The organism is Saccharopolyspora sp. NPDC050642 (genome assembly GCF_040654735.1).
Lineage (GTDB): Bacteria > Actinomycetota > Actinomycetes > Mycobacteriales > Pseudonocardiaceae > Saccharopolyspora > Saccharopolyspora elongata.
This window is the reverse complement of the sequence record NZ_JBFAIN010000008.1, coordinates 169,206-226,511: the sequence shown is the minus strand read 5'-3', so window position 1 is coordinate 226,511 and position 57,306 is coordinate 169,206. Positions and strand designations below refer to the sequence as shown.

General features: G+C 71.2%; 50 protein-coding genes and 1 pseudogene (2 of these 51 running past the window's edge). 18 read left to right on the top strand and 33 right to left on the bottom strand.

The genetic code is table 11. The annotated features are described in order from the left end of the window. Together AB0H93_RS16030 and AB0H93_RS16025 are read right to left on the bottom strand one after the other, a co-directional pair. Positions 1-1,568 carry the 5' portion of an alkyl sulfatase dimerization domain-containing protein gene (locus tag AB0H93_RS16030; protein ID WP_358572877.1) on the bottom strand. It extends 229 nt beyond the left edge of the window, so the window shows 1,568 of its 1,797 coding nt (coding positions 1-1,568); its start codon is at positions 1,566-1,568; its stop codon lies off the left edge, out of view. Between the two features lie 186 nt (positions 1,569-1,754). Further along, the gene (locus AB0H93_RS16025; protein ID WP_358572875.1) at positions 1,755-3,230 is read right to left on the bottom strand and encodes an SDR family oxidoreductase; all 1,476 of its coding nucleotides are present in this window, start codon (positions 3,228-3,230) and stop codon (positions 1,755-1,757) included. A gap of 135 nt (positions 3,231-3,365) precedes the next feature. Here AB0H93_RS16025 and ligD point away from each other — a divergent pair, with 135 nt between their 5' ends. Then, complete coding sequence (gene ligD, locus AB0H93_RS16020; protein ID WP_358572873.1) at positions 3,366-4,364, top strand: non-homologous end-joining DNA ligase; 999 nt, start codon at positions 3,366-3,368, stop codon at positions 4,362-4,364. A gap of 6 nt (positions 4,365-4,370) precedes the next feature. Here the strand turns inward: ligD and AB0H93_RS16015 are convergent, their stop codons facing one another. The 3 genes from AB0H93_RS16015 to AB0H93_RS16005 form a co-directional block, all read right to left on the bottom strand. Beyond that, complete coding sequence (locus AB0H93_RS16015) at positions 4,371-5,984, bottom strand: MFS transporter (protein ID WP_358572871.1); 1,614 nt, start codon at positions 5,982-5,984, stop codon at positions 4,371-4,373. Continuing rightward, a complete protein-coding gene (locus tag AB0H93_RS16010; RefSeq protein WP_358572869.1) occupies positions 5,981-6,418 on the bottom strand; it encodes a DUF2871 domain-containing protein in 438 nt (145 codons plus the stop codon). Before AB0H93_RS16010 ends, AB0H93_RS16015 begins: the two co-directional genes overlap by 4 nt. A 117-nt stretch (positions 6,419-6,535) precedes the next feature. Continuing rightward, positions 6,536-7,453: an AraC family transcriptional regulator gene (locus AB0H93_RS16005; RefSeq protein WP_358572867.1), complete on the bottom strand. Its 918-nt coding sequence runs from the start codon at positions 7,451-7,453 to the stop codon at positions 6,536-6,538. A gap of 149 nt (positions 7,454-7,602) precedes the next feature. Between AB0H93_RS16005 and AB0H93_RS16000 the strand changes: the two genes are divergently transcribed. Then, a complete protein-coding gene (locus AB0H93_RS16000) occupies positions 7,603-9,045 on the top strand; it encodes an MFS transporter (protein WP_358572865.1) in 1,443 nt (480 codons plus the stop codon). 53 nt (positions 9,046-9,098) lie between these two features. Here the strand turns inward: AB0H93_RS16000 and AB0H93_RS15995 are convergent, their stop codons facing one another. Then, the gene (locus AB0H93_RS15995) at positions 9,099-10,355 is read right to left on the bottom strand and encodes a DUF418 domain-containing protein (protein ID WP_358572863.1); all 1,257 of its coding nucleotides are present in this window, start codon (positions 10,353-10,355) and stop codon (positions 9,099-9,101) included. Positions 10,356-10,526: 171 nt separating this feature from the next. On the opposite strand from AB0H93_RS15995, the gene AB0H93_RS15990 reads away from it, so the two are divergent. Next, a complete protein-coding gene (locus AB0H93_RS15990) occupies positions 10,527-11,738 on the top strand; it encodes a sensor histidine kinase (RefSeq protein WP_358573010.1) in 1,212 nt (403 codons plus the stop codon). Between the two features lie 22 nt (positions 11,739-11,760). Here the strand turns inward: AB0H93_RS15990 and bla are convergent, their stop codons facing one another. The 10 genes from bla to AB0H93_RS15940 form a co-directional block, all read right to left on the bottom strand. Beyond that, complete coding sequence (gene bla, locus AB0H93_RS15985; protein ID WP_358572861.1) at positions 11,761-12,678, bottom strand: class A beta-lactamase; 918 nt, start codon at positions 12,676-12,678, stop codon at positions 11,761-11,763. 152 nt (positions 12,679-12,830) lie between these two features. Continuing rightward, positions 12,831-13,727 carry a serine hydrolase gene (locus AB0H93_RS15980; RefSeq protein ID WP_358572859.1) on the bottom strand — a complete coding sequence of 299 codons (897 nt, stop codon included), beginning with the start codon at positions 13,725-13,727 and terminating at the stop codon, positions 12,831-12,833. Further along, positions 13,724-14,608 (bottom strand): LysR family transcriptional regulator, encoded by an 885-nt coding sequence (locus AB0H93_RS15975; RefSeq protein WP_358572857.1) that lies wholly within the window; start codon positions 14,606-14,608, stop codon positions 13,724-13,726. The genes AB0H93_RS15980 and AB0H93_RS15975 overlap by 4 nt, the downstream gene beginning before the upstream one ends. Before the next feature lie 20 nt (positions 14,609-14,628). Further along, entirely contained in the window at positions 14,629-15,777 is a 1,149-nt protein-coding gene (locus tag AB0H93_RS15970; RefSeq protein WP_358572855.1) for a VanZ family protein, read from the bottom strand. 22 nt (positions 15,778-15,799) lie between these two features. After that, on the bottom strand, positions 15,800-16,822 hold the full coding sequence (locus AB0H93_RS15965; RefSeq protein WP_358572853.1) for an ElyC/SanA/YdcF family protein: 1,023 nt from the start codon (positions 16,820-16,822) through the stop codon (positions 15,800-15,802). A gap of 108 nt (positions 16,823-16,930) precedes the next feature. Beyond that, positions 16,931-17,290: a hypothetical protein gene (locus AB0H93_RS15960; RefSeq protein WP_358572851.1), complete on the bottom strand. Its 360-nt coding sequence runs from the start codon at positions 17,288-17,290 to the stop codon at positions 16,931-16,933. 191 nt (positions 17,291-17,481) lie between these two features. Continuing rightward, positions 17,482-18,249: an IclR family transcriptional regulator gene (locus AB0H93_RS15955; RefSeq protein WP_358572850.1), complete on the bottom strand. Its 768-nt coding sequence runs from the start codon at positions 18,247-18,249 to the stop codon at positions 17,482-17,484. A 135-nt stretch (positions 18,250-18,384) separates the two neighbouring features. Beyond that, positions 18,385-20,217, bottom strand: a complete 1,833-nt coding sequence (dnaK, locus tag AB0H93_RS15950) for a molecular chaperone DnaK (RefSeq protein ID WP_358572848.1) — start codon at positions 20,215-20,217, stop codon at positions 18,385-18,387. A 279-nt stretch (positions 20,218-20,496) separates the two neighbouring features. Further along, positions 20,497-21,057 (bottom strand): DUF6578 domain-containing protein, encoded by a 561-nt coding sequence (locus tag AB0H93_RS15945; protein WP_358572846.1) that lies wholly within the window; start codon positions 21,055-21,057, stop codon positions 20,497-20,499. A 22-nt stretch (positions 21,058-21,079) separates the two neighbouring features. Continuing rightward, entirely contained in the window at positions 21,080-22,009 is a 930-nt protein-coding gene (locus AB0H93_RS15940) for a type II CAAX endopeptidase family protein (protein WP_358572844.1), read from the bottom strand. Between the two features lie 191 nt (positions 22,010-22,200). Here AB0H93_RS15940 and AB0H93_RS15935 point away from each other — a divergent pair, with 191 nt between their 5' ends. The 3 genes and pseudogenes from AB0H93_RS15935 (at position 22,201) to AB0H93_RS15925 (ending at position 25,176) form a co-directional block, all read left to right on the top strand. Further along, on the top strand, positions 22,201-23,577 hold the full coding sequence (locus AB0H93_RS15935) for a histidine kinase (RefSeq protein ID WP_358572842.1): 1,377 nt from the start codon (positions 22,201-22,203) through the stop codon (positions 23,575-23,577). Positions 23,578-23,581: 4 nt separating this feature from the next. Then, positions 23,582-24,235: a response regulator transcription factor gene (locus AB0H93_RS15930; RefSeq protein ID WP_358572840.1), complete on the top strand. Its 654-nt coding sequence runs from the start codon at positions 23,582-23,584 to the stop codon at positions 24,233-24,235. Between the two features lie 50 nt (positions 24,236-24,285). Next, positions 24,286-25,176, top strand: a pseudogene (locus AB0H93_RS15925) (DUF2268 domain-containing putative Zn-dependent protease). Positions 25,177-25,333: 157 nt separating this feature from the next. Here AB0H93_RS15925 and AB0H93_RS15920 read toward each other — a convergent pair. The 11 genes from AB0H93_RS15920 to AB0H93_RS15870 all read right to left on the bottom strand — a co-directional run bounded on the left by AB0H93_RS15920 (position 25,334) and on the right by AB0H93_RS15870 (position 37,077). Next, positions 25,334-26,479: an MCE family protein gene (locus AB0H93_RS15920; protein WP_358572838.1), complete on the bottom strand. Its 1,146-nt coding sequence runs from the start codon at positions 26,477-26,479 to the stop codon at positions 25,334-25,336. Further along, positions 26,479-27,630 carry an MCE family protein gene (locus AB0H93_RS15915; protein WP_358572836.1) on the bottom strand — a complete coding sequence of 384 codons (1,152 nt, stop codon included), beginning with the start codon at positions 27,628-27,630 and terminating at the stop codon, positions 26,479-26,481. The genes AB0H93_RS15920 and AB0H93_RS15915 overlap by 1 nt, the downstream gene beginning before the upstream one ends. Continuing rightward, positions 27,627-28,778, bottom strand: a complete 1,152-nt coding sequence (locus AB0H93_RS15910) for an MCE family protein (RefSeq protein ID WP_358572834.1) — start codon at positions 28,776-28,778, stop codon at positions 27,627-27,629. The genes AB0H93_RS15915 and AB0H93_RS15910 overlap by 4 nt, the downstream gene beginning before the upstream one ends. Then, a complete protein-coding gene (locus tag AB0H93_RS15905) occupies positions 28,778-29,797 on the bottom strand; it encodes an MCE family protein (protein WP_358572833.1) in 1,020 nt (339 codons plus the stop codon). The genes AB0H93_RS15910 and AB0H93_RS15905 overlap by 1 nt, the downstream gene beginning before the upstream one ends. Next, on the bottom strand, positions 29,794-30,831 hold the full coding sequence (locus tag AB0H93_RS15900) for an MCE family protein (protein ID WP_358572831.1): 1,038 nt from the start codon (positions 30,829-30,831) through the stop codon (positions 29,794-29,796). Before AB0H93_RS15900 ends, AB0H93_RS15905 begins: the two co-directional genes overlap by 4 nt. Continuing rightward, entirely contained in the window at positions 30,828-32,153 is a 1,326-nt protein-coding gene (locus tag AB0H93_RS15895; protein ID WP_358572829.1) for an MCE family protein, read from the bottom strand. Before AB0H93_RS15895 ends, AB0H93_RS15900 begins: the two co-directional genes overlap by 4 nt. Next, positions 32,150-33,001 (bottom strand): ABC transporter permease, encoded by an 852-nt coding sequence (locus tag AB0H93_RS15890; protein WP_358572827.1) that lies wholly within the window; start codon positions 32,999-33,001, stop codon positions 32,150-32,152. Before AB0H93_RS15890 ends, AB0H93_RS15895 begins: the two co-directional genes overlap by 4 nt. A 4-nt stretch (positions 33,002-33,005) precedes the next feature. Next, on the bottom strand, positions 33,006-33,737 hold the full coding sequence (locus tag AB0H93_RS15885) for an ABC transporter permease (protein WP_132489696.1): 732 nt from the start codon (positions 33,735-33,737) through the stop codon (positions 33,006-33,008). 158 nt (positions 33,738-33,895) lie between these two features. Then, complete coding sequence (locus AB0H93_RS15880) at positions 33,896-34,642, bottom strand: glucose 1-dehydrogenase (RefSeq protein WP_358572825.1); 747 nt, start codon at positions 34,640-34,642, stop codon at positions 33,896-33,898. Between the two features lies 1 nt (position 34,643). Next, positions 34,644-36,152, bottom strand: coding sequence for an aldehyde dehydrogenase family protein (locus AB0H93_RS15875; protein WP_358572823.1), 1,509 nt, complete (start codon positions 36,150-36,152; stop codon positions 34,644-34,646). Between the two features lie 43 nt (positions 36,153-36,195). Next, positions 36,196-37,077 (bottom strand): 3-oxoacyl-ACP reductase, encoded by an 882-nt coding sequence (locus AB0H93_RS15870; protein WP_358572821.1) that lies wholly within the window; start codon positions 37,075-37,077, stop codon positions 36,196-36,198. Positions 37,078-37,554: 477 nt separating this feature from the next. On the opposite strand from AB0H93_RS15870, the gene AB0H93_RS15865 reads away from it, so the two are divergent. The 3 genes from AB0H93_RS15865 (at position 37,555) to AB0H93_RS15855 (ending at position 41,540) form a co-directional block, all read left to right on the top strand. Then, on the top strand, positions 37,555-38,733 hold the full coding sequence (locus AB0H93_RS15865) for an acyl-CoA dehydrogenase family protein (RefSeq protein WP_358572819.1): 1,179 nt from the start codon (positions 37,555-37,557) through the stop codon (positions 38,731-38,733). A 130-nt stretch (positions 38,734-38,863) separates the two neighbouring features. Further along, a complete protein-coding gene (locus AB0H93_RS15860) occupies positions 38,864-39,961 on the top strand; it encodes an acyl-CoA dehydrogenase family protein (RefSeq protein ID WP_358572817.1) in 1,098 nt (365 codons plus the stop codon). Position 39,962: 1 nt separating this feature from the next. Further along, positions 39,963-41,540 (top strand): long-chain-fatty-acid--CoA ligase, encoded by a 1,578-nt coding sequence (locus AB0H93_RS15855; RefSeq protein ID WP_358572815.1) that lies wholly within the window; start codon positions 39,963-39,965, stop codon positions 41,538-41,540. On the opposite strand, the gene AB0H93_RS15850 is transcribed toward AB0H93_RS15855, so the two are convergent. Together AB0H93_RS15850 and AB0H93_RS15845 are read right to left on the bottom strand one after the other, a co-directional pair. Then, on the bottom strand, positions 41,528-42,265 hold the full coding sequence (locus AB0H93_RS15850) for an SDR family oxidoreductase (protein ID WP_358572813.1): 738 nt from the start codon (positions 42,263-42,265) through the stop codon (positions 41,528-41,530). The genes AB0H93_RS15855 and AB0H93_RS15850 overlap by 13 nt on opposite strands. 23 nt (positions 42,266-42,288) lie before the next feature. After that, positions 42,289-43,446 (bottom strand): MFS transporter, encoded by a 1,158-nt coding sequence (locus AB0H93_RS15845; RefSeq protein WP_358572811.1) that lies wholly within the window; start codon positions 43,444-43,446, stop codon positions 42,289-42,291. 79 nt (positions 43,447-43,525) lie between these two features. Between AB0H93_RS15845 and AB0H93_RS15840 the strand changes: the two genes are divergently transcribed. The 4 genes from AB0H93_RS15840 to AB0H93_RS15825 all read left to right on the top strand — a co-directional run bounded on the left by AB0H93_RS15840 (position 43,526) and on the right by AB0H93_RS15825 (position 46,393). Beyond that, entirely contained in the window at positions 43,526-43,957 is a 432-nt protein-coding gene (locus AB0H93_RS15840) for a MarR family transcriptional regulator (protein ID WP_358572809.1), read from the top strand. Positions 43,958-44,125: 168 nt separating this feature from the next. Next, on the top strand, positions 44,126-44,632 hold the full coding sequence (locus tag AB0H93_RS15835) for a SigE family RNA polymerase sigma factor (RefSeq protein ID WP_358572807.1): 507 nt from the start codon (positions 44,126-44,128) through the stop codon (positions 44,630-44,632). Then, on the top strand, positions 44,625-44,987 hold the full coding sequence (locus AB0H93_RS15830; protein ID WP_358572805.1) for a hypothetical protein: 363 nt from the start codon (positions 44,625-44,627) through the stop codon (positions 44,985-44,987). Before AB0H93_RS15835 ends, AB0H93_RS15830 begins: the two co-directional genes overlap by 8 nt. After that, the gene (locus tag AB0H93_RS15825) at positions 44,984-46,393 is read left to right on the top strand and encodes a DUF2079 domain-containing protein (RefSeq protein ID WP_358572803.1); all 1,410 of its coding nucleotides are present in this window, start codon (positions 44,984-44,986) and stop codon (positions 46,391-46,393) included. Before AB0H93_RS15830 ends, AB0H93_RS15825 begins: the two co-directional genes overlap by 4 nt. A 3-nt stretch (positions 46,394-46,396) precedes the next feature. On the opposite strand, the gene AB0H93_RS15820 is transcribed toward AB0H93_RS15825, so the two are convergent. Beyond that, positions 46,397-47,500 (bottom strand): nitronate monooxygenase, encoded by a 1,104-nt coding sequence (locus tag AB0H93_RS15820; RefSeq protein WP_358572801.1) that lies wholly within the window; start codon positions 47,498-47,500, stop codon positions 46,397-46,399. Positions 47,501-47,506: 6 nt separating this feature from the next. Beyond that, positions 47,507-49,150: an acyl-CoA synthetase gene (locus AB0H93_RS15815; RefSeq protein ID WP_358572799.1), complete on the bottom strand. Its 1,644-nt coding sequence runs from the start codon at positions 49,148-49,150 to the stop codon at positions 47,507-47,509. Positions 49,151-49,334: 184 nt separating this feature from the next. Here AB0H93_RS15815 and AB0H93_RS15810 point away from each other — a divergent pair, with 184 nt between their 5' ends. Next, positions 49,335-50,138: a crotonase/enoyl-CoA hydratase family protein gene (locus AB0H93_RS15810; RefSeq protein ID WP_358572797.1), complete on the top strand. Its 804-nt coding sequence runs from the start codon at positions 49,335-49,337 to the stop codon at positions 50,136-50,138. A gap of 410 nt (positions 50,139-50,548) precedes the next feature. On the opposite strand, the gene AB0H93_RS15805 is transcribed toward AB0H93_RS15810, so the two are convergent. Next, positions 50,549-52,099, bottom strand: a complete 1,551-nt coding sequence (locus AB0H93_RS15805) for an acyl-CoA synthetase (RefSeq protein ID WP_358572795.1) — start codon at positions 52,097-52,099, stop codon at positions 50,549-50,551. A 151-nt stretch (positions 52,100-52,250) separates the two neighbouring features. Further along, positions 52,251-53,300: an LLM class F420-dependent oxidoreductase gene (locus AB0H93_RS15800; protein WP_358572793.1), complete on the bottom strand. Its 1,050-nt coding sequence runs from the start codon at positions 53,298-53,300 to the stop codon at positions 52,251-52,253. Between the two features lie 98 nt (positions 53,301-53,398). Here AB0H93_RS15800 and AB0H93_RS15795 point away from each other — a divergent pair, with 98 nt between their 5' ends. The 4 genes in view from AB0H93_RS15795 to AB0H93_RS15780 are tightly spaced (at most 17 nt apart) and all read left to right on the top strand, a layout consistent with a single transcriptional unit that may run on beyond the window. Beyond that, on the top strand, positions 53,399-54,376 hold the full coding sequence (locus AB0H93_RS15795; protein ID WP_358572791.1) for an OB-fold domain-containing protein: 978 nt from the start codon (positions 53,399-53,401) through the stop codon (positions 54,374-54,376). A gap of 17 nt (positions 54,377-54,393) precedes the next feature. Continuing rightward, positions 54,394-55,449, top strand: a complete 1,056-nt coding sequence (locus AB0H93_RS15790; protein WP_358572789.1) for a thiolase domain-containing protein — start codon at positions 54,394-54,396, stop codon at positions 55,447-55,449. Next, entirely contained in the window at positions 55,449-56,606 is a 1,158-nt protein-coding gene (locus AB0H93_RS15785; protein WP_358572787.1) for a thiolase domain-containing protein, read from the top strand. The genes AB0H93_RS15790 and AB0H93_RS15785 overlap by 1 nt, the downstream gene beginning before the upstream one ends. Then, on the top strand, positions 56,603-57,306 hold the 5' portion of the coding sequence (locus AB0H93_RS15780; RefSeq protein WP_358572785.1) for a TIGR03619 family F420-dependent LLM class oxidoreductase. It continues 166 nt past the right edge of the window; 704 of the gene's 870 nt are visible here — the first part of the coding sequence; the start codon lies at positions 56,603-56,605; its stop codon lies off the right edge, out of view. Before AB0H93_RS15785 ends, AB0H93_RS15780 begins: the two co-directional genes overlap by 4 nt.

Below are 57,306 nucleotides of genomic sequence, written 5' to 3'. Positions count from 1 at the left end.
GCGTCCGTGACGTGCCAGTCGATGGCCAGGCCGGTGTCCGCGGCGCGCGGTCCGTCGATGCGGATCGCCATCGAGTCCAGGATCTGCCCGACCGTCAGCGCCGCGGCCATCCCGCCGGAGATGGCCGTCGGTGTCGGGACGATCCCGTGGCGGAGTTCGTGGGCTCCGGTGAGGTAGTAGTTCCGCCACGTCGCGTTCTCCGAGCCGAACCCGAGCCGCTGGTAGGTGTCCGCGAGCAGCTCCTCGGCCGCGGCGTGGCCCGGCTCGGCGAACACGGCGTGCTTCAGCAGCTGCGCCGCGAACCGCAGGTCCCCCTCGGACGCGTACTCGCGGGCCTTCTCCACCACGCGGTCCACGCCGCCGATGCAGTCGACGTAGCGCTTCGCCGTCTCCACCGGCGGATGTTCCCAGAGCGAAGCCGGATTGCCGTCGAACCAGCCCATGTAGCGCTGGTACACCGCCTTGACGTTGTGGCTCACCGAGCCGTAGTAGCCGCGCGCGTGCCAGGCGCCCTCCAGCGCCGGCGGGAGCTGGACCAGCTCGGCGATCTCCACGCCCGAGTAGCCGAGGTTGATCAGCCGCAGCGTCTGGTCGTGCAGGTAGGCGTACAGGTCGCGTTGCTCGGTCAGGAACTTCCGGACGCGATCGCCGCCCCAGGTCGGCCAGTGGTGGGAGGCGAACGCGACGTCGGTCTGCCCGGCGTAGCGCGTGATGGTCTCCGTGAGGTAGCGCGACCACATGCGGGTGTCGCGCACCTCGGCACCGCGCAAGGTGAGGACGTTGTGCATGTTGTGGGTCGCGTTCTCCGCCAGGCACAGCGCGCGGTGCTGCGGGAAGTGGAAGTTCATCTCCGCGGGCGCCTCGGTGCCCGGCGTGAGCTGGAACTCGATGCGCACCCCGTCGAGCGTCTCCTCCTGCCCGGTGCCGGTGATGTCCGTCGTGGGCGGGATCAGCGACACGCGGCCCTTCGACACGGCCTGCCCCAGCCCGGTGCCGACCTGTCCGTCCGGGCCGTTCGGCAGCACCATGCCGTACTGGTAGGCGCCGCGCCGGGCCATCGCGGTCCCGGCGTAGACGTTCTCCGACACGGCGTGCGCCATGAACCCCTCCGGGGCCAGGACCGGCACGTCGCCGGACGTGACGCCTTCGACGCCGCCGAAGTGGTCGACGTGGGAGTGCGTGTAGATCACCGCCGTGACCGGGCGGTCGCCGCGGTGCCGCCAGTAGAGGGCCAGCGCCGCCGCGGCGGTCTCGACGGACACCAGCGGGTCGATCACGATCACGCCGCGCTCGCCCTCGACCAGCGTCATGTTCGACAGGTCGAGGCCGCGGACCTGGTAGATCCCCGGGACGACCTCGTAGAGCCCCTGCCTGGCGCACAGCTGGGACTGCCGCCACAGGCTGGGATCGACCGTCGCCGGGCAGTCGCCGTCCAGGAAGCCGTAGGCGTCGGCGTCCCACACGACGCGCCCCTCGTCGTCCTGCACCGCGCCGGGCTTCAGCGCGGCTATGAAACCGCGGTCGGCATCGTCGAAATCTGCGCGATCGGAGAAGGGCAGCTCACTCACGAGACACTCCTGAACGTCCGCGAACACCTCGCGCGCCTCGATCCCTGAGCCTTCGCGCCGGTGCCGAATCGCGCGCTGCAACAGCGGATCCAGTACAACCGCTCACCGGGGTGGCCGCATCGCGAACGGGAACGTCCGAACGTTTCAGCGACAACCGCGCCGCGCACGGCGAAAGAAACTATCCACTTAGGACGCTCGCTCGGCGGCGCTCGTGATGTTGCGGGCCATTCCGCCGAAGACCAGGCCGTGGAACGGCGCCACCGCCCACCAGTAGGCGTGACCGAGCAGGCCTCTCGGGATGAACACCGCGCGCTGGCGGTAGCAGGACCCGGCCGCCCCGCCGGACTCCACCGACATCTCCAGCCAGGCCCGCCCCGGCACCTTCATCTCCGCCCGCAGCCGGAGGTAGCGGCCGTCCACGAGTTCCTCCACGCGCCACCAGTCGAGCGCGTCACCGATGCGCAGGCGGCGCGGGTCCCTGCGACCTCGCCGCAGGCCGACGCCGCCGATCAGCCGGTCGGCCCAGCCCCGCACGGCCCACGCGAGCGGGAACGAGTACCAGCCGTTGCCGCCGCCGATCCCCTCCACGACCCGCCAGACGTCCGGCGCCGACGCGGTGGTCCGGTGCTCGCGCACGTCCCGGTACGCGCTGCCCCCGGACCACGGCGGATCCGACGGCAGCGGCTCCCACGGGGCGCCCGCCGGTGACGCGTCCGACCACCTCGTTTCCACCTCGCCGCGCCGGATCTTCCGGAGGGCGAGACCGACCGCGTCCCGGTAGCTCGTCGTCCCGCCCTCCGGCGGCGGGACGAACTCGTCGATGTCGTGCTCGGCGCAGGTCGCCTCGTTGATCAGCGATTCGATCAGCGGCGCGCCGATGCTGCGCGGCACCGGGGTGACGATGTTGATCCAGAGCGAGCTCAGCCGGGGCGTGAGCACCCCGACCGGTACCATCCGCCGCCGCGGGAGCCCGGCCACCGCCGCGAAGCCGCTCATCATGTCCGCGTAGGTCAGCACGTCCGGGCCGCCGATGTCGAAGGTCCGGTTGACCGCCGCCGGCAACCGCGCCGCGCCGACCAGGTAGTGCAGCACGTCGCGGATCGCGATCGGCTGCACCCGGTTGCGCACCCAGTTCGGAGTGACCATCAGCGGCAGCCGTTCGGTGAGGTAGCGCAGCATCTCGAAGCTCGCCGAGCCGGATCCGATGATCACCGCCGCCTGCAGGGCGACCGCCGGAACCCCGCCGCGCAGCAGGATCTCGCCGACCTCGGCGCGCGATCGGAGGTGCTCGGACAGCCGGCCGGACGCGGGGTGCACGCCACCGAGGTAGACGATCCGCGCCACGCCCGCCCGCTCCGCCTCGGCAGCGACGATGGCCGCGGACCGCCGGTCGAGGTCGGCGAATCCCTTCTTCGCCAGCGAGTGGACCAGGTAGTACAGGACGTCGACGCCGTCGCAGGCGGAGCGCACCTGTTCGGCGTCGAGCAGGTCGCCGCGCACCACCTCGACCCGGTCTCGCCACGGCACGTCGCGGAGCTTCTCCGGGGAGCGGACGAGGCAGCGGACCCGGTGGCCCGCGTCGAGCAGCAGCGGCACCAGGCGGCCGCCGATGTAGCCGGTCGCTCCGGTCACCAGGCAGAGCCGGGACGTGGATTCGGCCATTGCGGAACGGTAGGACCGGGACCCGGCACCGACAAGTCGGGCCGCCCCTGCACCGGATCCGCGCGTCGAACATCCCGGTGGCCGGGCCTGCGACGACCTAGGCTTGCTGCGGGTGACCGAGCGGAGGGTTGTGCGATGGGTGAGGGCGTCACGGTGGACGTCGGGGGTACCGAGGTTTCGGTTTCGCATCCCGACAAGGTCTTCTTCAGCCGGCGCGGCGAGACGAAGCTCGACCTCGTCCGGTACTACCAGGCCGTCGCCGGCCCGCTGCTGGGCACGTTGCAGGGGCGGCCGCTGCTGCTGGAGCGGTACCCGGACGGCGCCGGGGGCAAGTCCTTCTTCCAGAAGCGGGTGCCGAAGTCCGCGCCGCCCTGGCTGCAGACCACCGTCGTCGCCACGCCCAACGGCACCACCAGCGACGCGCTCGTCGCCGCCGACCTGGCCCACATCGTCTGGGCCGTGAACCTGGGGTGCCTCGGGTTCCACGTCTGGCCGTACCACGCCGACACGCCGGAGATCGCCGACGAGCTGCGCATCGACCTCGACCCCTCCCCCGGCGTGCGGTATGCACAGGTGATGGAGGCCGCCGTGGCGACCAGGGAGCTGCTCGCCGAGGACGGCATCGTCGCGCAGGTGAAGACGTCGGGATCCCGGGGCCTGCACATCTACGCTTCGCTGGAACCGCGGTGGGACAGCTACGAGGTGCGGGCCGCGGCGGTCGCGCTGGCCCGCGAGCTGGAGCGCCGCCACCCCGAGCTCATCACCGCGAAGTGGTGGAAGGAGGAGCGGGGCGCGCGGGTTTTCGTCGACTTCAACCAGAACGCCCCGCACAAGACGGTTTTCGGCGCGTGGTGCGTGCGGCCCCGGGTGGGGGCGCAGGTCTCGACCCCGATCGGCTGGGACGAGCTCGAATCGGTCGACCCCGACGAGCTCACCATCGCGACCGTGCCGGGCCGGGTCGCGGAGCTCGGCGATCCGTGGGCCGGCCGGCGGCCGCAGTCGATCGAGCCGCTGCTCGAACGGTCCCGGCGGGACATGGCCGCCGGGTTGCTGGACGCGCCGTGGCCGCCGGTCTACCCGAAGCAGCCCAACGAGCCGCCCCGCGTCGCGCCGAGCCGCGCCAAGAAGTCCTGACCCGCCTCATTCCCGGCTCGCCGCGGCGATCTCCCACCGAGTGGCCACTGTGGACACCCGGGCGGCGCCGACCAGTCCCAGCACCAGGAAAGCCGCGTTGAACAGCACCGCATCGCGGGTGGCGTCGCCGAATCCCCGGGACAGCGCCGGGACAACTGCGGGATCGGTAGCGCGGAGCTCGCCGATCAGCGCCCCGGCCGATTCGCGGGTGCCTTCGGCCAGCTCGTGCGCGGCAGGGGGCGGGACGTGCGCGGCGAGCAGCTCGGCTTCGGTGGCGCCCGACAGACCGAAGGCGAGCACCGCGCCGGCGATGGCCGTGCCCAGTGCCGCCCCGAGCTGGCGCACCGTGCTCTGCGTCGCCGATCCCTGCCCGGACTTCGCGGCCGGGATGTCGGCCAGCGTCGTGCCGGTCAGCTGCGCGGCGGCCAGGCCCAGGCCCGCGCCGTAGCCGACCAGCAGCAGCGCGAGCAGCCACGGCGAGATCTCGGGGCCGACGACGAGTGCGATCGCGAGGACGGCGATGACCTCCAGCAGGAGGCCGGCCACGACGACCTTCGGCGGTCCGAGCCGGGCGGCGAGGTGCCGTGCGGCGGCCCCGGACGCGAACGCGCCCGCCGCCATCGCGGCCAGCACCAACCCGGCCGACATCGTGCTCATGGCCAGGACGTTCACCAGGAACAGCGGAAGCACGAACAGCAGCCCGAACTCGCCGACCGCGACCGCCAGCGCCGTCAGGTTCCCCCACCGGAAGGTCGGGACGCCGAACAGGCCCAGGTCCAGGATCACCGACCGGCCGGTGCGGGCGCGGTGGCGCTCCCACGCGACGAACAGCGCCAGGGCGAGCAGGCCGATCGCGGCGCTGGGCACGACGATCGACACCGGTGCCGTCCTCGGCCAGGTGAAGCCGAGAACGGCGAAGTCCGCCGCCGGCCGCCACCAGCCCAGCGCGGCGCCTTCGATCACCGCGAACACGACCGCGCCGAAGCCCAGCACGCTCAGCAGCAGCCCCACGACGTCGCGGCCCGGCTCGGCCGCCTCAGCGCGGGTCTCGGGCACGACGAGCCAGGCACCGACGAGCACGACCGCCGCGATCGGCAGGTTGACCAGGAAGATCCACTGCCAGCTCGCCGAGCTCGTCAGCCAGCCGCCCAGCAGCGGGCCGACGGCCGCCATCCCGGAGATGACCGAACCCCAGATGGCGAAGGCGATCACCCGGTCCCGCCCGCGGAACACCGCGTTGACCGTGGAGAGGGTCGCCGGCAGCACCGCGGCCCCGCCGACGCCCTGCACCACCCGGGCGGCGATCAGCCCACCGGCGCCGCTCGCGAGCCCGGCGAGCAGGCTGCCCGCCGCGAACACCACGACGCCGACGACGAACAGGCGCCGCCGGCCGAGGCGGTCGCCGAGGCTGCCCGCGGTCAGCAGCAGGGCCGCGAACACCACCGAGTACAGGCTGTTGATCCACTGCGCGTCGCTGATGTCCAGCGACAGGTCGCCGATGATGACCGGGAGCGCGACCCCGACGATCGTGCCGTCGACGACGATCATGGACAGCCCGGTGGCGAGCACCGCCAGCGCCGCCCACTTGCGCGGCGGGCCCGCGCTGCCCGGCTCGGTCACCGGATCGCTTCGGCGCGCTGCTCGGCGTTCTCCTTGCCGGGCAACGCCTTTCGCAGCGACAGGAACAGGTGGATCAGGCCGAGCGTGATCAGGATGTGGCCGAGCCCGGCGATCCCGGAGATCGCGGCCGAGCTTTCTTTGCCCAGCACGGTCAGCGTGCCGTGCACGAGCATCATCGCCGCGGTGAGGGCGAGACCGGAGTTGTAGAACCAGAAGAACAGCGTGAACAGCTTGTTCCCGGACAGCGCGAAGGCCTTGTCCAGCGCCAGCACCAGCAGGAAGAACAGCATGCCCAGCGCGAGCAGATGGGTGTGCAGCACGGAGAGCTGGGTGTCGCCGGTGAAGTCCAGCGCCTTGGTGAACTCGCGGTAGTACAGCCCCGCGGCCAGCCCGAGGATCATGTAGACCAGTGCCGACCAGTACAGCTTCTTCATCGCCGATGCGCTTCCTTCCAACCGGGGCGTTCCACCGATATCCACTGTGGTCGGGCCGGCCGTCCGGCACATCGCACCGCGGGATGGCCGCGCGGAGCCGAAGGGTGGACCGCGAAATCAACCGTTCGATCGATGCGCGAGCTGCTCGCGGCGGTACTGGCCCGGGGCGGCGCCGTGCGCCCGCTTGAACGCCTTGGCGAACGCGTATTCCGAGGCGTAGCCGACCTCTTCGGCGATCACCGACAGCGCCGCGTCGGTTTCGCGCAGGCGGCGGGCCGCAGTGATCATCCGCCACCTGGTCAGGTAGGTCAGCGGCGGTTCGCCGACCAGCGCGGTGAAGCGGCGCGAGAAGGTGGCGCGCGACATCCCGACCCGCGCGCCGAGCCCCTCGACCGTCCACTGGTGCGCGGGATCGTCGTGCATCGCGGCGAGGGCGGCGGTGATCGCCCGGTCCTGGAACACCGAAGCCCAGCCCGTGATGCGGTCGCCCTCGGCCCGCTCGTCGAACCAGGCCCGCAGCGTGCAGATGAGCAGCACGTCCAGCAGGGCGGGCACCATCGCGTCCCGGCCGGGCCGGTCGCCGGCGAGCTCGGCGGTGAGCAGGTCGACCGCCGCGCGCAGTTCGGGATGGCGGCCGAGGCGCGCCGGAACGTGCACGACCTCGGGCAGCTCGTCGAGCAGCGGATGCGACCAGCCGGAAGCGAACTCGTACACGCCGCAGAGCAGCGTCGAACGCGCGCCCGCCCCGTCGACCACGCGCGGCTCGCCCGGCCCGGGGATCTCGTCGAGCGGCGTATCCGGGCTGTCGGCGAGCCCGTGGCCCTCGTCCAGGTACAGGAAGGCGACGTCACCGACGCCCAGCGGGACCGGTTCGCCGACGCGCGGGATCAGCCAGCAGGAACCCTGCAGCACCACGTGGAATCCCGCGCCCGACGCCTTCGAGTACCGGCGCCCCCACGGCGCGTGCCGGACGAACGTCCCCGAGGCGGGCCGCCCGGTGCGCAGCGCGGCGACGGTGTCGCTCAGCACATCCACGCCGGAATCCTATCGTGCCCTCACTTGATACGACCGGACATCAAATCGAGATTCTCAGCCATCGTTCGTCTCATGATCGCGGACTAGCTTTGCTCCAGCGCGGGCCGATCGGACCCGCGGTCCGCAGATCTCACCGGGAGGACTCGTCGATGACTCAGAGCGTTTCGCAGCAACACCGCCGGCGCGGCCTGTCGCTGGGCGTGCTGCTGACCATGCAGTTGATGGTCGTCCTGGACGGCACCGTCGTCACCGTCGCGCTGCCGTCCATCCAGGACGAGCTGGGATTCTCGCCGTCCGGGCTGGCCTGGGTGGTGAACTCCTACCTGATCGCCTTCGCCGGGCTGCTGTTGCTGTCCGGACGGCTGGGCGACCTGATCGGGGGCAAGAAGGTGTTCCTGGCCGGGTTGATCACCTTCACCGCCGCATCGGTGCTGTGCGGGGTGGCGGTCGACCCGGCGATGCTGGTCGTCGGGCGGTTCGCGCAGGGCGTCGGCGGCGCGCTGTCGTCCGCGGTGATCCTGGGCATGATCGCCGGGCTGTACCCGCGGCCCGGCGAGCAGGCCAGGGCGATGGGCATCTACAGCTTCGTCTCCGCCGGCGGCGGCGCGATCGGGCTCATCGCCGGTGGCGTCCTCACCCGAACCCTGGGCTGGGAAGGCGCTTTCCTGGTGAACGTGCCGATCGGCGCGGTGACGCTCGTGCTGGCGGTCCGGGTGCTGGCCGACACCCCCGGGCTCGGTTTCCGCCGCGGCGCCGACCTCCTGGGCGCGGTCCTGGTGACCGCCGGGCTGTCGCTGGGCGTGTACGCGATCGTGCAGCTGGCCGAGCCGACCAGCAGCACCGGGACGACGCTCGGCTGCGCCGTGGTCGCCGTCGCCCTGGTAGCGGCTTTCCTGGTGCGCCAGGCGAAAACGGCCACTCCGCTGCTGCCGCTGCGGATCTTCCGGAGCCGGCAGCTCTCCGCCGCCAACGTCGTCGTGGTGCTCGTGTTCGCCGCCGGCTTCGGCTTCCAGTTCTTCAACGCGCTGTACCTGCAGCGGGTGCTGGGCTTCGACTCGCTGCAGACCGGCCTGGCCTTCGTCCCGGCACCAGTGACGCTCGGCACCGTCTCGCTGTTCTTCGCCGCCCGGCTGACCGACCGGTTCGGCGCCCGGAAGGTGCTGCTCACCGGCCTGTTCGCGCTGGGCTCCGGGCTGGCGCTGCTCAGCCGCGCCCCGGTGGGCGGCGACTACTTCGCGGACGTGCTGCCGACGCTCTTCCTGATGGGCGCCGGGATGGGGCTGGCGATACCCGCCGTCATCACGATGGCCATGTCGGGCGCCGACCCGCGCGACGCCGGGCTGGCCTCCGGGCTCAACAACACCGCCCAGCAGGCCGGGGCGGCCGTCGGGCTCGCGACCCTGGCGACGCTCGCCGCCGGTCACACCGACACCCGGCTCCAGGCCGACGCGGACGCGCTGTCGGCGCTGCGCGACGGCTACAGCATGAGCTTCCTCCTCTCCGCCGGTTTCGTGTTCGCCGGCCTCTCCATCGCCTTCGTCGCCCTGCGCCCCGCGCCGAAGCCGGAGACCGTCGTCGAAGCGGCGCATTGAACCCCGTCTGCCCGCCGGGTGCGTTCCCGGCGGGCAGGCGTCGTCCCGGTCGGTCAGCGGACGACCGCGGCGGCGACTCGGACCGACGTCCAGTGCAGGACTCGCTCCAGCGGGCCGCGGCCGAGGAATGGTCGCCACAATCCGCAGAACAGCATCGAGACCAGTGCGAAGCCGATCAGCGGAAGCCACGGGTACGCCGCCATCGCCGGTGCCGCGGTGTCCACCAGGATCTTCAGCACCACCGCCTGCGCCGTGTAGACGGTCAGTGCCAGGGCGCCGACCGCCGTCAGCGGCGCGAGCACCCGGCCCAGCCGGTCACCGGCGAACAGGCAGAGCGCGAGGACCGCCAGCGCGACGCCGGTGGAGCCCACGATCTCGAACGTCGTGCCGGAATGCGGCGCCGCCAGCAGCAGCATCGCCGGAGTGCCTGCGGGCACCGTCCCGAAGTTCGACATCTGCAGGAGCTCCATCGGGCTCTTCCCGAGCTCGGCCGCCATCGGGCTCAGTGCGTCCAGCAGCGGCGAAAGCGCTTTCACGCCACCGAAGACGTTCAGCGCGAGCCACGAACCGCCGTACCCGACGACCGCCACAACGGCGCCCGCCACCAGCAGACGCAGCCGAACGGCCGTCGAGCGCAGATCGAGCCGCCCGACCGCGATGCCGACGAACACGAACGGCATCCAGGTCAGCACCGGGTACGCGCCGTCGAGCAGCAGCCGCAGCAGCCCGGCCCCGGCTTCCTGCGGCGAAGCCAGGTCGCCGAAGGACAACGCGCCGCCTGCCGTTTCCGCACTGTCGACCGAGCCGCGGATGAGGAACGAGACCTGCGGGGCGACGAGCGCCCACATCCCGGCGAGCGCCGCGAGCGCCACGGGAGGCATGCGCAGCATCGGCAGGGCGAGCACGAAGTAGATCGCGTAGAACGACAGGATCACCATGACCGGGGCGCCGATCTGCGTCAGCGCCATGCCGAGCACGAACAGGATCGCCGCCCGGACGGCGATCCGGACGCGATCCCGCCGCAGCAGCGCGCCGTCGTGCGGATCGCTGCCACCGGTGAGCAGCGCGAGCGACACGCCGGCCAGCGTGGCGAACAGGATCGACGCGTGCCCGTTGCCGAGCTTCGCCAGCACCTCCGCCGCCGTGCCCGCCTGCGGATCCAGCATCGCCGGCCCGATGTGCGCGACGAACATGCCCAGCACCGCCAATGCGCGGGCCAGGTCGACACCGCTCAGGCGCGCCGAACGCGGCCGCGGTTCGGGTATCTCCACGGTGCTGGGTGCTGTTCGGCTTTCGTTCGTGTGGACCATGGACCAAAGCTATGGCGGGCGGTCCTGCGCGGACATCGACCGCGAGTCCCATGCTGTGATCATTCCCGGATCGCAGAAACCCATGCGCCGCAACGCGGGGGTCATACCTGAGTAGTACGACCGCAGGCCAATTCGGTCGGCGCGCCGTTCCCATACGCTTGTGTCGTGGCAATGCGGAGTCTGATCGCGAACTTCCCGGGCAAGCTCGCCCCCGACGAGCAGCCGAACTTCGTCGGCACGCGGCCGGCCTGGATGGCGCGGGTGCCCCGGTGGGTGATCCTCGCCGTCATCAGCGGATTCGTCTTCTTCCTCTCGGTGTGGGCCACGATCCTGAACAACCCGGACCACGACCTCGAGATGTGGTGGCAGCTGGGGGCCGGGCTCGTGGGCTCGCTCGCCCTGCTGGGGATGCGGCGGTTCCCGGTCACCGTCGCCCTGGCCGCGGCGGTGACGCACCTGGCGACGCCGTTCTACATGGGCGGTTTCGTCGCGCAGTACGCGCTGGGCGCCTACGGCCGGAAGCGCTGGCAGGTCTGGGGCACCGCGGCGCTGAGCATCGTTGCGGCACCGGCCGTGCTGAGCGGGATCACCACGTTCAGAACCCTCGGCGACTTCCTCACGATGATGATCATGATCTCGCTGGTCAACCTGTTCCCGCTGGTCGTCGGGCTCTACATGGCCGGTCGCCGGGCGCGGCTGGCCCACTGGGTGGAGCGCGCCGAGCGGGCCGAGCGGGAGCAGGCCCTCATCGCCGAGCGGACCCGCGCCGAGGAGCGCGCCCGCATCGCCCGCGAGATGCACGATTCCATCGCGCACCAGGTGAGCCTGGTCGTGGTGCACGCGGGCGCGCTGGAGCTGCTGGCCGAGCGCGATCCCGCGAAGGCCGCCCAGGCGGCCGCGACCATCCAGGACGTTGGCCGCGGCGCGCTGAACGAGCTCCGGCAGATGATCGGTGTGCTGCGCTCGGACCCCTCCGACCAGCGGCCCGAACCGCCCCAGCCGACTCTGCAGGACGTCGAAGCGCTCGTTTCCGCTTCCAGCGACGCCGGTCTGGCCGCCGAGCTGCGCATCGACGGCGACCGCCGGCGGCTGCCCGACCATGTCGAGCGCGCCGCGTACCGGGTCATCCAGGAGGCGCTGACCAACGTGCACAAGCACGCCGGCGGTTCGCACGCCTCGGTCGCGCTCTCCTACCGGCCGGAGAACCTGGAGATCTCGGTGCGCAACAGCCGTCCCGCCGAGGGCTTCCAGCGCAGCCTGCCCAGCGGCGGGCAGGGCCTGATCGGGCTCTCCGAACGAGTGCAGCTGGCGGGCGGCGACATCGACTCGGGGCCGCTGCCCGACGGTGGTTTCCGCGTGACCGCAACGCTTCCCGCCAGCTGACGATCGTCCACAGTGGCCGGGATCAGCCCAGCGCCGCGGCGACGACGCGCGCGGTGTCGGCGTGCAGCCCGTTGTCGACCTCGTCGTCCTTCCGCGGTCGAGTGGTCAGGACGGCGATGACGATGGCCTGGCCGCGGTCGGTCCAGGTGACGGCCACGTCGTTGCCCGAGGCGTAGTCCCCGGTGCCGGTCTTGTCGCCGGTGCGCCAGGTCGGCGGCAGGCCCGCGCGGATCCGCGCGGCGCCGGTGGTGTTGGCGAACAGCCATCCGGTCAGCCGGTCGCGCTCGGGCGCGCCGAGGGCGTCGCCCACCACCAGCGCCCGGTAGCCCGCGGCGATCCCGGCCGGCGTGGTGGTGTCGCGCTCGTCGCCGGGGATCGCCGTGTTGAGCTCCGTTTCCCAGCGGTCCAGGCGGGTGCTGCCGTCGCCGATCGAACGCGCGAACGCGGTGATCGCAGGCGGGCCGCCGAGCTCGGCGAGCAGCAGGTTGCCCGCGGTGTTGTCGCTGCGGGTGATCGCCGCGGCGCACAGCTCGTTGACCATCAAGCCGATGCCCGCGTTGGGCGCGGTGACCGGCGAGTTCGCCACCAGGTCGGCCTCGGTGTAGTGGATCAGCTTGTCGAAGTAGCCGCCGGCCAGGCCGTGCCGGTGCAGCAGAGCGCCGGCCGCGTAGGTCTTGAACGTCGAGCACATCGCGAAGCGCTCGTCGGCGCGGTACCCCATGGAACGTCCGGTGTGGACGTTGACCGCGAACAGCCCGAGCCGGGCGTCGTAGCGGCGTTCCAGGTCGGCGAAGACCGGGGCGTGCTTGCCGGTGAGGTCCGGCCCCGCGTCGCTCGGCGCCGCCGCTACGCCGCTCGAACCGCACGCGGCCACCGCCGGGGCGGCCAGCAGCGCACCCAGGATCGCTCGACGTCCGACGCGGGTTTCGTGGTGCTGCAAGGAAATTCTCCAATCGATCGGGTCTGCCGCCAATCAAGCAGCCCGCGACCGATAGCGCCAATCCGCGCCCGGCCCGCGTCCGATAGCAAATCGATATGGCCGCAGCTGCCGGGCGGCGCCCGGCCGCTCCCGGCCCGCGAAAAAAAGTTCGCTCACAACCGGCCGGAACGCAGGTCCGTGACCGCGATCCGGGCGCATTCCGCGATGGCCGCATCCACTCCGGGCAGCGCGGCGTCGGCGCGGGCCGCGAGCGTGAACACCGCCACCGCGACCGGCGTTTCGCCGTCGAACTCCACCACCGACACCTCGTTGCGCACCGCGCCGATCGTGCCGGTCTTGCCCGCGACCCGGACCCCGCGGTACGGGAACCCGGCCCGGATCCGGTGCTGCCACGCCTGGTTCGCCAGCAGCCGCCGGATGAACTCGCACTGCTCCGGCGACGCGACCGCGTCGGCCCAGATGAGTTCGAGCAACCGGGTCATCTCGCGCGGCGTGGTCGCGCTGGCGTACGACGGGTCGTAGGCGCTCACCGTGCGGGCGGCGTCGTTGTCGCTGAGCAGCGCGAACGCCTCGGCCGCGGTGGTCGTGCCGGTATCGCGGATCAGCGCGGCGTGCGAGTCGGCGGTGCCGCCCACCACGCGGGTGCGGGACAGCCCCAGGTCGGCGAGGGTGTCGGCAAGCGCGTCGAGCCCCACCTCGCCGAGGATCAGGTCCGCCGCCGCGTTGTCCGAGACGCCGATCATCGACGCGGCCAGGTCGCGCCAGGACACCGTGACCGGGTCCTGGAAGGCCGACATCCCGGTGGGCCCGGGCGTGCAGGACGCGGGATCGATCCGCACCCTGGCCCGCGGATCGAGGGCACCTGCGTCGAATGCGCGGCACAACGCCACGAGCAGCGGCAGCTTGTAGACCGACGCCGTGACGACGAGCTCGTCGCCGCCCACGTCGATCTCCCGCTCCGACGCGGGGTTCAGCGGCTTCGCGTGCACCCAGCCTTCGGCGCCGGCGTCGGCCAGCACCTCGCGGATGCGGCGCTCGACCGGGCTCACCGCGCCGCCTCCGGACGCAGCGCCGCCTCGACCGCCGCGAGCACGTCGTCCGGCGGCGCGGGCTCCTGCCAGACCAGCCGCACCCGCAGCGCGAGGTCCTCCCCCGGCGCCTGCAACCGGGTCACGCCGGAGGCCGCCAGCGACGGATCGGTGGTGAGGGCGAAGGCGCGACCGGCGGCGACCGCGGTCAGCGCGTCGCGATCACCCGCCGCGGGCAGGAAATCCGGGTCGAGCCCCTTGATCCGCAACGTGTCGACGAGCAGGTCGAACGCGGCCGTCCCGTGACTGCGCGGCGCGGTCGCGCAGGCCAGGCCCGCCAGCGAGCGCAGCGACTGCTTGCGGCGCGCCGCCGGGTGATCGGCGGGCACCAGCAGCGAACGCGGGATCTTCCGGACCGGACCGGCCTGCAGGGCACCGATCAGCGCCGGGTGGTGCACCACCGCGCAGTCGAGCCTGCCGGCGGTGACCGCGTCGACGAGGTCGACCGTCGAGGCCGTCGTGATGATCACAGTGCGCGCCGCCGGATCGGGCGCGGCGGCCCGCACTGCGGCCGTCAGGGCCGCGACCTGCCGGTCGCTGAGCGCCGCGACGACGCCGACGCGCACCGCGCCGCGGTTCTCCCGCTGGCGGCGCGCTTCCTCCTCGAACTGCTCCGCGCCGTCGAGCAGGGCTCGCGCCCTGGGCAGCAGCTCGGCCCCGGCGGTGGTCAGTCCCACGCCGCGAGATCCCCTGGTCAGCAGGGTGATGCCGAGCCTGGTCTCGAGCCGCTGGACGCCCTGGGACAGCGGCGGCTGCGTCATCCCGAGCCGGTCCGCGGCATGTCCGAAATGACCTTCCTCGGCCACGGCGACGAAGAAGCGGAGGTGACGCAACAGATCCACGCCCCGATCCAAACAGGCGCTCACCGGGCCGGTTCGGCGGGCTCCGCGCTCAGCGTTCGGGCGTCGACCATCCGCAGCCGCGCGAAGCGGCAGGACAGGCCGCGGAACCCGGATGTGGTGAACAGCGCGACGAATGACACCACCGCGAAGGCGGAACCCAGCAGGGACAACGTCGTCAGCACGGGCAGATCGCCGAGCTGCACCAGCAGCAGGTAGCCGCCGACGCCCGTGAGGCTGCGCACCAGCCGCGCCCGGGCGCCCGGCGCGCTTCCGTCCCCGGCGACCACCCGCAGCCGGACGATGCGCTGCCCGAGACTGGTCGCGCTGCCCGCCAGCGGAAGCACGACCGCGAGCACGAGCCACGGCAGCCAGACGCCGACGAACTGAGCCGCCTCCTGACCGGCCAGGTGACCGATCCTGGTCCCGTCTTCGTCGAACAGCTCGCCGTTGACCGCCACCACCAGCACGGTTCCGACCGTGGCGACCAGCACGCCGGAGAGCTTGAAGATCAACAGGTCGCACACGGCCGCCAGGACCCGCCTGGACCGGGTGATCGGGCGCGGCGCCCCCGGTTCGGCGCCGAGCCGCTGGCCGGGCACGGCGCGCAGGACGGGAGCCGCCAGCGCCCCGGCCAGCGCCCCCAGGCCGTTGGCCATCAGGTCGTCGACGTCGAACAGCCGGTAGGCGCACGGGTACAGGAACCAGATCCCGGTCAGCTGCGTCGTCTCGATCAGCAGCGACACGGCGAGGCCGATGACCGCGGTCGCCACCACGCCGCGCCGGAACATGTACCGGACGAACATGCCCAGCGGGACGAAGAGCGCCACGTTCAGCAGCACCTGCGTCAGCGCGGGGTTGCGCAGCGTCGCCGCGATCCCGCTGCCGGTGGCCTCCTTCTGCATGTCGCGCAGGAAGTTGAACGGGACCAGCTGCGGCCCGCCCGCACCGGAGACGGCGCAGAAGTCGGGCCCCACCGTCGGGAACGGGACGAGCACGTAGGCGACCAGGCCGAGCCCGTAGATCAGCCCGGCGAGCGCCAGCACGGCGTTGCCGATGCCGAGCTCGCCGCGCCGCCGGTACTGCCTCGCGACGTACGGGACGAAGCAGGCGACCGCGAGCAGGACGCCGATGGCGATCGCCAGCACCGCCGGCGTCAACCTCGCGCTCAAACCGACCTTCCCCTCAGCCGTCCTAGAGAGCGGGCAGCACGTTCGTGATGATCAGGAACGCGCAGATGCAGAAGTTCACGATCTTGTGCGACAGGAAGACCGCCACGAACTCGCGGATCGTCGCGCTCGGCCAGAAGTAGCGCGCCGTCGGCGAACCGAGCACCTGGCCGTTGACCTTCTCCTTGCGCGCGATGGTGGCGGCGCGCATGACGTGGTAGTTGTTCGTCACCACCACGCACCGGTACTTCGGCCGGTGCTGCTGCATGATCGCCTTGCTGAACCGCAGGTTCTCCTCGGTGCTGCGCGACTGGTCCTCGACCAGGATCCGGTCCTCCGGCACGCCCTTGTCGATGAGGTAGTCGGCCATCGCGCGCGCCTCGGGCAGGTCCTCGCCCGGCCCCTGACCGCCGGAGGTCACCAGCACCGGGTCGCGCCCCTTCGCCCGCTGGGCGTCGAACACGGCGCGACCGCGGTCGAGACGGCTGGCCAGCAGCGGCGGCACGCGCGAGCCGATCAGGCCGGAACCGAGCACCACGACGAAGTCGACGGCGCGGCGGTGCCAGATCCGGCCGTAGACGAAGGAGTAGAGCAGGAAGCACATGAACAGCAGGGAAACGTACGAGATCACGGCACCGATCGCGTCCATGGTCGCCTGAAGCGGCGTCCACTGGACGGTGTTGGCCAGCGCCCGCAACCCGATGTAGGCGAAGATCCCGAGGCCCGCGGCCAGCGACAGCAGGTTGGCCAGGCGCCTGCCCTCCCGGCGGATCATCGTCACGCCGTTGGCGACCAGGAAGATCGCGAGCACCAGGATCATCAGCACGAAGAGCAACATCAGCGAGATGAGCACGAACCCGGCGACGGCCAGCGACTTCGAAGCGAGCGCCATCAGCGACGCGCCCACCAGGAACACGAGCGCGAAGAACAGGTAGAGGCCGTTGCGCACCTTCCGGCGATCGAAGGCGAAGCTCACCAAGAACATTGCGAAGAAGACACCCGCCGGCACGAAGAAGAGCGCGGTGGGGACCTGGTAATCGTCGTGCACGGCGGAAGCGTAACCGATGGTGGTTTGGACCGCGGCCGCGCGTTTCCGCAGACCCGGCGTCGTGAGTACTTTGTGCTCCTATAGCGGTCCAAAGTACTCACGAGCGTTTTAGAGCCAGCGGCCGAGTTCCGGGAGTTCTCCGCCTTCGGCCTTGAGATCGCCCGATCCCCGGCCCGACAGCCAGCGGGCGAGGTCCACAGTGGATCCGCGCACCACGTGCGGGGTCGCGCCGTCGATGTCCACCCGGTACTCGGCGTCCCGGTCGCCCGAGCGGAGCAGCAGCGCCGGGCCCTGGGACTTGCGCTGCCACAGGCCGGTTATGTCGGTCATCAGGGCGTCGAGGAAGTCCGGCGGGAAGTCGACGAAGCTGCCGCCGTTGCCGAGGTCGACCGCGTGGATCCACACCTCGCGGGCCCGCATCCACGGCGTTTCGGCGGCCGGGACGAGCCGTCCCTGCGCCGTGCGCACCTCGGCGGCCCAGCGGTCCTCGGGCAGGTCGCGCCAGCGTCCGGCCCCGCAGCGCCGTCGGGGCGTCGAACTCCGCTATCGGGAATACCCTCCCGGCCGGCAGGAACCGCAGTTTCAATTGAAACTGCGCCGACACCGCGCCCGACTCACCGGCGGGATGACAGTTTCAATTGAAACTGTCATCCCACCGGTCACAGGTCGGGGAGGGATTCGAGGTCGATCTCGGCGCGGGCGACCGCGGCGCGCATCTCCCGCACCAGCACCGGGATCCGCTTGGGCGCGAAGCGCGCCGCTGGGGCCGCGATCGACAGGGCCCCGACGGGTTCGCCGGAGCCGTCGTGGACGCACATGCCGACCGCCGCCACGCCGTCTTCGGTCCGCTCGCGGTTGAGGGCGTAGCCGGTCTCGCGGGCCGCCTTGAGCTCGCGCAGCAGCGTCTTCCACTCCCGCTCCGGGAGTTGCCGGTCCGGCTCGCCCGGCCGGTAGAGCTGCTCCAGCTGGGCCCGCTCCAGCTCCGCCAGCAGCGCCTTCCCACCCGAGGACAGGTGCGCGGGCAGGATGGTGCCGCGCCGGTCGCCGACGTGCAGGACCTGCGTCGACTCGACGCTGGCGAGGAACCGGGTCTGGGTGCCCACCCGGACCATCAGGTTCACCGTCTCCTGCACCCGCTCGCACAGCGCGTCCATGTGCGGGTGGAGCGCCTTGCGCAGCTGCTGGTTCGGGTGGCCGGCCACCTGGTTCGCGGCCAGCGCCGGGCCCGGCACGTAGGTGCGCCGGTCGTCCTGGATCGCGAAGTCCCGGTACACCAGCATCGACAGCAGGCGGTGCGCGGTGGAGCGGGCGATGCCGAGCTCCTCTGCCGCCTCGCTGACCCGCAGGCCGCCCTGGTCGCGCAGCATCTGCAGGAGCAGCAGCGCGTTGTCGACGGACGTCAGCGCGTAGGACGGTCTGTTCTTCATGCTGGAATTCTATTCTTCTACAGCGAACATCGTCCTGCGACTGCGCGTGAGCCAGGCCCGTGTGCACTTTGTGTCGCTATAACAGCGAAAGTACGCACTGGGAACTGCCGGTGCGATCCACTTCGGAGCTCCGGATCACTCCTTCTTCTTGTCGTCCTCGTCGATGATCTCGGCGTCGACCACGTCCTCTTCCGCCTGCTTCGCCTCGCCGTCTCCGGCCGCCGCCTGCTGGTGGCCGTAGATGGCCTGGCCGATGGCCTGCGACGTCGCCGCGAGGTGGTCGACCGCCGTGCGGATCTTGTCGACGTCGTCGCCCTTGAGGGCCTCGTTGACTTCCTTGATCGCGTCCTGCACCTGCGTCCGGGTGTCGGCCGGGATCTTGTCGGCGTTGTCGGTGAGGACCTTCTCCGTCTGGTAGACCAGCGTTTCCGCCTGGTTGCGGGTCTCGGCCTCGTCGCGGCGCTTGCGGTCCTCCTCGGCGTGCGCCTCGGCGTCCTTGACCATCCGGTCGATGTCGTCCTTCGGCAGCGCCGAGCCGCCGCTGATCTTGATGGACTGCTGCCGGCCGGTGCCGAGGTCCTTGGCGTTGACGTGCACGATGCCGTTGGCGTCGATGTCGAAGGTGACCTCGATCTGCGGCATGCCGCGCGGCGCGGGTGGCAGGCCGGTCAGCTCGAACATGCCGAGCTTCTTGTTGTGCGCGGCCATCTCCCGCTCGCCCTGGAAGACCTGGATCATCACCGATGGCTGGTTGTCCTCGGCGGTGGTGAAGGTCTCCGAGCGCTTGGTCGGGATCGTGGTGTTGCGCTCGATCAGCTTGGTCATGATGCCGCCCTTGGTCTCGATGCCCAGGGACAGCGGCGTCACGTCGAGCAGCAGGACGTCCTTGACCTCACCGCGCAGCACACCGGCCTGCAGGGCGGCGCCGACGGCGACGACCTCGTCCGGGTTGACGCCCTTGTTCGGTTCCTTGCCGTCGGTGAGCTCGCGGACCAGGTCGGTCACGGCGGGCATCCGGGTCGCCCCGCCCACCAGCACCACGTGGTTGATGTCGCCGACCTTGATCCCGGCGTCGCGGATCGCGTTGTTGAACGGCTTGCGGCAGCGCTCCAGCAGGTCGGAGGTGATGCGCTCGAACTCGGCGCGGGAGAGCGTCTCGTCCAGGAACAGCGGGTTCTTGTCCGAGTCGACCGTGATGTACGGCAGGTTGATGCTGGTCTGCGACGAGCTGGAGAGCTCGATCTTGGCCTTCTCGGCGGCTTCCTTGATCCGCTGCATGGCCATCCGGTCCTTGTTCAGATCGATGCCCGAGGAGGCCCGGAACCGGTCCACCAGCCACTCGACGACCCGCTCGTCCCAGTCGTCACCGCCGAGGTGGGTGTCGCCCGAGGTGGCCTTGACCTCGACCAGCCCCTCGCCCACCTCCAGCAGCGAGACGTCGAAGGTGCCACCACCGAGGTCGAACACCAGGATGGTCTGCTCCTTCTCGCCCTTCTCCAGGCCGTAGGCCAGCGCCGCCGCGGTCGGCTCGTTGATGATCCGCAGCACGTTCAGCCCCGCGATCTGGCCGGCTTCCTTGGTCGTCTGCCGCTGCGAGTCGTCGAAGTACGCGGGCACCGTCACCACCGCGTCGGTGACGTCCTCGCCGAGGTAGGACTCCGCGTCCCGCTTGAGCTTCATCAGCACGCGGGCGCTGATCTCCTGCGGCGTGTAGGGCTTGTCGTCGATCCGCACCGACCAGTCGGTGCCCATGTGCCGCTTGACCGACCGGATGGTGCGGTCCACGTTGGTGACCGCCTGGTTCTTCGCGGGCTGCCCCACCAGCAGTTCGCCGTTCTTCGCGAAGGCCACCACCGACGGCGTGGTCCGCGAGCCCTCGGAGTTGGCGACGACCGTCGGTTCACCGCCCTCCAGCACGGCCACCACCGAGTTCGTCGTCCCCAGGTCGATTCCAACCGCGCGCCCCATCACGCCCTCCCCTCCGACCCGCCGGCAGGCGGGGTCCCGCGAGGCCGACACCCTCAGTATGGGAACCCCCCACGACCGCGTCCACCTGGGCAAAGACCACGGGGGATGGGCTGCGGCGCTGCGCACGGTGACCAGCACCAGCGTGCCGGCCACCGACGAGCGGGGCCGCCCGGCGTGCGCGGCCACCGGCTCGTGGTGCGGCCCGTCGCAGTACCGGTGGGGCGAGGACAACGTTGTCGCCCCGATCCCCACCGCCGGACTGGCGCGCGGCCCCGTCGTTCAGCCGGATGTTTCGAGGTCGACCAGCACCGCGTTGGTACCCCGCCAGAACCCGCCGCGTTCCGGCGGCGTCGAGCGAGGCAGGTACTTCGGCGCGCGCTGAACGCTCTCGAGTTCAGCGGTGCCGTCGACGGGTCGCCAGCAGCGATCCCGCAGCTCGTACTCCCACGACACCAGCCACACCGCGGTGACCCGTCCGCCGGTCAGCAGGTCGTCAGGCGGCCGCGCGGAATGGTGGTCTTCGTGCAGCACTCCGGTGAGCGTGATCTCCGCAGGCAGCGGCTCCGGCACCGATACGAACACGCTGACGCCACCGGCTCTCGCCACCGCGGGCACGGTGCTCTCGGTCGTTCTCGCTCTTGGGCCTTCCGGCGCCGGGCTGCGTTCCAGCCGTGCCCGGAGCGCCATGTCGGTCGGGATCGCCGATGCGGACCACTGACTCCACTCCAGCCGCCAGGACACTTCGTCGCCGACCGCGGGAGGCGTTCCGCAGCACTCGATCTGCCAGCCGTCCAGCAGGACGGGCACGGTCAGCCGGTGCCGCGCTTCGGCGGCGCTCACCGCGCCGAGGTGAATCCGATCTTCAACATGCCCCGATCGTACCGCCTGCCGCGGCCGGCTGGCTGCGGGTGACGATCCCGCGGCGGCGGGCTCGGCGGTCGATCCACCACGTGTAGACCACGGTCAGGGCCATGGTCGGCAGGACGTCCCACACCGAGTAGCTGCCGCTCTGGTCGAGGCTGGGCACGCCCTGGGTGCCGGCGAACACGGCGAAGGCGGCGTTGTTCACCACGTGCAGCGCGATCGCCGCCTCCAGGCCGCCGGTGCGGATGGTCAGCCAGCACATGGCCATCGCGAAGACGAAGAGGTCGGCGACCACCAGCGGCTCGGTGTAGTCGTGCAACGCCACGAACAGCAGCGAGGTGGCCACCGCCCCCGGCCACGGGGTGCGGGTCCAGGAGGCGAAGGTCTGCACCAGCCACCCGCGGCACAGGTACTCCTCGGCGGCGGCCTGCAACGGCACGAGGGTCACGGCGATCGCGAGCACCGCCAGGAACGTCGGCCAGCCCGGCCACGCCGCCGGGTCCACGCCCTGTCCCCGGGCGAGGTCGACGACGGCGATGAGGACGAAGCCCAGCATCGCCCATCCCACGCAGTCCAGCAGCCACCGCCAGCGCAGCCGTCCCTCCACACTGGACACCGTGCCGACCGGGCGGCGCTGCGCCCACCGCGCCGTCAGCAGGACGGCGGGCAGGAGGACGGCGATGCTGGCGAAGCCGAACGCGAATTCCCACAGCGGGGCGGAGAAGCCCAGCTCGGCGTCCAGCCCGATGCCCACCAGCACCGCCAGGCCCATGCCGACGGCGCCGATCACCAGCAGGAACACCACCGCGAGCGCGACCAGCAGCAGGATCCCGACCAGCGGCCGCCACCAGCGGTGCGCCGGCGTGCGCGCGAGCAGGTGGTACGGCGTGCCGTGGGTATCGACGGCCGATTCCCGCTGAAGACTCATGTTCGTCCCTTCCAGGTGATTCGTCGCGTTGGAGCCTAGGGAGCCGGCCGCCGCCGAAGCGCGTGCCACCTGTCCAGACCTCGTGGCCGATCGGCCATGATCTGCGGGCCGGTCGGCACTGCCCGGCGGGCCGGATGTTGACCGACAATGGATCGGTCGACGACCGATCGTCCGAGGTGAGGTATTCGCGGGTGTCTCCGCTGGTTGAAAAGGCGCGGGCAGCCGCCGCCCAAGAAGCGCGAGCCGTGCGCGCGGCGCCACGTCAGGTGGTGGCCGGCGAGTTGGCGGCCTTCCTCGTGGTGCTGGGCATCGGGTTCGTGCCGAGCCCGGCTTCGCTGCTGCCGTCGAGCCACTTCGCCGTCACCGCCGCGACGGCGTGCTGGGCGGCGCTGCTGGTTCCGGCCCGCAGGCGATGGCCGGTAGCGACGCTGCTGGCCACGGCTCCGGTGTTCGCCAGCGACAACATCTGGGCGGCGGCGACGCTGCCCTTCGTCACGTTCTCGGCGGCGCGACGCATCACGCCCGCCCGGCGCCTGTGGCTTGCGGTGCTGGCGACCGCCGTCGTGGACCTCCTGCTCGCGGTCGTGCACGAGTGGAACGCCCCGGGCGGCCTCGGCGAGACCCTCGCCGGTTTCGCGCTGACGGTCGCGTTCCTGCTGCTGCTCCCGGCGCTGTCCGGCGGCGTCCTAGGCCGGCGTCAACCGCTCGTCCGGCTTCTCCGGGAGCGCAACCAGTACCTGGAGCGGGCGCAGGAACTCACCGCCGAGAAGGCTCGCCTGAAGGAACGCGCGCACATCGCCACCGAGATGCACGACATGCTCGGGCACCGGCTCAGCCTGATCTCGATGCACGCCGGGGCGCTGGAGATCACCGCGGCCAAGGACGCGCCCCGCTTCAGCGGTCAGGCTGAGCTCCTGCGCACCACGGCCGCGACGGCGATGGCCGAACTGCGCGAGATCCTGGGAGTCCTCAACGACACCCAGGGCACGCCGCCCGAAACCGTCGGCGAGCACAGCGGAACCCGTGCCGACATCACCGATCTCGTGGCCGAATCCCGCCGCGCCGGCATCGCCGTGGAACTGGTGTGGTCCGGGGCGGACGTCGACGACGCCGATGTGCGGGCCCGCCACGCCGTGCACCGCGTGGTGCGGGAGGGGCTGACCAACGTGCACAAGCACGCCCCCACCGCGCCCGCCAGGGTCGAGGTCGCCCACGAGGCCGACCGCATCCGGGTGCGCGTGATCAACGGCGCGGCGCACGGCGCGCACCGCCCCTCGGGCACCCGGCACGGGCTGGTCGGCTTGGAAGAGCGGATCGAGCTGCTCCGCGGCGCGTTCACCGCCGGCCCCACGCCCGAGGGCGGCTTCCAGATCTCGGCCGAACTCGCCGCGCACCCGGCCGTGCCCGCGCCGGCCGCCAACCGCCCGCTACCGGAGGTGCGGGAGCCGCTCGACGCCGAGGTGCTCACGCTGCCTCGCGCGGTGGGCGCCGGGTGCCTGGGGTTGCTGGCGGTCGTGCCGGTCGCCACCGGGTTGATCACGCTGATCATCCTGCTCGCCATAGGATGACCAGGTGATCCGGACCCTCATCGCCGACGACGAAACGCTCATGCGAGCGGGTATCCGCCTCATCCTGGCGAACGCCGAAGACGTCGAGGTGGTGGCCGAGGTGGCGGACGGGCGCGCCGCCGTCCGCGCGTGCCGCGAGCACGAGGTCGACGTCGCCCTGCTGGACGTGCAGATGCCCGGCGGCGACGGGATCACCGCGGTCGCCGACATCGCCCGCGAATCGCCGCGCACCAACGTCGCCATGCTCACCGCGTTCGGCGACGACCACAACGTCGCCCAGGCGCTCCGGGCGGGAGCCGTCGGATTCCTGCTCAAGGACACCGGGCCGACCGAGCTCATCCGGGCCGTGCGGGTGGCCGCGACCGGCGAGTCGATCCTGGCGCCGCAGATCACCCGCCGGCTCATCGAGCGCCACCTGCTGTCCGGCGACGACGGCGCGGAGGCGGCCAAGCGCCGCATCGACCAGCTCACCGACACCGAACGGGACGTGCTCCGGCTGGTATCGGCGGGACTGTCGAACGCGGAGATCGCCCAACGCCTGCACATGGGCACGGGCACGGCGAAGGCGCACATCAGCCGGATCCTCACCAAGCTCGACTGCGCGAACCGGGTCCAGGCCGCCATCCTGGCCCACGACGCCGGTCTCCAGCCCGGCTGACACCGGGAGATTTGACCCTCCAGCGACTGGAGACCCTACCGTCCCGGGCCATGAAGATCGTTGTTCATGACACGGCGTCCGCCATGCTCGACCTCCTCCGGCGACCGCAGGCGGAGCGGCGCGACGCCCTGCGGGAGATACTCAGCCCGCTGGAGCCGGCGATGTCCGTGATGGGGGATGTGGACCTGGTCCAGATGTACGAAATGGGCGGCAGCGGCTTCCGGCTCGACTGCGAGGACCCGCGATACGTGCCCGCGCTGCGCCGGATGCAGGAAGCCGAGGTGTGGGGCCGGATCGAGGAATCTCTCGCCGCCGCGTGGGAGCGGATCAGCGGTGCGGTGCCCGGCATCGGGCACGCCGACACCGTGCACGTCGTCGTGATGCTCGGCAATCCCGATGACGAGCAGCTGATGGCGCGCAGCGACGGGTACTTCGGCCTGGGCGGGTTCCCGGGCGCGATCCAGCTCTACATGTGGCCCACAGAGACGAGCCTGGCGAAGATCGACCACGCCGCCGCGCACGAGCTGCACCACAACGTGCGCTACGCGAACGTCGTCTGGGACCCCGCTGCCGTCACGGTCGGGGAACAGGTCGTCGCGGAGGGCTTGGCCGAGGCGTTCGTGCGCGAGCTGTCCGGCGAGCAGGCCATGGGCCCGTAGTCCCAAGCGCTGACCGGCGCGGAACTTGACTCGGCGTACCGGAAGATCGCGGCGAACATCGACGTGGCGGGGATGCAGAACCTGCCCGCGTACGTCTTCGGCGACGCTACGGCCCAGCGCATGGGACTGCAACCGGTAGGGCTGCCGGACTTCGCGGGCTACGCGGCGGGCCTGCGCATCGTCGACGCACACCTGACGGCGTCCGGCCTCACGGCGGCCGAGAGCACGGCCCTCCCGGCCCGCGAGATCCTCACCAACGCAGGCGTGCCGACCAACGCCTGACCACGATGGTTCCGACCGGCCCGTGCGCACTTTTTGCTGCTGTAGCGACACAAAGTGCGCGCGGGCCGCTACTGCAGGTTTTCCAGGTGGGGCACCAGGTCTGCCGGGGCGGGCATGGCCTCCATCTCCGCGCGGGGTTTAAGCACTCAGGTGGCCGTCATTGGTCGAACGGGGGTGGTGGTGCTACCGGGTCCGGGACCGGGGCTCGGGGGGCGTTCTGGGAGCCTCGGACGCTGATCACGCTGCCCGGGGGTTCCGCGCAGTGCAGGTCTTCGTTCGTCGGGCCCGGCGCCGTTTCCGCTCCCGGGCGGCGAGGCGTGCCCTCGTAGCCCCTGGTGCAGGCGATCGGGTTGAAGAAGTTCAGCACCAGGCCGAGGTGTCCCGTGCCGTCCGGCGACAGCGTGTGGGAGAACGCCGAGATCACCGGCAGCGCCACCAGCATCTGCTCCATCGCCGGGCCGCGCACGTCGGTGATCTGCATCGTGGTCAGCATGTTCGCCACCACCACGCCGAAATCCGTGCCCGCGCTGCGCAGCAGCGCGTCGACCTCCTGGCTCGCCGCCGGCGCGCCGTTGATGATCCGCCGCAGGTCCGGGTCGGACTCCTTCAGCCGCCCGGAGATCTCCCGCAGCCCGCTGCTGAACGACACGATCTGCTCCGACTGCTGCTGCTGGGTGCGCAGCACCACGTCGCTGTTGGCCAGCAGCCCGGTGGTCTGCGGGAGGTGCTGGTCGGCGGCGGCCGTCACCGAACTCGTCGCGTCCAGCATGCGCTGCAGGTGGCCGCCGGTGCCGTCGAACGCCGTGCCGACCTCGTCGACGACCGTGCGCAGGTCGTCGACCGGGACGCTGCCGACCAGCCGGTCCAGGTCGACCAGCAGCGATTCCGGCGCCGGCGGCAACTCGGTGCGCTCCTGCTCGATCACCGATCCCGACGCCAGAAACGGGCCGCCGTCGCGCTCCGGGCGCAGGTCGAGGTACTGCTCCCCCACCGCCGACCGGTTGGCCACCGCGACCCGGGCGCCCGCCGGGATCGGCGGCGCGGCGTCGTCGATGTGCATGTCGACGTCGATGCCCGCGTCGGTGAGCCGCATCTCGGTGACCCGGCCGACCGCGACGCCTCGGTAGGTCACCTCGGAATTGGTGAACAGCCCGCCCGAGTCCGCCATCCGCACCGTCACGGTGTAGCCGCTGCCGCCGAAGAAGCGGTCCAGCCCGGCGTACTGCCCGCCCGCGTAGCCGATGCCCACGACCGCCAGCACCAGGAACAGCCCCAGCCGGATCTTGGTCTTCCGCGCGAACATCAGCGTCCTCCCAACTGGATCGGGGCCGGGACCGGCGGCGCCGACTGCGGCGCCGGGAGCGGCAGCGGCGGCAGGGCCGGTGCCGGCGGTGGCGGCCGCAGTCCCGGCTGGCCCGCGTCGCTGAGGCCGGGGATCGGGATCAGCGGGCCGGAGGAGCGGGTGAGGTTCTCCATGATCGTGCTCAGGTCCAGGTCGAACCGCACGTCCGCGTTGACGAAGTCGCCCTTGAGCGGCTTCATGACGTACTCCGGGAACGGATAGGTCGCGAGGTAGGCGATGGCGTCCGGCAGCGCGTCGCCGGTCTCGGCGAGCTTCTGCAGCGTCGGCGCCAGCGCATGCAGGTCGGCGACCATGTCGTCCTTGCTGCGGTTGACGGTCTGCACCGCCACGCCGGAGAGCTGGTCCAGCGACTGCAGCATGGTGACGAGCTGGCCGCGCTGCTCCTCCAGGGTCCGCAGGCCGGGGCCCAAGCCGTCGATCGCGCCCGCGATCTGGTCGGTCTGCCCGCGCAGCGTCGACGAGAGCCGGTTGAGGCCGTCGATGGCGCGGGTGATGTTCTCCTTCTGCCCGTCCAGCCGGGTGACCGTCTCGTTGAGATTTCCCAGCAGCGAACGGATTTCCGCCTCGTTGCCGGTGAACGCGCCGTTGAGCTCGCGCACGATGTCCTGCAGCTGCGCCACGCCGCCGCCGTTGAGCAGCATCGACAGCGCGCCCAGCACCTCTTCGACCTGCGGGTTGCGGTTGGTGCGTTCCAGCGGGATCACCGCGCCGTCGGCCAGCGCGCCCTCGGCCGCGCCGGCGGGTGCCGCGAGCTCGACGAACTTCTCCCCCAGCAGGCTCGATTGCCGCAGCTGCGCATCGGCGTTGGCGGGCAGCCGGACGTCGCCGTTGACCGACATGTGCACCAGCGCGGTGGTGTTGTCGGGGCTCAGCTCGATCCGCTCCACCCGCCCGACCGCGACGTCGTTGACCTTCACGCTGGACTGCGGCACCAGGTCGAGCACGTCCGCGAAGTGCGCGGTCACCCGGTACGGGTTCGAGCCCAGCTCCGCACCGCCGGGCAGCGGAGCGTTGTAGAGACCGGTGAATCCCGCCGTGCCGCAACCGGAAACCAGCAGCGCCGCCAGCAGCACCGGCGCGAACCGCTTCATCGGGGGCCTCCTTGCTGGGCGGCGTCCACCAGCGGCAGCGGCGGCAGTTCGCCCTGTTGCAGGTGGTGCAGGGTTTCACCGATCGACGGCAGCTGCAGCTTGCCGTCCAGGTACGGCGCGAGCTTGTCGCAGGCGTCCTTGAGGCCCTGCGGCACCGGCTCGGGCATGCTGTGCTGGATCAGCTTGCACACCATCAGCACCGGCGGGTGGGTGAGCTCGTTGAGGTGGCCGCGGACCGTGACGCTGCCGGAGGCCGCGTCGTAGGAGTTGATGAAGTTCGTCGCGCCCAGCGGTGCGACGTCGAGCACCTCCGCCAGCGCCTGGCGCTGGTCCACCAGCTGCTGCGTCACGCCGGTCAGGTTGTCCACATTGGACGTCATGAGTTCCCGGTTGTCGCGGATGAACCGGGAGACGTCGTCCAGCGCGACCGCCAGGGAGCTCAGCGCGGCGCCCATCTGCTGCTGCTCGCCGGCCAGGAATCCGGTGACGTCGTCGACCCGCCCGTAGAACTCCTGGATCTGCCGGTCGCTGGCGGCGAGCGTCGCGGTGAAGGTGTTCAGGTTGTCGACCGTGGCGAACAGGTCGCCCTGGTTCTCCTGGAGGGTGCCGGCGAGGTCGCCGAGCTGCTTCACCGTGGCGTTGAGGTCCTTGCCGTTGCCCTCCAGCGCGGCGGCCGAGGTGGACAGCACCTCGGACAGCGCTCCGGTGCTGTTCGCGCCGTCCGGGCCGAGGGCCTGCGCGAGCGCGTTGGCGCTGCGGTAGAGGTCGTCGAGCTCGGCGGGCGTCGCGGTGCGGTCCTTGGCCAGCACCGCGCCCGAAACCAGTTCCGCGCCACCGGAATAGGCCGGGGTGAGCTGCACGTACCGGTCGCTGACCAGGCTCGGCGCGACCACCACGGCCTTCACGTCGGCCGGGATCTGCACGTCGTCGTCGACGTGCATGTCCACCCGCACCACGTCGCCCTGCGGCACGACGCCGTCGATCCTGCCCACCTCGACGCCCAGCACCCGCACGGTGGATCCGGCGTAGACCCCGACGGTGCGGTCGAAGTACGCGGTGATCTGCTTGCCTGGATCGGTGAACAGCCACCACAATCCCGCGCTGACGAGCAGCGCCAGCGCGCATCCGATTCCGACCACTTTGGACATCAGCCACCTCCGACGGGCCGGGTCGGCACCGGGATCTCGCAGGACGTCGTGTTCGTCTGCAGCGGCCCGGCGTTGATCGCGGGCGGGAACAGACCGCACAGGTAGCCGTCGAACCACCGGCCGTTGCCCACCGTGTTGTTGAAGCCGCGCACGTAGGGCGCCATCGCCGCCACGACGCGGCCCAGGTCGTCCTGGTTGCGCTGCAGCATCTCGGTCAGCTGGTTGAGCTGCTCCAGCGTCGGCCGCAGCTGCTGCTGGTTGTCGGCGACCAGGCCGCGCAGTTCGTCGGAGAGCCGCTGGGTTCCGATCAGCAGCGCCGAAATCGCCTCCCGGCGGTGCTGAAGCTCGGTCAGCAGCAGGTTCCCGTCCGAGATGAGCCGCTGCACCTGATCGTCGCGATCCGCGACGATCTTGCTCACGCCGCTGGTGTTGCGCAGCAGATCGGCGAGCTGCTGGTCGCGCGAGGCGATGGTCTGCGACAGCTGCGAAAGCCCGTCGATGGCCTGGCCCATGTGCTGCGGCGCGCCGCGGAAGGTGTCCGCCAGGACGCGGAAGCTCTGCGCGAGCTGCTGGGTGTCGACCTGGTCGGCGGTGCGGGTGAGCTGGTCGAGCGCGTCCGGGATGTCGAACGGCGCGGCGGTCCGCTCGACCGGGATCGGCTCCGCCAGTTCCTCGGCGCCTTCCGGTTGCAGCGCCAGGTACTTCTCGCCGAGCAGCGTCTTGATCTCGATGCTGGCCCGGCTGCGGTCGCCGATCTCCGCGCCGTCGACGCGGAAGGCCACCAGGACCCGGTCGCCCGCCAGCGCGACGTCGGTGACCTCGCCGGACTTGACCCCGGCGATCTGCACGTCGTTGCCCGCCGCGAGCCCGGCCGACTCGGAGAAGTAGGCCTCGTAGGTGGTGCCGCCGCCGATCACCGGCAGGTCCTTGGCGAAGAACGCGCCCAGCGTGGCGCAGGTGATGAGCACGACGGCGACCAGGCCGACGACGGCCTGGTTCCGCTCCCGCAACGGCTTCATGACGGCTTGCACCTCTCCGGCATCTCCGAGGCCGGCAGCGGCAGGATCGGGATCGAGATGTTGAGCTCGGAGATCCCGACCGTGCCCGAGATCCGGCACAGGTAGAAGTTGAACCAGCTGCCGTAGCTGACGGTCCTGGTCAGCGCGTTGAGCCGTGCCGGGATGTTCTGCAGGTCGGCTTCCAGCTTCGGCTGCTCGGCGTTGAGGATGCCGGCGACCCGGTTGAGCTCGCCGATGCTGCTCTGCAGCGGCGGCCGCGCCTCCTCCAGCATTCCGGCGGTGGTGTTGGAGAGCTCGCCGAGCGCGGCGACGGCCTCCCCCACCGGCTTCCGCTGCTCGGCGAATCCGCTGGTCAGCTGCTGCATCGAGGTGATCAGCTCGCCCAGCTGCGGGCCGCGCGCGTTGACGGTGGTCAGCACGGCGTTGAGGTTGTCGATGACCTGGCCGATCACCTCGTCCTTGCGGGCGATGGTGGACGTCAGCGACGCGGTGTGGGCGAGCAGGCTGTCCACCGTGCCCGCCTCGCCCTGCAACACCTGGACGATCTCGCCCGAGAGCTGGTTGACGTCCTGCGGCGAAAGCGCCTGGAACAGCGGCTTGAACCCGTTGAACAGCGCGGTGAGGTTCAGCGCCGGATGGGTCCGCTCCAGCGGGATCTCGCCGCCCGGCGGCAGCACGTCCGCCGGATCGCGCAGCGCCGCGTCCAGCGCCAGGTAGCGCTGACCGGCGAGGTTGCGGAACTTCACGGTCGCGGCGGCGTCGCGCGGGAGGCGCCGGCCGGCGTCGAGGTCGAAGCGGATCAGGGCGTGCTTGCCGTCGACGACCTCCAGCCCGGTCACCCGGCCCACCTTCACGCCCGCCATCCGCACGTCGTCGCCGACGTCCAGGCCGGAGGCGTCGGCGAACCGCGCGTGGTAGGAGTCGGCGGAGCCGGAGGTGGAGGCGGCGATGGTCATCGCGAGCACCCCGGTGAGCGTGATCGTGACCGCCGCGAAGATCAGCAGCTTGACCAGCGGCGCGGCTATCGACCTCATCGCACCGTCACCTCCGCACCGCGGTACACCGGGCCGACCAGCAGCCCGCTCCAGTCCGGCACGTCCGAGCGCGGCACGCCCATCTGCGGCGCCAGCAGCGTCGACAGCAGGTCCCGCTCGGCGGGTGTGTTCGCCACCGACTGCGACGTGGTGGACGCCGGTTTCTGCTTCCACGGGAACACTTCGTCGCGGTCGCGCGGCGGCTCCGGGAACACGGAACCGTCCTGCACCGGCCCGCCCGGCGGGTACTGCGGGAAGGTGTCCGGCGCCTCGACCCACGGGTAGCAGCGCGGCCCGCGCTGGTCCAGGTACTTCGGCGTGTCCACGCCCGGCAGGTACTTGCCGCGGCTACCGGTGATCTCGATGGTGAACTTGGCGATCTCGGGGTTCTCGGTGCCCTTGCCGAAGGATCGCTCGGCGTTCGGGATCGAGTCCGCGAACTGCTTGAGCATGCAGGGGTACTCCGGGGCGTACTCGGCGAGGAGTTCCAATGTGGACCTCGATGTGCCGGTGAGGTTGATCAGGTTGTCCTTGTTCAGCGCCAGGAACCGGTTCAGGTCGTTCGCGCTGCCGGTGACGGTGCCCAGCATGGTGTTCAGCGCCTGCCGCTGTTCGGCGATGGTCTTGCTGGTGGTGGTCAGGTCGGCCAGCGCCTGCGTGAGGTCGGGCGCGGCCTCGGCGTAGGTGTCGGCCACGTCGTCGATGCGCGCGATGACCGACTCCAGCTTCGGCAGCGACGGGTTCAGCCGCTCCAGGTAGCCGTCCAGCTGCACGAGCGTGTCGCCGAGCTGCTCGCCGCGGCCGTCCAGCGCCTGCGACACGGCGGTCAGCGTCGTCGAGAGCTTTTCCGGTTGCACCGCTTGCAGAACCGGCAGCAGGTCGCCGAGCACCTTCTCGATCTCGATCGCCGATCCGCTGCGGTCCTGTGGGATGACGTCGCCGGAGGCCAGCGCCCGCGAGCCGGCGTTCTCCGGGATGTGCAGGGAGACGTAGCGCTCCCCGAACAGCGTCTTGGGCAACAGCCGCGCCGATGCGCTCGCCGGGATCAGCTCCGCCTGGTCCGGCCGCAGCGCCAGGTCGAGCACCGCGTGGTCGCCCTCGGCGCGCACGCCGCGCACCTCTCCGACCACCACGCCGCGCGCCTTGACGTCGGCGCCCACCCGCATCTGGTTGCCGATCCGGTCGGTTTCGAGGCTGACCGCCACGACCGGCGTGAACGCCTTGCGGTACATGGCGATCGTGCCCGCGACGAACATCCCGGCCGCGACCAGGAACACCACTCCGAGCGCCTGGTAGCGGCGCCTGCTCCGCCGGCCGCTCATCCCGAGATCCGAACCGTCGTGGTGGAGCCCCAGATGGCCAGGCTGAGGAAGAAGTCCAGCACCGCGACCAGCACGATCGAGGTGCGCACCGCGCGTCCCACCGCGACGCCGACACCAGCCGGGCCGCCGCGCGCGGTGTAGCCGTAGTAGCAGTGCGTCAGGATCACCGCGACGCTGAACACGATCACCTTGCCGAAGGACCAGAGGACGTCCTCCGGCGGCAGGAACAGGTGGAAGTAGTGGTCGTAGGTGCCCGCGGACTGGCCGTAGAACCACACGGTGATCTGCCGGGACGCGAAGTACGAGCCGAGCAGTCCCACCACGTACAGCGGGATGACGGCCGCGACCCCGGCCAGCACCCGGCTGGTCACCAGGTACGGCAGCGTCCGCACGCCCATCACCTCCAGGGCGTCGATCTCGTCGGAGATCCGCATCGCGCCCAGCTGCGCGGTGAACCCGCAGCCGACGGTCGCCGACAGCGCCAGGCCCGCCGACAGCGGCGCGACCTCGCGGGTGTCGAAGTAGGCGGCGACGAACCCGGTCAGCGCCGAGGTGCCGAGCTGGTTCAGCGAGGAATAGCCCTGCAGGCCGACGATCGCGCCGGTCGCGACGGTCATGCCGATCATCACGCCGAGCGTGCCGCCGATGACGGCCAGCGCGCCGCTGCCGAACACGACCTCGGTGAGCAGCCGGGCGGTCTCGCGGTAGTAGCGGCGCAGCGCGACGGGCGCCAGGGCGAGGGCGCGCAGGTAGAACGACAGCTGCCAGCCCAGTTCGGCGAGCGCGTCGCCGGGCCCGCGGGTGATCCACCGCCGCAACGGGGCGGCGACCGGGTCGACGACGGCCATCGGCTCACAATCCCTTCGGGGGCACGAGTTGCAGGTAGATCCCGGTGAGCACCAGGTTGATCAGGAACAGCAGCAGGAACGTGATCACCACGGCCTGGTTGACCGCGTCGCCCACGCCCTTCGGCCCGCCGGCCGGGTTGAGGCCGCGGTAGGCGGCGACGACGCCGGCGACGAACCCGTAGAGCAGCGCCTTGAACTCGCTGATCCACAGGTCGGGCAGCTGCGCGAGGGCGTTGAAGCTGGCCAGGTACGCGCCGGGCGTGCCGCCCTGCAGGATCACGTTGAAGAAGTAGCCGCCGAGCACGCCGACGACGCTGACCATGCCGTTGAGCAGCAGGGCGACCAGCACCGCGCCGATGACGCGGGGCACGATCAGCCGCTGGATCGGCGAGATCCCGAGCACCTCCAGCGCATCGATCTCCTCGCGGATGGTGCGCGCACCGATGTCGGCGCACATCGCCGACCCGCCGGCCCCGGCCACCAGCAGCGCGGTGATCAGCGGGCTGGCCTGCTGGAGGATGGCCAGCGCGCTGGCGGCACCGGTGAACGACTGGGCCCCGATCTGCTGCGTCAGCGACCCGAGCTGCATCGCGATGACGGCGCCGAACGGGATCGCCACCAGCGCGGTCGGCAGGATCGTGACGCTGGCGAAGAACCAGGCCTGCTGGATGCACTCCCGGACCTGGAAGGGCCGCCGCGGCACGGCCCGCAGCACCTCCCACCCGAGCGTGGCCATCCGCCCGACCTGCACGAACGCCCCAGCACTCCGCACTGCCACCAGCTCACCTCCCGATCCGCGCTGATCCGGGGTTGCACAGTTTCAATTGAAACTGCGGAAAAACCCACCCCATCGGGTGTGGAACCGTCAGGGGTGCCCGTTGCGTCTCGCCTTGGTCAGGCGAGTGCGTGCGTTGCCGTTGCGCCGCCGTCGGCCGTGAACTCCGCGCCGGTGCAGTAAGAGCTCTCGTCGCTGGCCAGGAAGACCGCTAGGGACGCGATCTCCTCCGGCTGCCCGACCCGGCCCAGCGCGACGCGCTTGCCGACGTGGTCCATCGGGACCTGGCCGCCCGCCGCCTCGTGGATCATCTGGGTGTCGATCGCCCCGGGATGCACCGAGTTGACCCGGATGCCCAGCTTGCCGAGCTCCATCGCGGCGACCTTCGTCATCCCGCGGATGGCGAACTTGCTGGCCGAGTACGCCACCAGCAGCGGCATGCCGCCCAGACCCTCCACGGAGGACACGTTGATGATCGAGCCGCCCGCCTCGCGCATCGCCGGGATCACCTCCCGCATGCCCAGGAACGTGCCGATCTGGTTGACGCGGATGACCCGCTCGTAGTCGGCCAGGCTGGTGTCCGCGAGCTCCGAGAAGTGCAGCACCCCGGCGTTGTTGACCAGCACGCCCACCGGCCCGAGCTCGCGCGCCGCCCGCACCGCGTCGACCCAGTCGTCCTCCGAGCCGACGTCGAGGTGCTGGTACACCGCGGCCGGGCCGAGCTCGTCGGCGAGCTCCTTGCCCGCCTCGTCGGCCACGTCCGCCAGCAGCACCTTGGCGCCCTCGGCGACGAAGCGGCGCGCCGTCGCCGCGCCCTGCCCGCGCGCGGCGCCCGTGACGATCGCGACCTTGTCCGCTAACCGCATGTCACATCAACTCGTCGGTCAGCGGCAGCAGCACGGTCTTGAGCTCGGTGTACGCCTCGAACGCGGAGCGGCCGCCCTCCCGGCCGAGCCCGGACTGCTTGTAGCCGCCGAAGGGCAGGTGCGGCTCCACCTGGAACCCGTTGATCCCGACCGTGCCGGTGCGGATCCGCTTGGCCACCCGGAACGCCCGCCGGACGTCCGATGTGTACACCCCGGCGCCGAGGCCGTACTCGGAGTCGTTGGCCATCCGCACCGCCTCGTCCTCGTCGGTGAACGGCACGACCGTCAGCACCGGGCCGAAGATCTCCTGCTGCGCGACGGTCATCGCGTTGTCGACGTCGGCGAAGACCGTCGGCTGCACGAAGTGGCCGGTGCTGAGGTCGCCGTCCGGCCGACCGCCGCCGGTGACCAGCCGCGCGCCTTCCTCCCGGCCCTTGTCGATGAAGCCCAGCACCCGGTCCAGCTGCCGCTGGTTGATCAGCGGGCTGGACAGCACGCCCGGGTCGAACGGGTCGCCGTAGGTGACCGAGCCGGCGATCAGCTCGGCGGCGCCGACGAACTCGTCGTAGGCGTCGCGGTGCACGAGCGCGCGGGTGTGCGCGACGCAGGCCTGCCCGGAGAGACCGAGGGTGACCATGCCCATCGCGGTCATGCCCGCCAGGCTCACGTCGGCGTCCGGGAAGACGATGGCCGGGCTCTTGCCGCCGAGTTCCAGCGACACGCGCTTCATGGTGCCCGCGGAGGCCTCGACGATGCGGCGGCCGACCTCGCGGCTGCCGGTGAAGCTCACCTTGTCCACCTGCGGATGCGTGATCAGCGCTTCGCCGGTCGGGTCGCCGGGGCCGGTGACGACGTTGACCACGCCGTCCGGGATCCCGGCCTCCAGCAGCAGTTCCACCATCCGCAGCACGCTGAACGTCGCGTACTCCGACGGCTTCAGCACCACGGTGCACCCGGCTGCCAGCGCGGGCGCGATCTTCTGCGCGAACAGCAGGAACGGCGCGTTCCACGGCAGCACCGCGGCCACCACGCCGACCGGCTCGCGGAAGGTCATCGCCAAGTGGTCGCCGCCCTGGTACGGCGGCAGCGTGTCGCCGCCGGCCTTGTCGATCCACCCGGCGTGGTGGTCGAAGACGTCGGCCGCCACGTCCACCGATCCCGCGTAGACGGTGCCGAACGACAGCGGCACGCTGTTGTCCAGCGCCTGGCGGGCCCGCAGGTCGTCGGCGTTCTCGCGCAGCAGATCGGCGCAGCGGCGCAGCAGCCGCACCCGCTCGCCGGCGCGGATGGTCGGCCACGGGCCTTCGTCGAACGCCCGGCGCGCGGCGCGGACCGCGTCGTCGACGTCGTCGGCATCGGCGACGGCGAAGTCGCCGATCGCCTCGCCGGTCGCCGGGTGGTGGTGCGTCCAGGTCCGGCCCGCGCGGGCCTGCCGCCACTGGCCGTCGACCAGCAGCAATCCGTCTTTGAGCGCCGCGGCGTCGAGATGCTGCCGCACGGTCAGGGCCATCTGGCTCCTCCTCGCCTGGGGACTCTCTTGGCTCTGGGTATGGCTAGGGCAGGGAAAGCAGCTCGGTGCTGGCGAAGTTGCGTTCCGCGTCGCGCTGCGCGAAGTAGGCGCCGAGGGTGCCGGCCAGCTCGTCCTCCGTCCACAACGGACCGCCGGTGTCGAAGCGCTGCTCGACGACGGGCGCCGCCATCAGCGCGATCATCCCGCTGTGCACCACGAAGACCTGGCCGTTGATCGCCTGCGCGGCGGGACCGGCCAGGTAGGCGACCAGCGGCGCGACGTGATCGGTCGACAGCGGGTCGACGCCGGTTTCCGGTGCCGGGCCGAAGACTTCCTCCGTCATCGCCGTCCGCGCCCGCGGGCAGATGGCGTTCGCCCGCACACCCATCCGCCCCAACGCCCGCGCCGTGGACACGGTCAGCGCCGCGATGCCCGCCTTGGCCGCCGCGTAGTTCGGCTGCCCCGCAGAGCCGAGCAGGAACGCCTCCGAAGCGGTGTTGATCACGCTGCCGTAGGTCGATCCGGTCTGCTTGTACTCGTCCCGCCAGTGCGCGGCGGCGTTGCGGGACAACAGGAAGTGGCCGCGCAGGTGGACGCGGATCACGTCGTCCCACTCCTGCTCGCTCATCTTGAACAACATCCGGTCCCGCAGCACTCCGGCGTTGTTCACCACCACGTGCAAGCCGCCGAAGCGCTGCACCGCGGTGTCGACCAGTTCGCGCGCGACGGCGCTGTCGGAGATGTCCCCGGCGACCGCCACGGCCTTGACGCCGAGCTCCTCGATCTCGGCCACCACCGTCGCCGCACCGTCTGAAACGTCGTTGACCACGATGTTCGCACCGGCCCGGGCCAGGGCCAGCGCCTCCGCGCGACCGAGCCCCGCACCTGCTCCGGTGACGATCGCGACTTTCCCGTCCAAGCTCACCGCGCCTCCCGGCTCAGTCGAAGGTCACGAGCTGGCGAACCATTTCGCTTCCCCTTGAGCACCGCTGCCTTCAACGGTTGGTCACCTCATCGTGATCGCCCGCACTGTTATCCAAGCCACAGTAGAACGTGTTCTCACTTGCAATCAAGAGCCGGAGAGCAGATCGAGGAATATTCGCCGAATGCGCTGATATCTGACGTTGCAACCAGTTCTACCGATTCGCGAGGACCGACCATCCGGGCCACATCGATCAGCCATCCAGCCCGCACAACGAGCCAACCGACCCCCGGTGACTGCTCCATTCGGGGACCGATCCGAACGCCGTGTCGCCGTAGAACCGGTTTTCACGACCGAACGCGACGCGGCGCCCGCGAAAAATCACTCGTGGCAGCGCGATGTATCGACCACCTCGCCACATCCGGACTATGGTTGGTGAAACATGTTTCACACGCTCTCCCGTCGACGCAGGAGGGATGCATGCGCATCGCCTACACGCCCGAGCAGGAGCAGCTGCGCAAAGAGCTGCGCCGCTACTTCGGCAAGCTCATGACACCGGAGCTCCGCGACGAACTGACCGCGCACGGCGACTACGGCGACGGCGCGGCCTACAAGCAGCTGGTCCGGCAGATGGGCGCGGACGGCTGGCTCGCGCTGGGCTGGCCGGAGGAGTACGGCGGGCAGAACCGGAGCATGCTGGACCAGCTGATCTTCACCGACGAGGCGGCGATCGCCGGCGCCCCGGTGCCGTTCCTGACGCTCAACAGCATCGCGCCGACCATCATGCGATTCGGCACCCCGGAGCAGAAGTCGCACTACCTGCCGAAGATCGCGGGCGGCGAGATCCACTTCGCGATCGGCTACTCCGAGCCGGAGGCGGGCACCGACCTCGCCTCGCTGCGCACCACGGCCGACCGCGATGGTGCCGAGTACGTGATCAACGGCCAGAAGATGTGGACCAGCCTGATCCAGTACGCGGACTACGTGTGGCTGGCCTGCCGGACCGACCGCGACGCGAAGAAGCACCGCGGCCTGAGCATCCTGATCGTGCCCACGGCCGCGCCCGGCTTCTCCTGGACGCCGGTGCACACCGTCGCCGGGCCGTCCACCAGCGCCACCTACTACCAGGATCTCCGCGTGCCCACCTCCGCGCTGGTGGGCGCCGAGAACGAGGGCTGGCCGCTGATCACCAACCAGCTCAACCACGAGCGCGTCGCGCTCACCTCCGCCGCCCCGCTGCGGCTGGCGCTGGACGAGGTGCAGGAGTGGGCGCGGGAAACGCGGCTCACCGACGGGCGCCGGGTGCTGGACCAGGAGTGGGTGCGGCGGCACCTGGCGCGCGTGCACGCCGGGGCGGAGTTCCTCAAGCTGGTCAACTGGAAGATCGCGACGACCGCGGAGCAGCAGCCCGCGCCGGCCACGGCATCGGCGACCAAGGTGTACGGCACGGAGTTCGCCACCGAGGCATATCGCCTGCTGATGGAGGTGCTGGGCAGCGCCGCATACGTGCGGCAGGGCTCCCGGGGCGCGGCGCTGCGCGGCCGGATCGAACGAATGCACCGCTCGTCGCTGATCCTGACCTTCGGCGGCGGGACCAACGAGGTGCAGCGGGACATCGTCGCCGCGGTGGGTCTCGGCCTGCCCCCGGCGAAGCGCTAGTCGTGAGCGATCGCTCCGGTAAGAACCTCCACTCACGACCCACTCACCACACTCAGCGATCACTCCGGTGAGAACCGGAATCTTCGCTCACGACACCGTTCGCCGCAGTGAAGGCCCCTAGGGAGGGTTCATGGACTTCTCGTGCACCGAGGCGCAGCTCGATCTGGGCGGGCTGGCCAGGGAGATCCTCGACGATCGCGTGACGAACGAGCGGCTGCGCGAGGTCGAGCGCGAGCCGGACCGGTTCGACCGTGCACTGTGGACCGATCTGGCCCGGGCGGAGGTGCTGTCGGCGGCCTTGCCGGGTTCCGTCGGCGGCGGCGGTTTCGGGCTGCTGGAGCAGTGCTCCGTGCTGATCGAGCTGGGACGCGCGGTCGCCCCGGCGCCCTACCTCGCCTCGATCACCACGGCCACGGCGGCGGTGGCCCGCTTCGGCGACCCCGATCAGCAGCAGCGCTGGGGCGTCCCAGCGGCGAAGGGCGAGCTGGTGCTGACCGCCGCGCTCACCGAGGAGCACAACCCCGACCCGCGCCGTCCCGCCTGCCGCGCCGAGCGCTCCGGCGACGGCTGGGTGCTCACCGGCGCCAAGACCACGGTCCCGGCCGGCGCGGTCGCCGATCTCGTGCTGGTTCCCGCGTCCACATCGGACGGACCGAGGGTCTTCCTCGTCGAACCGGCGCAACTGTCGGTGGAACGGCAGCGCATCGTGGACTCCGACAGCGAAGCGTGGGTGGAGCTCGACGGCGTGCGGGTCGGCGACGACCGGGTGCTGGGCGACGATCCGGCGGCGCTGGACTGGCTGCTCACCCGGGCCACCATCGGCACCTGCGCGCACCAGGTCGGCGTCCTCGAGCGGGCGCTGGAGCTGACCGCCGAGTACGCCCGCGAACGCGTGCAGTTCGGGCGGCCGATCGGCAGCTTCCAGGCCGTCGCGCAGCGGCTGGCCGACGCGTTCATCGACGTGGAGGCCGCGCGGCTGACGCTGTGGCAGGCGGCGTGGCGGGTCGACGAGGGACTGCCGTGCGCGACCGAGGTGGCCACCGCGAAGTTCTGGGCGGCCGACGCCGGGCACCGGGTGGCCCACACCGCGGTCCACGTGCACGGCGGCGTCGGCATCGACGTCGACCACCCGCTGCACCGCTACTTCGTCGCGGCCAAGCGCAACGAGTTCTCCTTCGGCGGCGCGGCCGACCAGCTGGGCCGGCTCGGCGACGCCCTGGCGGTCTGACATGACGCCGACGGTGACCGATCTCCTGCTCGCCCGCGCCGACGACGACAGCTGCGGGCTGCGGTTCGAGGACCGCGCCTGGACGTGGTCGGCGAAGGTGCGCGCCTGCGCCCAGTACGCCTCGCTGCTGGAATCCCTGCGCCGCCCCGGCCCCTTCCACGTCGGTGTCCTGCTCGGCAACGTCCCGGAGTTCGCGTTCCTGCTCGGCGGCGCGGCCCTGTCCGGCGCGGTGGTCGTGGGCCTGAACCCGACGCGGCGCGGGGCGGCGCTGGCGCGCGATGTCCGGCTGGCGGACTGCCAGCTGGTCGTCACCGACAGCGCGTACGCGGAACTGCTGGACGGCCTCGACCTCGGGACGGCGGAGCTGCTGGTCATCGACGAGCCGCGGTGGCAGGTGCTGCTCGTCGAGCACGCCGGCAGCGCGGTCGATCCCGTGCCCGCGACGCCCGATGACCTGCTCGTGCTGGTGTTCACCTCCGGCACCGGCGGAGAGCCGAAGGCGGTCCGCTGCACGCACGGCAAGATCGCCGCGCCCGGCCGGATGCTGGCCGACCGCTTCGGCCTGACCGGCGACGACGTGACCTACGTGTCGATGCCGCTGTTCCACTCGAACGCCCTGATGGCGGGCTGGGCGGTCGGCCTGGCCGCCGGGGCGGGCATCGCGCTGCGCAGCCGCTTCTCGGCCTCCGGCTTCCTACCCGACGTGCGGCGCTTCGGCGCGACCTACGCCAACTACGTCGGCAAGCCGCTCTCGCACATCCTCGCCACCCCGGAACGGCCGGACGACGCTGAGAACCCGCTGCGCGTGGTGTACGGCAACGAGGGCAACGAACGGGACCTGGCGCGGTTCGGCGAGCGGTTCGGCTGCCGCGTCGTCGACGGTTTCGGCTCCTCGGAGGGCGGCGTAGCGGTGGCCCGCACTCCCGACACGCCGCCCGGCGCGCTGGGCAGGCTTCCCGACGGCGTCGCGGTGCTCCACCCGGACACCGGGAAACCCTGTGCCCGGGCCGAATTCTCCGCCGACGGCCGGCTGCTCAATCCCGGTGAGGCGATCGGCGAGCTGGTCAACACCGCCGGTTCGGGCTGGTTCGCGGGCTACTACAACGCCCCGGAAGCCGACGCGGAGCGGATGCGCGACGGCATGTACTGGAGCGGCGACCTCGCCTACCTGGACGCGGACGGCTTCTGCCACTTCGCCGGCCGTTCGGCCGACTGGCTGCGGGTGGACGGCGAGAACCTCGGCACCGCGCCGATCGAGCGAATCCTGTTGCGCCACCCCGAGATCACCGAGGCCGCCGTGTACGGCATCCCGGATCCGCAGGTGGGCGACCAGGTGATGGCCGCGCTGATCGCGACGCCGGGGTTCGACCCCGCGACCCTCCACGACTTCCTCGCCGCCCAATCCGATCTCGGCCCCAAGCAGTGGCCCCGCTACGTCCGGCTCGCGGCGGAACTCCCCCGCACCGCGACCTTCAAGGTCGTCAAGCGCCAACTGGCCGCGGAGGGCCGCGAAACCGCGGATCCGATCTGGCACCGCTCGACCACCCGCTACTCCCCGGTGCCCGATCAGGCCAGGTAGCCGCCGTCGACGTCGAGGACCGCGCCGGTGATGAACGACGCGCCGGGCCCGGCCAGGAACGCGATGGCCGCCGCGACCTCCGCCGGCCTCCCGAACCGGCCCAACGCGTTCGCCGAGCGCTGGACGTCGGCGAACGGCCCTTCGTCGGGGTTCATCTCGGTCGCCACCGAGCCGGGCTGGACGACGTTGACGGTGATGCCGCGCGGCCCCAGGTCCCGGGCGGCGCCCTTGCTGTAGCCGGTGATCGCGGCCTTCGTCGACACGTAGTCGGCGACGCCCGGGAACCCGGCGCGGGTGGCCTGCATGGAGCCGACGGTGATGATCCGCCCACCTTCGCCCATCGTCCGCGCAGCGGCCCGGATGGCCGCGGTGACCCCACCGACGTTGACGGCCATCTGGCGCTCCAGGGCGGCCGGATCGGCGTCGGCGTCGACCCGGCCGCGGACGAAGCTCGCGGCGTTGTTCACCAGGATGTCCAGCCGCCCGAAATCGGCGGCCACGGCTCCGACGAGATCGGCCACCTGCCCCGGATCGCCCTGGTCGGCCCGGTACGCGGCGGCGCCTTCGAGTTCCGCCACCACTTCCTCGGCCCGGTCGCCGGACGTGGCGTAGCTGATCGCCACCGTCGCACCGTCGGCCGCCAGCGCCCGGGCGGTCGCCGCCCCGATGCCGCGCGATCCGCCGGTCACCAGCGCGACCTTGCCGCTCAACTTCTTGCCATCCATGGGAAATTCCTCGTCTCTCGGTGTCAGGAGCGGTGGGCCGGCAGGCGGTCGCGCTGCAGCATGAAGCCCGCGATGCCCAGCCCGGCCACCGTGAGCAGCGCGCCGACGAGGTAGATCGACCGCAGGCCGAGGCCGCTGTCGATGACCTGCCCGCCCAGCCATCCGGCGAACGCGGCGGCGACCTGGAAGCCCGCGGCGTTGACCGCCACCGCCAGCGTGGGCGCGGAACCGGCCGCGGCCAGCACGCGGGCCTGCATGCCCGGGATGATCGCGAAGGCCAGCACGCCGATCACGAACGTCAGCACCGCCGCGGGCACCTGCATGCCGCCGACCAGCCAGAACAGCGCCAAGGTCCCGGCCAGCACGGCGAGCAGACCGGCCAGCGAAGGCATCAGGGCCTTGTCCGCCAGCCAGCCGCCGAGGAAGTTCCCGACCACCGCGCCCGCCCCGTAGACCAGCAGCAGCACCGGGACCGCCCCGGCGGCGAAGCCGCTGACGTCGGTGAGCAGCGGGGTGATGAACGAGAAGACGGTCACCACGCCCACGTTGCCCACCGCGGTGAGGCCGATCGCCAGCTGGACGTCGCGGCGCGCGAGCACCCGCAGCTCGGCGAGGACCGGCCCGGTGGCGACCGCGGGCTGGGCCGGCACGAAGCGCAGCACCAGCAGCAAGGCGACGCCGACGAGCGCGGCGACGGCCGCGAACGTCGCCCGCCAGCCGAAGTCGTGTCCGATGAAGGTGCCGATCGGCGTGCCCAGGATGATGCCCAGGTTCATGCCGAGGGCCACCTTCGCCACGGTCGAGGCCTGCTTGTCCGCCGGGGCCATCGAGACGGCGGTGGCGATCGCGACGGCGAAGAACGTGGCCACGACCAGGCCGGCGACGAACCGCGCCACCAGGAGCACCGGGTAGTTCGGCGCCACCGCCGAACCGAGGTTCCCGGCGAGGGACACGGCGATGAGGCCGACGATGAGCGGTTTGCGGGCCAGCCGCGCGGTCAGGACGGTGACCACCGGTCCCCCGACGATCATGCCCAGCGCGTAGGCCGTCACCAGCAGGCCGGCCGCGGGGAGCGACACCGACAGGTCGGCGGCGACGTCCGGCAGGATGCCCGCGATCACGAATTCCCCGGTGGTGAAGCCGAAAACGACCAGCATCAGGGACAGCAAGGGAAGCGGCACGAAACCCCCAACTAGTTCGAACTCACATGATGTGAATTAGAACTATCACAGTTCGAATCATCGCCGCTAGACTCGACCCATGGCGAGGGATCCGTCGACGAGCAGCCAGATCGACCGGGACGTGTGCAAGCTGGTGCACCAGTTCGCGCAGACCCTCGACGTCCACGTGCGCCGCGTCGCCGAGGAACTGGGCCTGACCGCGTCGCAGGTCGTCGCGCTCCGCGAGCTCTCCGAACCGATCACGGCGCGGGAGCTCGCCGCCCGGATGTCCTGCGAGGCCTCCAACGCCACGTTCGTGCTGGACCGGCTCGAACAGCAGGGCCTGGTCGAACGCCGGCCGCACCCGACCGACCGGCGCGCCAAGCAGATCGTGCTCACCCCGGCCGGCCGGCGCAGCCGCACCACCGTGGTCCGGCGGCTGAGCACCCGGTCCCCGCTCACCCCGCTCTCCCCGGAGCAGCAGGAAACCCTGCGCGAGCTGCTGCAAGCGCTCGTCGAGCCCCGCGACTAGCCGCACCCGGCGCCGATCCGCCGTCCTAAGTGGATTTCCACGGCGCCGGGCGAGCGGCGACGTGATGGTGATCACATCGGGGCGGGAAATCCTCCCGCGATGTCAACCCGGAACGTCCCAGCCGAGTACAGGGTTCATGAGGGACACCGCACGGGGGTTACGCGAGTCTTGACGGTCGAAGAGTTCGAGGAGTTCTACGCGCTGTCGGCCAGGCGGCTGATCGGTCAGCTGTGCCTGGTCACCGGTGATGTCCAAGAAGCCCAGGACGTGGTGCACGAGGCATTCGCGCGGGCGTGGGCGCACCGGAGCGCGCTGCTCCACGACGGCGCGCCGGAGGCGTGGGTGCGCGTCACCGCCACCCGGGTGGCCATCAGCCGGTGGCACCGCGCCAAGCGCGCGACGCAGGCGTGGGTCCGGCTCGCCGGCCAGCGCCCGGCCGTCGCGGACGAGCCGGACCCGGGAGGGCTCCTCACGCTGTCCGCGATCCTGCGGCAGCTACCGCCGAGGCAGCGGCTCGTGATGGCGCTGCACTACGTCTGCGACCTGTCCGTCGCGCAGATCGCCGAGGAGGCCGGGATGTCCACCGGAACCGTGAAGACCCACCTGGCACGGGGCAGGGCCGCGGTGGCGGCGCGGATGGGCGACATGTTGCGCGCGGAGGACCACGGTGCCTGACCACCACTTCGAGCCCGCCGAAGCGGCGGAAGACCAGGTGCGCGCGGCATTCCGCCGCGCCGTCGCCGAAGCCGAGCGGCACGCGTCGCCGCTGCCCGCCGGCGAGATCACCAAGCGCGGCGGGCGACGGCTGCTGCGCCAGCAGATCGCCGCCGGGGTCACCGGCGCGGCCGCCGTGGTGGCGATAGCCGTCGCGGTCACGGTGACGACCGACGGCGGCGAGCAGCAGCCCGTGGTTCCCGCCGGCCCGGCACCGACGCTCGCCACTTCCGCCGCGACGGTGGTCGTCCCGTCCTCGTCCGCCTCGAACCCGCCCATCACGCCCAGCACCCCGATCACGACGGAGTCCCGATGAGCATCACCACCGCCGTTCCCACCACCGCCGCGGCCCGCAGCCGCCGGGCGGTGTCGAACCAGGCGGTCCTGTTCCTGCTGTGGGCGGCGTTCTTCGGCTGCTACGCCTGGCTGTCGTTGTCCCGCTACAACAGCTACGGCTCGATGTCGTTCGACCTGGGCATCTTCGAACAGGTCGTGCGCTCCTACGCCGAGGGCCGGGCGCCGGTCGCGGACCTGCTGGGCCCCGGGTTCGTGATCTTCGGCGACCACTTCAGCCCCGTGCTGGTCCTGCTCGCGCCGCTGTACTACCTGGTCCCCTCCGCCCAGACGTTGCTCGTCGCGCAGGCGGCCCTGTTCGCGCTCTCGGTCGTGCCGGTCACCCGGGCCGCCACCCGCCTGCTCGGGCGCACCCGGGGATGGACCGTGGGCGTCGCCTACGGCCTGTCCTGGGGCGTGCAGCTGGCCGTCGACTTCGACTTCCACGAGATCTGCTTCGCCGTCCCGCTCATCGCCTTCGCCCTGGAGGCGATGCTGGCGCAGCGGTGGTGGCGCGCGCTCGCGCTCACCGCGCCGCTCGTGCTGGTCAAGGACGATCTCGCCCTCACCGCGGCGGCGATGGCGCTGGTGCTGGCGTGGTGCGCCAGGCACGACAAGCGGTTCGCCCGGGTCGCCGTGGCGAGCGCCGTGCTGTTCGGCGTCATCTGGGCCTGCGTCACGCTGCTGGTCATCCCGTCGTTCAGCCCGACGGGCGCGTACCGGTACTGGGACAAGATCTCCGGCGACACCCCCTTCCCCGCCTCGCTGCTGGAGGGCGTGGGCGAGAAGTTCAGCACCACGCTGTGGCTCCTGGTCCCGACGACGGGCCTGATCGCGCTCCGCTCGCCGGTGCTGCTGGCCATCCTCCCGACTCTCGGCTGGCGGTTCGCGTCCGTCGAGGAGCACTACTGGAGCACGGACTGGCACTACAACGCCGTGCTGATGCCGATCGTCACGCTCGCGATGGTCGACGCGATCGCCCGGCTGCGCGAGACGCATCCGTCCTGGTTGCGGGGCTACGCCTCGCACCTGCCGGGGCTGGTCCTGGCGGCGGCGATCGCGCTCAGCGTCATGCTGCCGGTCGGGCAGCTGACCAAGAGCAACGACGAGCGCTTCGAGCAGGACCCGGTCGCCGCGGAGAGCGTGCTGGAGCAGATCCCGGACGGCGCCACGGTCCTGGCCAACAACCCCACGATCGCGCACCTCACCGACCGCTGCCGGGTCTTCTTCCCCGGCAACACCGAGGGTTTCGTCCCGGACTACGTCGCCGTCTACGAGCCGGACAAGACGGCCGAGGAGATGCGCGACTACGCCAAGGAATACGGCGGGGCCAGCTTCCACATCCTGTCGGAGAACGAAGGATTCTGGGCGCTGCGCCGCGATTCCTGAGGCTCAGCGGAGCTTGTTCAGGGTGGTGATGGTTTCGTCCAGCTCGGCGAGGAGGTCTGCGATGACGTCGGCGACCGGCCGGATCTTGTTCATCCGGCCGACGATCTGGCCCACCGGCATCGAGACCACGCCCGGATCGCCGGAGCGCATGATGCGCTGGTGGGCCTCGCTGACCAGGATGTTCTGCAGCGGCATCGGCAACGGCTCGGGGGCGTCGTCGGCCGCCCACGAGTCCGTCCAGCGGGTCTTGAGCAGCCGGGCCGGTTTCCCGGTGTAGATCCGGGAGCGCACGGTGTCGCTGGAGCCCGCCGCCAGCAGCGCCTGCTGCGTCGCCGCGTTGCCCGGCATCTGCTGGTATTCGCTGGTCGTCAGCCAGTACGAACCCAGCCACGCGCCGCCGGCGCCGAGCGCGAGCGCCGCCGCGATCTGCCGACCGGACCCGATTCCCCCGGCCGCCAGCACCGGCGCCCGGTCGCCGACCGCGTCGACGATCTCCGGCACCAGCACCATCGTGGCGATCTCGCCGGTGTGCCCGCCGGCCTCGTGCCCTTGTGCCACGACGATGTCCACTCCGTTGTCGACGTGGTGACGGGCGTGCTCGGCCTTCCCGGCCAGCGCGGCGACCAGCACGTCGTGCTCGTGGGCCTGCCGGATGACATCCACCGGCGGCGAGCCGAGGGCGTTGGCGATCAGCCGGATGGGATGGCGCAGCGCAACGTCCACATGGGACCGCGCGACCGAGTGCAGCCAGCCGAGCACGCCGTCCGCCTGCTGCTCACCTTCGGCGAGCTCCGGCACGCCGAGGTCCGCCAGCGTCCGCTGCACGAACTCCCGGTGCTCCGGCGGGATCAAGGCCTGCAGGTCGACGGCCGCGCCCTCGGTGGGGATCTTCGCGGGCATCACGACGTCCACGCCGTAGGGCCTGCCATCGGTGTTGTCGTCCATCCAGTCCAGCACGGCGTCCAGCTCGTCGGCGTCGTTGAACCGGACGCAGCCGAGCACGCCCAGCCCACCGGCCCGGCTGATCGCGGCCGCGACGTGCTCGGAAGGCGTGAAGCCGACGATCGGATGCTCGATGCCCAAGGTGTCACAAATTCTCGTACGCATTGATCCTCAGCTCGGTTCGGTGGCTGTCTCGCGCCGCGACGGCTTGTGCACGTCGGCCGGCTCGTGCGTCTCGGTGTGCCGCTTCGCCCAGGTGTAGTCGGGCTTTCCGCTGGGCGAGCGGGTGACCTGGTCCACCAGCCACAGGCTGCGCGGCACCTTGTACCCCGCGATCCACTCCCGGACGTGCGCGTCGAGGTCCGCGAGTCCCGGCGTCGCGCCGGCCCTCGGCTGGACCACGGCCGCGACCCGCTGGCCGAGCCGCTCGTCGGGCACCCCGACGACCAGCGCGTCGAACACGTCGGGATGCGACTTGAGCGCGGCCTCGACCTCCTCCGGGAAGACCTTCTCGCCGCCGGTGTTGATCGACACCGAGCCGCGTCCCAGCATCGTCACGGTGCCGTCGTCCTCGATCCGTGCGTAGTCGCCCGGGACGACGTAGCGGGTGCCGTCGATCTCGACGAACACCGACCGCGACTTCTCCTCGTCCTTGTAGTAGCCCAGCGGCACGTGCCCGCTGCGCGCCAGCCACCCGATCTCGCCGGGATCCGCGAAGCTCCCGTCGTCCCTGATCACCGTGGTGTCGGCATCGGCGTTGACCCGCGGGCCGCCGGTCTGCGCGCTGTCGCGCCCGATGACGCCGATGCCGCTGAACCCGGTCTCCGAGGAGCCGATCGAGTCGGTGATCACCACGTTGGGCAGCGCATCGAGGTACTGGCGCTGCACCGATGGCGAGAACAGCGCGGCGCTGCTGGAGATCGCCACCAGCGACGAAGCGTCGTAGCTGCCCTCGTGGAACGCCTCGATGAGCGGCCGGGCCATCGCATCGCCCACGATCGCCAGCACGTTGACCCGCTCCCGCTCGACCGCCCGCCACACCTCGTGCGCGTCGAACTGCGGGACGAAAACCACTGCGCTGCAAGCGAAGAGGTTGCCGAAGCTGGCCCACTGGGCGGCGCCGTGGATGAACGGCGCGGCGGGCAACCGGACCAGGCCGCCGCTCTCGGCGCCGGCTCGGGCCTGCTGCCACTCGTCGCGCATCGCCTCGCCGGTCATGAAGTCGATGCCGCCGCCGAGCACCCGCCAGACGTCCTCGTGGCGCCACATCACGCCCTTCGGCATGCCCGTGGTGCCGCCGGTGTAGAGCAGGTAGAGGTCGTCGGCGCTGCGTTCCGGGAAGTCCCGCTCGTCGGACCGGCCGGTCAGCACCGACTCGTACTCGATGCCGCCGTACCCCGCGTAGTCGGCGTCGCTGCCGTCCTCGATGACGAGAACCTCGCGCAGCTCGGGGAAATCCGGCCGGACCTTGGCCACGTTGTCGCTGTAGCGGCGCTCGTGCACCAGGGCGGCGAGGTCGGCGTTGCCGAAGATGTAGCGCAGTTCGTTCGGCACGTAGCGGAAGTTGATGTTGATGGGCACCGCGCGGATCTTGTAGGCCGCGAGCATGGTTTCCAGTGCCTCGATGGAATTCCGGGAGTAGACCCCGATGTGGGAGCCCGGCCCGAGGCCGCGGGCCGTGAGGTGGTGCGCGAGCCGGTTGGCCCGCCGGTCCAGCTGCGCGAAGGTCAGCCGCCGCTCGCCGCAGACCACGGCGACGCGATCTGGCACCAGATCGACGGCGTGCTCGAAAAGATCTGCGATGTTGTATGCCACCCCAGAGAAAGTAGAACGTGTTATCGTTCTGGACAAGAACCCGAAAAGCCGAATCATTGTCACGTTCTGCAAGCCCGGACAGCCGCTCGCGGAGCGTGATCCGGCTTGCCGTCCGGCAGGTTCCCCCTGCGGCCGAACGGGTGATCCGGCGAGCCGATTCCCAACACCGACCGGAAAGGTTCCCATGACGTCGACAACCGAGGTCGTCGAGCAACCCCACTGCCTGGTCGAGCGGCGCGGCGCGGTGCTCGTGGTGACGATGAACCGGCCCGAGGTCCGCAACGCCCTGTCCGGGCCGATGCTGGAGATCATGCGGCAGGCCTGGGACGAGGTGGACGGCGACGACGACATCCGGGCGTGCGTGCTGACCGGCGCGGGCGGCGCGTTCTGCGCCGGCGCCGACCTGAAGGCGATGACGCAGGCGCATCCCGGCGACACCGCCCGCGGCATGGACATGTCCGTGATCGAACCGCTGCTCAAGGGCAGGCGGCTGACCAAGCCGCTGATCGCGGCGGTGGAAGGGCCCGCGGTGGCGGGCGGCACGGAAATCCTGCAGGCCACCGACATCCGGGTGGCGGGCGAGAGCGCGCGGTTCGGGGTGTCGGAGGCGCGCTGGGGCCTGTTCCCGCTGGGCGGCTCGGCGGTCCGCCTGCCGCGCCAGATCCCGTACACGGTCGCGGCGGACATCCTCCTGACCGGCAGGCACATCTTCGCGCCCGAAGCCAAGGAACTGGGCCTGATCGGCCACGTCGTCCCGGACGGCCAGGCCCTCGACAAGGCCCTGGAACTGGCCGACCTCATCACCGCCAACGGACCGCTCGCAGTGCAGGCGATCCTGCGCACGATGCGGGAAACCGAAGGCATGCCGGAGAACGAGGCGTTCCAGGTGGACGCCCGCCTCGGCATGGCGGTCTTCGGCAGCGAGGACGCCAAGGAAGGCCCCCGGGCCTTCGCGGAGAAGCGCAAGCCGAACTTCCGCGGCCGGTAGCACCGAACCCGCATCAAGTTTCAATGAGGGTTTTCCAGCCTCGATTTGCGTGGCGGTGCGGGTAGCGGAACCTCAGAGGCTCCCTGGTCTGTGGATGCCCTGACTTATGTATGTCCAATACACGGCGTCAGGGCCGTCCTCGCCAGGAAGCCTCTGAGAACCCGCAGCGGTGCCGGTGTCGTAGGTGGGTTATGCGCCTGCGGCGCATGCAACCCCCCATCGACGTGCGGCTTTGCGACCCGCGACTGCGGGCCGACCAGGATGAAAAACGCTCAATGGAAACTGGGACCCTTCGAAGGAACCCCAGTTTCAATTGAAACCTCTGTCTCGGGACACCACCATGCCCAGTTTCAATTGAAACCTCCCGCCTGGAGACCGCCGGTCGAACGGTTTCAATTGAAACTGGGGCGTCAGATCGCTCGGTCGCGGTCGGTCCAGTAGGGCTCCCGGAGCTTTCGCTTGTAGAGCTTTCCGTTGGGGTCCCGGGGAAGTTCCGCGACGAAGTCGATGCTGCGCGGGATCTTGAACTTCGCCAGCCGGTCCCGGGCGAAGGCGATGAGGTCCGCCGCCAGCTCCTCTCCCGGCTCAACGCCGTCGGCCGGCTGCACGACGGCTTTGACCTCCTCGCCCCAGTCCGCGTGCGGCACGCCGAACACCGCCACGTCCGCGACCTGCGGGTGCACCGACAAGGCGTTCTCGATCTCCGCCGGGTAGATGTTCACCCCACCGGAGATGATCATGTCGCTCTTGCGGTCGCACAGGTACAGATAGCCGTCCTCGTCGAGGTAGCCGACGTCGCCCATGGTGAACAGGTCGCCCACCCGTGCCTGCTTCGTCTTCTGCGCGTCCCGGTGGTACTCGAAGCTGGAGCCGCCCATCCGCATGTACACGGTGCCGATCTCGCCGGTCGGCAGCTCCGCGCCGTCGTCGCCGAGCACCTTGACCGTCGAGCCCGGCCACGCCTTGCCGACCGAACCCGGCTTGTCCAGCCACTCCGCCGCGGTGATCGAGGTGCCGCCGCCCTCGGTCGCCGCGTAGTACTCCACCACCACCGGGCCCCACCACTCCAGCATCGCCCGCTTGACCTCGGGCGGGCACGGCGCGGCCCCGTGGATCGCCGCGCGCAGCGACGAGACGTCGTGGCGCGCGCGGACTTCCGGTGGCAGCGCCAGCAGCCGGTGGAACTGGGTCGGCACCATGTGCGTGTGGGTGACGCGGTGCAGTTCGATCAGCCGCAACATCTCCGCCGGGTCCCAGCGGTCCATCAGCACCGCCGTATGTCCGAATTGGACGGAGTGGCTGACGAAGTTGAGCACCGCGGTGTGGTACAGCGGCGAGCCGCACAGGTGCACGTGGTCGTCGAACGGCTGCAGGCCGAAGATGCCGAAGAACCACTTCGCCGCGGCCGGGACCTCGTCCGGGTCGGCTCCGGTCAGCGGGCGCCGAACGCCCTTGGGGCGACCGGTGGTTCCCGAGGTGTACAGCATGGGTGAGCCCGTCGTCCGCACCTCCGGTCGCTTCGGCGGCTCCTGCGCGCCGAGCCCGGAAAGGGCCTGGAATCCCGGGATCTCGCCGACCGCGAAGCGGGCCGACGCGGGAAGCCCGCTGCGCGCGGCGGCATCCGCAGCCGTCTCGGCGAACCGCTCGTGCGCCACGAAGGCCTTCGCCCCGCTGTCCTCGATCAGGTAGGCGACTTCGGCGCCGACGAGGTGCCAGTTCACCGTCACCGCGTACAGCCCGCATTGCAGCGCCGCGAAGTACGCGGCGAGCAGGTCATCGCCGTTGGGCAGCATCAGCACGATGCTGTCGCCGGGCTCGAGACCCATGCTCTGCAGGCCGCGTCCGTAGCGGTCCGCGGCGGCGGCGAGTTCGGCGTAGCCGACCGCCCTTCCGTCCGGTGCGATCACGGCCGTCCGGTTCGGTTGTTGCTCGGCAATCTTCCACAGCCCGATGTCGGACACGGCGGACTCCTGTCGACGATGACGCGGGAATCGGAGTACTGACCAGGGCGCGGCGGTGGGCGTGGAGTCGTGAGCGCTGAAGCCGGTTCCCACCGGACTCAGCACTCACGACACCGCATGCCGACCCGCGCGACCTACAAACTAGAACCCGTTACAGATTTTCGGCAAGCCCCAGCGCGTCCGCGACGCCGCGCAGGTGCCCGGTCTCGCGGCAGCCGACCAGCAGCGTGTCCACCCCGGCCCGCTCCCACTCCCGCACCCGGCCGCGCACCGATTCGGCGTCGCCGATGATCGCGATGTCGTCGACCATCTCGTCCGGCACCGCCGCGACCGCCTCCTCGCGCCGCCCGGCCGCGAACAGCCGCTCCACGTCGTCGACGGCGGACCCGTAGTCCATCCGCCGGAACAGCTCGGCGTGGAAGTTCATGCCCGGCGCGCCCATCCCGCCGATGTAGAGGGCCAGCGAAGGCTTCAGCCGCGCCCGCTCCGCCGCCGGGTCGTCGGTGACGACCACCTGGCAGCTGGCCGCGATCTCGAACTCCTCGCGGCTGCGGCGCGCGCCCGGCCTGGCGAATCCCTCGGCCAGCCAGTCCTCGTAGGTCGCGGCGATGCGCGGCGAGTAGTACACCGCCAGCCACCCGTCGGCGATCTCGGCGGTCTGCGCGACGTTGCGCGGCCCCTCGGCGCCCAGCCAGATCGGCAGATCGGCGCGCAGCGGATGGGTGATCGGGCGCAGCGACTTGCCGAGGCCGAGCGAGCCGGGCCCGTCGTAGGGCAACGGGTGATGCGGGCCGGCGTTGCGAACCGGCGCCTCGCGGGCCAGCACCTGCCGCACGATCGAGACGTATTCCCGCGTCCTGGCAAGGGGTTTCGCGAACGGCGTGCCGTACCAGCCTTCGACGACCTGCGGGCCGGACACGCCGAGACCCAGCACGCAGCGCCCGCCGGAGAGGTGGTCCAGCGTCAGCGCGTGCATCGCGCACGAGGCCGGCGAGCGCGCGGAGAGCTGCGCGACCGAGGTGCCCAGCCGGACCCTGCTCGTCCGGGAGCCCCACCAGGCGAGCGGCGTGAACGCGTCCGATCCCCAGGACTCCGCCGCGAAGACCCCGTCGAATCCCGCGCGCTCGGCTTCGAGAACGAGTTCTTCCGCATTCGACGGCGGTTGCGCACCCCAGTAGCCGAGTTGCAGCCCTATCTTCATCCGCGAACCTCCTCGTCCGGCGGCACTGCTGGCGAATCCTCCCGGGTCATCCTGCCCGGATATTGCCCCAAAATCGAGAACATGTTTCACTTCAGTGCGTGAATGGGCTCCCGGAACCACTCAGCGCCCCTCTCGAAATCGGCTTCGACTACACCCGATCCCTGGGGCCGGTGCACGGCCGGTTCGCCACCGCCCTGCGCGATCGCCGGATCGTCGGAGTCCGCGGCAGCGACGGCCGGGTGCACGTGCCGCCGGTCGAGCACGACCCGGAAACCGCCGCCGTCCTCGACGAATTCGTGCCGGTCGGCACGCAGGGCACCGTCGTCAGCTGGACGTGGATGCCGGAGCCGATGGAGGGCCAGCCGCTCCAGCGCCCGTTCGCCTGGGCGTTCGTGCTCCTGGACGGGGCGGACACGCCGATGCTGCACGCCGTCGACGTGCCTTCGCCCGAGCGGATCAGCACCGGGATGCGCGTGCAGGTCCGCTGGGCCGACGAACTCGGCAACGGCATCCGAGACATCGCCTGCTTCGAGCCGGCGCACGACGTCGTGAGTGGTTCGGAGCGCCATGGGGATCCAGACCACTCACGACCCGAACCCGTCACCACGCTGACCACCCCGGTGCACCTGCACTACCGGCACTCGGCGTCCCCCGAGGAGAGCCGGTACCTGCGCGGCCTCGCCGAAGGGCGGCTGCTCGGCCAGCGCTGCCCGGCGTGCGCGAAGGTCTACATCCCGCCGCGCGGCGCGTGCCCGACGGACGGGGTGCCCACCGAGGAAGAGGTCGAGCTCCCCGACACCGGGATCGTGACCACGTTCTGCATCGTCAACGTCCCGTTCCTGGGCCAGCGCATCAAGCCGCCGTACGTGTCCGCGTACGTGCTGCTCGACGGCGCCGACATCGCGTTCCTGCACCTCGTGCTCGGCTGCGCGGCCGACGAGGTCCGGATGGGGATGCGGGTGCGCGCGGTGTGGAAACCCCGCGAGGAGTGGGACCACACGCTGCAGAACATCGACCACTTCGAACCGACCGGCGAGCCCGATGCGCCGTTCGAGTCCTACGCCCAACACCTCTGAACCTCCGGGAGTCCGCCGTGACAGACGTAGCCGTCGTCGGGTTCGCGCAGGCACCGAACGTGCGCGCCACCCGGGGCACCACCAACGGCGTCGAGATGCTGGTGCCGATCTTCCGCGAAGTGCTGGCCGAAACCGGGCTCGCCAAGGAGGACATCGGGTTCTGGTGCTCGGGGTCGTCGGACTACCTCGCGGGCCGGGCGTTCTCGTTCATCGCGGCGGTCGACGCCATCGGCGCGTTCCCGCCGATCAACGAGTCGCACGTGGAGATGGACGCGGCGTGGGCGCTCTACGAGGCGTGGGTGAAGATCCGCACCGGTGAGGTCGACACCGCGCTGGTCTACGGCTTCGGCAAGTCCTCGGCGGGCGACCTGCGCCGGACCCTCGCGCTGCAGCTCGATCCCTACTCGGTCGCGCCGCTGTGGCCGGACTCGGTGAGCATCGCCGGGCTGCAAGCCCGTCTCGGCCTGGACGCCGGCGACTGGACCGAACGCGACATGGCGGCCGTGGCCGCGCGAAGTCGCGCAGCGGCAACGGAAAATCCCAGAGCGCAGCTGTCCGGATCGGTCGATGCCGACGATCTGCTCGGCGCGCCCTACCTAGCCGATCCGCTCCGCGCGCACGACTGCGCGCCGATCTCCGACGGCGCCGCCGTAGTCGTCCTCGCGAGCGCGGACCGGGCCCGGGAGATCCGCGAAAGGCCCGCCTGGATAACCGGTTTGGAGCACCGCGTCGAGTCGGGCAGCCTCGGCTCCCGCGACCTGCGCCGGTCGACTTCGACCACCGCCGCGGCGCGCGCCGCCGGGGCCGACGGCATCGAGGTCGCGGAACTGCACGCGCCGTTCACCCACCAGGAAATCGTGCTGCGCCGGGCGATCGGGCTCGACGACTCGGTCGCGATCAACCCCTCCGGCGGCGCGCTCTGCGGCAATCCGATGTTCGCGGCCGGCCTGGCCCGCATCGGCGAGGCCGCGGCCCGCGTGATGGACGGGCGGGCCGGGCGGGTGCTGGCGCACGCGACCAGCGGCCCGGCGCTGCAGCAGAACCTGGTCTGCGTGATGGAGGGAAGGTCCTGATGGGCAAGCGGTCGGCGGCGGTCCTCGGGACCGGCCAGACGCACCACACCAGCAAGCGGCTGGACGTCTCGATCGCCGGGCTGTGCCGGGAGGCCGCGGAGCGGGCGCTGGCCGACGCGGGCCTGGACTGGCCGGACATCGACGCCGTCGTGGTCGGCAAGGCGCCCGACCTGTTCGAGGGCGTGATGATGCCGGAGCTGCACCTCGCCGATTCCCTCGGCGCCACCGGCAAACCGCTGCTGCGGGTGCACACCGCCGGATCGGTGGGCGGCTCGACCGGCAACGTCGCGGCCAGCCTCGTGCAGGGCGGCGTGCACCGCCGGGTGCTCGCGGTGGCGTTCGAGAAGCAGTCCGAGTCGAACGCGATGTGGGCGCTGTCGATCGTGCCGCCGTTCACCATGCCGGTCGGCGCGGGGGCGGGCGGCTACTTCGCCCCGCACGTCCGCTCCTACATCCGCCGCTCCGGCGCGCCCGGGCACATCGGCGCCATGGTCGCGGTGAAGGACCGGCGCAACGGCGCCCGGAACCCGTACGCGCACCTCAAGCAGGACGACATCACGCTGGAATCGGTGCTGGCCTCGCAGGTGCTGTGGGATCCGATCCGCTACGACGAGACCTGCCCGTCCTCCGACGGCGCGTGCGCCGTGATCATCGGCGACGAACCGGCGGGCGGCCCGGCCGCGTGGATCCACGCCACCGCGATGCGCACCGAGCCGACCACCTTCGCCGGGCGCGACCAGGTGAACCCCCAGGCCGGGCGGGACGCGGCCGCGGCGCTGTGGAAGCAGGCGGGCATCACCGATCCGCTGTCCGAAGTGGACACAGCGGAGATCTACGTGCCGTTCTCCTGGTTCGAGCCGATGTGGCTGGAGAACCTCGGCTTCGCCGCCGCCGGGGAGGGCTGGAAGCTCACCGAGGCCGGGGAAACCGCGCTGGGCGGGCGGCTGCCGGTCAACCCGTCCGGCGGCGTGCTGTCGTCGAACCCGATCGGCGCGTCCGGGCTGCTGCGGTTCGCCGAGGCGGCGATGCAGGTGACCGGCAAGGCGGGCGAGCACCAGGTGGACGGCGCCCGCACCGCGCTGGGCCACGCCTACGGCGGTGGCTCCCAGTACTTCTCGATGTGGGTCGTCGGAGCCCAGAAACCGGGGGAACGATGAAGTTCACGCTGTCCGTCGCGATGAGCCCGCTCGACCAGCTCACCGAGCTGGCCCGCACCGCCGAGGAATGCGGCTTCGACTCGGTCGCCCTGCCGGATTCGCTGTTCTACTCCGAACAGGTCTCGGCGGCCTACCCGTACACCCCGGACGGCTCGCGGATGTGGACCGCGGAGACGCCGTGGGCGGACCCGCTGATCGCCGCCGCGGCGATGGGCGCGGCGACCTCGCGCCTGCGGTTCTACACCTCGGTCCTCAAGCTCGGGCCGCGCAATCCGGTCCTGCTGGCGCGGCAGCTGGCGTCGGTCGCGGTGCTCACCGGCGACCGCTTCGGCCTGGGCATCGGGCTCGGCTGGGCGCCGGAGGAGTTCGAGTGGTGCGGCGCCCCGTACGCGAAGCGCGGCGCGCGGGTGGACGAGGCGATCGAGGTCCTGCGGCTGATCCTCGGCGGCGGAATGGTGGAGTACCACGGCGAGTTCTTCGACTTCGACCGCCTGCAGATGAGCCCGGCACCGGCGCGCCCGGTGCCGATCTACGTCGGCGGGCACACGGATGCGGCGCTGCGCCGGGCGGCTCGGGTGGGCGACGGCTGGGCATCGGCGATGATGGGCATCGACGACCTGCGCAGCACCATCGGCCGTCTCGCCGAGCTGCGCGCGGAGTGCGGGCGAGCGGGTGAGCCGTTCGAGATCCAGGCGGTCTG

What these genes read in the sequence shown, in the direction of transcription:
- AB0H93_RS15820 (WP_358572801.1), bottom strand. Translation starts at nt 47,500, where the DNA reads ATGCGTACGAGAATTTGTGACACCTTGGGCATCGAGCATCCGATCGTC.
- AB0H93_RS16010 (WP_358572869.1), bottom strand. Translation starts at nt 6,418, where the DNA reads ATGAAGAAGCTGTACTGGTCGGCACTGGTCTACATGATCCTCGGGCTG.
- AB0H93_RS15825 (WP_358572803.1), top strand. Translation starts at nt 44,984, where the DNA reads ATGAGCATCACCACCGCCGTTCCCACCACCGCCGCGGCCCGCAGCCGC.
- AB0H93_RS15905 (WP_358572833.1), bottom strand. Translation starts at nt 29,797, where the DNA reads ATGAAGCCGTTGCGGGAGCGGAACCAGGCCGTCGTCGGCCTGGTCGCC.
- AB0H93_RS15860 (WP_358572817.1), top strand. Translation starts at nt 38,864, where the DNA reads ATGGACTTCTCGTGCACCGAGGCGCAGCTCGATCTGGGCGGGCTGGCC.
- AB0H93_RS15855 (WP_358572815.1), top strand. Translation starts at nt 39,963, where the DNA reads ATGACGCCGACGGTGACCGATCTCCTGCTCGCCCGCGCCGACGACGAC.
- AB0H93_RS15955 (WP_358572850.1), bottom strand. Translation starts at nt 18,249, where the DNA reads ATGAAGAACAGACCGTCCTACGCGCTGACGTCCGTCGACAACGCGCTG.
- AB0H93_RS16025 (WP_358572875.1), bottom strand. Translation starts at nt 3,230, where the DNA reads ATGGCCGAATCCACGTCCCGGCTCTGCCTGGTGACCGGAGCGACCGGC.
- AB0H93_RS15840 (WP_358572809.1), top strand. Translation starts at nt 43,526, where the DNA reads ATGGCGAGGGATCCGTCGACGAGCAGCCAGATCGACCGGGACGTGTGC.
- AB0H93_RS15890 (WP_358572827.1), bottom strand. Translation starts at nt 33,001, where the DNA reads ATGGCCGTCGTCGACCCGGTCGCCGCCCCGTTGCGGCGGTGGATCACC.
- dnaK (WP_358572848.1), bottom strand. Translation starts at nt 20,217, where the DNA reads ATGGGGCGCGCGGTTGGAATCGACCTGGGGACGACGAACTCGGTGGTG.
- AB0H93_RS15995 (WP_358572863.1), bottom strand. Translation starts at nt 10,355, where the DNA reads ATGGTCCACACGAACGAAAGCCGAACAGCACCCAGCACCGTGGAGATA.
- AB0H93_RS15880 (WP_358572825.1), bottom strand. Translation starts at nt 34,642, where the DNA reads ATGCGGTTAGCGGACAAGGTCGCGATCGTCACGGGCGCCGCGCGCGGG.
- AB0H93_RS15920 (WP_358572838.1), bottom strand. Translation starts at nt 26,479, where the DNA reads ATGTTCGCGCGGAAGACCAAGATCCGGCTGGGGCTGTTCCTGGTGCTG.
- AB0H93_RS16000 (WP_358572865.1), top strand. Translation starts at nt 7,603, where the DNA reads ATGACTCAGAGCGTTTCGCAGCAACACCGCCGGCGCGGCCTGTCGCTG.
- AB0H93_RS15865 (WP_358572819.1), top strand. Translation starts at nt 37,555, where the DNA reads ATGCGCATCGCCTACACGCCCGAGCAGGAGCAGCTGCGCAAAGAGCTG.
- AB0H93_RS15900 (WP_358572831.1), bottom strand. Translation starts at nt 30,831, where the DNA reads ATGAGGTCGATAGCCGCGCCGCTGGTCAAGCTGCTGATCTTCGCGGCG.
- AB0H93_RS15885 (WP_132489696.1), bottom strand. Translation starts at nt 33,737, where the DNA reads ATGGCCACGCTCGGGTGGGAGGTGCTGCGGGCCGTGCCGCGGCGGCCC.
- AB0H93_RS15850 (WP_358572813.1), bottom strand. Translation starts at nt 42,265, where the DNA reads ATGGATGGCAAGAAGTTGAGCGGCAAGGTCGCGCTGGTGACCGGCGGA.
- AB0H93_RS15895 (WP_358572829.1), bottom strand. Translation starts at nt 32,153, where the DNA reads ATGAGCGGCCGGCGGAGCAGGCGCCGCTACCAGGCGCTCGGAGTGGTG.
- AB0H93_RS15990 (WP_358573010.1), top strand. Translation starts at nt 10,527, where the DNA reads ATGCGGAGTCTGATCGCGAACTTCCCGGGCAAGCTCGCCCCCGACGAG.
- AB0H93_RS15810 (WP_358572797.1), top strand. Translation starts at nt 49,335, where the DNA reads ATGACGTCGACAACCGAGGTCGTCGAGCAACCCCACTGCCTGGTCGAG.
- ligD (WP_358572873.1), top strand. Translation starts at nt 3,366, where the DNA reads ATGGGTGAGGGCGTCACGGTGGACGTCGGGGGTACCGAGGTTTCGGTT.
- AB0H93_RS15785 (WP_358572787.1), top strand. Translation starts at nt 55,449, where the DNA reads ATGGGCAAGCGGTCGGCGGCGGTCCTCGGGACCGGCCAGACGCACCAC.
- AB0H93_RS15910 (WP_358572834.1), bottom strand. Translation starts at nt 28,778, where the DNA reads ATGTCCAAAGTGGTCGGAATCGGATGCGCGCTGGCGCTGCTCGTCAGC.
- AB0H93_RS15800 (WP_358572793.1), bottom strand. Translation starts at nt 53,300, where the DNA reads ATGAAGATAGGGCTGCAACTCGGCTACTGGGGTGCGCAACCGCCGTCG.
- AB0H93_RS15875 (WP_358572823.1), bottom strand. Translation starts at nt 36,152, where the DNA reads ATGGCCCTGACCGTGCGGCAGCATCTCGACGCCGCGGCGCTCAAAGAC.
- AB0H93_RS15915 (WP_358572836.1), bottom strand. Translation starts at nt 27,630, where the DNA reads ATGAAGCGGTTCGCGCCGGTGCTGCTGGCGGCGCTGCTGGTTTCCGGT.
- AB0H93_RS15940 (WP_358572844.1), bottom strand. Translation starts at nt 22,009, where the DNA reads ATGAGTCTTCAGCGGGAATCGGCCGTCGATACCCACGGCACGCCGTAC.